At 63.7% G+C, this 51,364-nt stretch carries 67 protein-coding genes and 2 tRNA genes (1 of these 69 cut by a window edge); 18 read left to right on the top strand and 51 right to left on the bottom strand.

Going from position 1 to position 51,364, the window contains the following annotated elements:
• The 4 genes in view from J0I42_RS15145 to J0I42_RS15130 are tightly spaced (at most 41 nt apart) and all read right to left on the bottom strand, a layout consistent with a single transcriptional unit that may run on beyond the window.
• On the bottom strand, positions 1–2,112 hold the 5' portion of the coding sequence (locus J0I42_RS15145) for a hypothetical protein (RefSeq protein ID WP_291655910.1). Its footprint begins 384 nt before the window's first position; 2,112 of the gene's 2,496 nt are visible here — the first part of the coding sequence; it begins with the start codon at positions 2,110–2,112; its stop codon lies off the left edge, out of view.
• Positions 2,109–2,465 (bottom strand): hypothetical protein, encoded by a 357-nt coding sequence (locus tag J0I42_RS15140; RefSeq protein ID WP_291655909.1) that lies wholly within the window; start codon positions 2,463–2,465, stop codon positions 2,109–2,111. Before J0I42_RS15140 ends, J0I42_RS15145 begins: the two co-directional genes overlap by 4 nt.
• Positions 2,466–2,467: 2 nt before the next feature.
• Complete coding sequence (locus J0I42_RS15135) at positions 2,468–2,869, bottom strand: phage tail fiber protein (RefSeq protein ID WP_291655908.1); 402 nt, start codon at positions 2,867–2,869, stop codon at positions 2,468–2,470.
• Between the two features lie 41 nt (positions 2,870–2,910).
• Entirely contained in the window at positions 2,911–3,366 is a 456-nt protein-coding gene (locus J0I42_RS15130) for a DUF4376 domain-containing protein (protein ID WP_291655998.1), read from the bottom strand.
• A gap of 166 nt (positions 3,367–3,532) precedes the next feature.
• Between J0I42_RS15130 and J0I42_RS15125 the strand changes: the two genes are divergently transcribed.
• Together J0I42_RS15125 and J0I42_RS15120 are read left to right on the top strand one after the other, a co-directional pair.
• Positions 3,533–5,377, top strand: coding sequence for a hypothetical protein (locus J0I42_RS15125; RefSeq protein WP_291655907.1), 1,845 nt, complete (start codon positions 3,533–3,535; stop codon positions 5,375–5,377).
• Entirely contained in the window at positions 5,355–5,747 is a 393-nt protein-coding gene (locus tag J0I42_RS15120) for a DCC1-like thiol-disulfide oxidoreductase family protein (protein WP_291655906.1), read from the top strand. Before J0I42_RS15125 ends, J0I42_RS15120 begins: the two co-directional genes overlap by 23 nt.
• A 6-nt stretch (positions 5,748–5,753) precedes the next feature.
• Here J0I42_RS15120 and J0I42_RS15115 read toward each other — a convergent pair whose 3' ends face one another.
• The 9 genes from J0I42_RS15115 to J0I42_RS15075 are packed head-to-tail and all read right to left on the bottom strand — an operon-like array spanning position 5,754 to position 14,177.
• On the bottom strand, positions 5,754–6,695 hold the full coding sequence (locus tag J0I42_RS15115) for a hypothetical protein (protein WP_291655905.1): 942 nt from the start codon (positions 6,693–6,695) through the stop codon (positions 5,754–5,756).
• 10 nt (positions 6,696–6,705) lie between these two features.
• On the bottom strand, positions 6,706–7,410 hold the full coding sequence (locus J0I42_RS15110; RefSeq protein WP_291655904.1) for a putative phage tail protein: 705 nt from the start codon (positions 7,408–7,410) through the stop codon (positions 6,706–6,708).
• A 3-nt stretch (positions 7,411–7,413) separates the two neighbouring features.
• A complete protein-coding gene (locus J0I42_RS15105) occupies positions 7,414–8,493 on the bottom strand; it encodes a baseplate J/gp47 family protein (protein ID WP_291655902.1) in 1,080 nt (359 codons plus the stop codon).
• Positions 8,493–9,002 (bottom strand): phage GP46 family protein, encoded by a 510-nt coding sequence (locus J0I42_RS15100; protein ID WP_291655901.1) that lies wholly within the window; start codon positions 9,000–9,002, stop codon positions 8,493–8,495. Before J0I42_RS15100 ends, J0I42_RS15105 begins: the two co-directional genes overlap by 1 nt.
• Before the next feature lies 1 nt (position 9,003).
• On the bottom strand, positions 9,004–9,498 hold the full coding sequence (locus tag J0I42_RS15095) for a phage baseplate assembly protein (protein ID WP_291655900.1): 495 nt from the start codon (positions 9,496–9,498) through the stop codon (positions 9,004–9,006).
• Positions 9,498–10,607 carry a phage baseplate assembly protein gene (locus J0I42_RS15090; protein WP_291655899.1) on the bottom strand — a complete coding sequence of 370 codons (1,110 nt, stop codon included), beginning with the start codon at positions 10,605–10,607 and terminating at the stop codon, positions 9,498–9,500. The genes J0I42_RS15095 and J0I42_RS15090 overlap by 1 nt, the downstream gene beginning before the upstream one ends.
• Before the next feature lie 2 nt (positions 10,608–10,609).
• Positions 10,610–11,308, bottom strand: a complete 699-nt coding sequence (locus J0I42_RS15085; RefSeq protein WP_291655898.1) for a hypothetical protein — start codon at positions 11,306–11,308, stop codon at positions 10,610–10,612.
• The gene (locus tag J0I42_RS15080) at positions 11,305–11,769 is read right to left on the bottom strand and encodes a DNA circularization N-terminal domain-containing protein (RefSeq protein WP_291655897.1); all 465 of its coding nucleotides are present in this window, start codon (positions 11,767–11,769) and stop codon (positions 11,305–11,307) included. The genes J0I42_RS15085 and J0I42_RS15080 overlap by 4 nt, the downstream gene beginning before the upstream one ends.
• Positions 11,769–14,177, bottom strand: a complete 2,409-nt coding sequence (locus J0I42_RS15075; protein ID WP_291655895.1) for a phage tail tape measure protein — start codon at positions 14,175–14,177, stop codon at positions 11,769–11,771. The genes J0I42_RS15080 and J0I42_RS15075 overlap by 1 nt, the downstream gene beginning before the upstream one ends.
• A gap of 85 nt (positions 14,178–14,262) precedes the next feature.
• On the opposite strand from J0I42_RS15075, the gene J0I42_RS15070 reads away from it, so the two are divergent.
• Positions 14,263–14,745, top strand: coding sequence for a hypothetical protein (locus tag J0I42_RS15070; protein ID WP_291655894.1), 483 nt, complete (start codon positions 14,263–14,265; stop codon positions 14,743–14,745).
• A 103-nt stretch (positions 14,746–14,848) separates the two neighbouring features.
• Here J0I42_RS15070 and J0I42_RS15065 read toward each other — a convergent pair whose 3' ends face one another.
• From J0I42_RS15065 to J0I42_RS14990, 16 genes are all read right to left on the bottom strand, one after another.
• Positions 14,849–15,178: a hypothetical protein gene (locus tag J0I42_RS15065; protein ID WP_291655892.1), complete on the bottom strand. Its 330-nt coding sequence runs from the start codon at positions 15,176–15,178 to the stop codon at positions 14,849–14,851.
• 8 nt (positions 15,179–15,186) lie between these two features.
• Positions 15,187–15,567 (bottom strand): phage tail tube protein, encoded by a 381-nt coding sequence (locus J0I42_RS15060; RefSeq protein WP_291655890.1) that lies wholly within the window; start codon positions 15,565–15,567, stop codon positions 15,187–15,189.
• 33 nt (positions 15,568–15,600) lie between these two features.
• On the bottom strand, positions 15,601–17,124 hold the full coding sequence (locus J0I42_RS15055) for a phage tail sheath C-terminal domain-containing protein (protein WP_291655889.1): 1,524 nt from the start codon (positions 17,122–17,124) through the stop codon (positions 15,601–15,603).
• 28 nt (positions 17,125–17,152) lie between these two features.
• Positions 17,153–17,350, bottom strand: coding sequence for a DUF2635 domain-containing protein (locus tag J0I42_RS15050; RefSeq protein WP_291655888.1), 198 nt, complete (start codon positions 17,348–17,350; stop codon positions 17,153–17,155).
• Positions 17,347–18,111 carry a hypothetical protein gene (locus J0I42_RS15045; RefSeq protein WP_291655886.1) on the bottom strand — a complete coding sequence of 255 codons (765 nt, stop codon included), beginning with the start codon at positions 18,109–18,111 and terminating at the stop codon, positions 17,347–17,349. The genes J0I42_RS15050 and J0I42_RS15045 overlap by 4 nt, the downstream gene beginning before the upstream one ends.
• Positions 18,112–18,117: 6 nt before the next feature.
• A complete protein-coding gene (locus J0I42_RS15040; protein ID WP_291655885.1) occupies positions 18,118–18,507 on the bottom strand; it encodes a hypothetical protein in 390 nt (129 codons plus the stop codon).
• A 12-nt stretch (positions 18,508–18,519) separates the two neighbouring features.
• Positions 18,520–18,729, bottom strand: a complete 210-nt coding sequence (locus J0I42_RS15035) for a hypothetical protein (protein WP_291655883.1) — start codon at positions 18,727–18,729, stop codon at positions 18,520–18,522.
• A 10-nt stretch (positions 18,730–18,739) separates the two neighbouring features.
• A complete protein-coding gene (locus J0I42_RS15030) occupies positions 18,740–19,795 on the bottom strand; it encodes a major capsid protein (RefSeq protein WP_291655881.1) in 1,056 nt (351 codons plus the stop codon).
• 24 nt (positions 19,796–19,819) lie between these two features.
• Entirely contained in the window at positions 19,820–20,227 is a 408-nt protein-coding gene (locus J0I42_RS15025; RefSeq protein ID WP_291655879.1) for a head decoration protein, read from the bottom strand.
• Positions 20,228–20,242: 15 nt separating this feature from the next.
• Positions 20,243–21,568 carry a S49 family peptidase gene (locus J0I42_RS15020; RefSeq protein WP_291655878.1) on the bottom strand — a complete coding sequence of 442 codons (1,326 nt, stop codon included), beginning with the start codon at positions 21,566–21,568 and terminating at the stop codon, positions 20,243–20,245.
• A gap of 4 nt (positions 21,569–21,572) precedes the next feature.
• On the bottom strand, positions 21,573–21,809 hold the full coding sequence (locus tag J0I42_RS15015) for a hypothetical protein (protein WP_291655876.1): 237 nt from the start codon (positions 21,807–21,809) through the stop codon (positions 21,573–21,575).
• Positions 21,809–23,287: a phage portal protein gene (locus J0I42_RS15010; protein WP_291655996.1), complete on the bottom strand. Its 1,479-nt coding sequence runs from the start codon at positions 23,285–23,287 to the stop codon at positions 21,809–21,811. Before J0I42_RS15010 ends, J0I42_RS15015 begins: the two co-directional genes overlap by 1 nt.
• Positions 23,288–23,410: 123 nt before the next feature.
• On the bottom strand, positions 23,411–25,348 hold the full coding sequence (locus J0I42_RS15005) for a terminase gpA endonuclease subunit (protein WP_291655873.1): 1,938 nt from the start codon (positions 25,346–25,348) through the stop codon (positions 23,411–23,413).
• Positions 25,290–25,826: a hypothetical protein gene (locus tag J0I42_RS15000; protein ID WP_291655872.1), complete on the bottom strand. Its 537-nt coding sequence runs from the start codon at positions 25,824–25,826 to the stop codon at positions 25,290–25,292. Before J0I42_RS15000 ends, J0I42_RS15005 begins: the two co-directional genes overlap by 59 nt.
• Positions 25,827–26,048: 222 nt before the next feature.
• Positions 26,049–26,603 carry a phage tail protein gene (locus J0I42_RS14995; RefSeq protein ID WP_291655871.1) on the bottom strand — a complete coding sequence of 185 codons (555 nt, stop codon included), beginning with the start codon at positions 26,601–26,603 and terminating at the stop codon, positions 26,049–26,051.
• Between the two features lie 188 nt (positions 26,604–26,791).
• Complete coding sequence (locus J0I42_RS14990) at positions 26,792–27,037, bottom strand: hypothetical protein (RefSeq protein ID WP_291655869.1); 246 nt, start codon at positions 27,035–27,037, stop codon at positions 26,792–26,794.
• Positions 27,038–27,813: 776 nt separating this feature from the next.
• On the opposite strand from J0I42_RS14990, the gene J0I42_RS14985 reads away from it, so the two are divergent.
• Entirely contained in the window at positions 27,814–28,695 is an 882-nt protein-coding gene (locus J0I42_RS14985) for an AbiTii domain-containing protein (protein WP_291655867.1), read from the top strand.
• 25 nt (positions 28,696–28,720) lie between these two features.
• Here the strand turns inward: J0I42_RS14985 and J0I42_RS14980 are convergent, their stop codons facing one another.
• The 15 genes from J0I42_RS14980 to J0I42_RS14910 form a co-directional block, all read right to left on the bottom strand.
• A complete protein-coding gene (locus J0I42_RS14980) occupies positions 28,721–29,530 on the bottom strand; it encodes a hypothetical protein (RefSeq protein WP_291655865.1) in 810 nt (269 codons plus the stop codon).
• Complete coding sequence (locus J0I42_RS14975; protein ID WP_291655864.1) at positions 29,527–29,892, bottom strand: hypothetical protein; 366 nt, start codon at positions 29,890–29,892, stop codon at positions 29,527–29,529. The genes J0I42_RS14980 and J0I42_RS14975 overlap by 4 nt, the downstream gene beginning before the upstream one ends.
• A 61-nt stretch (positions 29,893–29,953) precedes the next feature.
• The gene (locus tag J0I42_RS14970) at positions 29,954–30,226 is read right to left on the bottom strand and encodes an HU family DNA-binding protein (RefSeq protein WP_291655862.1); all 273 of its coding nucleotides are present in this window, start codon (positions 30,224–30,226) and stop codon (positions 29,954–29,956) included.
• A 65-nt stretch (positions 30,227–30,291) separates the two neighbouring features.
• Positions 30,292–30,585: a hypothetical protein gene (locus J0I42_RS14965; protein ID WP_291655860.1), complete on the bottom strand. Its 294-nt coding sequence runs from the start codon at positions 30,583–30,585 to the stop codon at positions 30,292–30,294.
• Complete coding sequence (locus J0I42_RS14960; protein ID WP_291655858.1) at positions 30,582–30,992, bottom strand: hypothetical protein; 411 nt, start codon at positions 30,990–30,992, stop codon at positions 30,582–30,584. Before J0I42_RS14960 ends, J0I42_RS14965 begins: the two co-directional genes overlap by 4 nt.
• Positions 30,993–31,065: 73 nt before the next feature.
• Positions 31,066–31,941 carry a hypothetical protein gene (locus J0I42_RS14955; RefSeq protein ID WP_291655856.1) on the bottom strand — a complete coding sequence of 292 codons (876 nt, stop codon included), beginning with the start codon at positions 31,939–31,941 and terminating at the stop codon, positions 31,066–31,068.
• Entirely contained in the window at positions 31,938–33,353 is a 1,416-nt protein-coding gene (locus J0I42_RS14950; RefSeq protein WP_291655854.1) for a replicative DNA helicase, read from the bottom strand. Before J0I42_RS14950 ends, J0I42_RS14955 begins: the two co-directional genes overlap by 4 nt.
• A gap of 5 nt (positions 33,354–33,358) precedes the next feature.
• Positions 33,359–33,625 carry a hypothetical protein gene (locus tag J0I42_RS14945; RefSeq protein WP_291655853.1) on the bottom strand — a complete coding sequence of 89 codons (267 nt, stop codon included), beginning with the start codon at positions 33,623–33,625 and terminating at the stop codon, positions 33,359–33,361.
• Entirely contained in the window at positions 33,622–34,224 is a 603-nt protein-coding gene (locus J0I42_RS14940) for a TRM11 family methyltransferase (protein ID WP_291655852.1), read from the bottom strand. Before J0I42_RS14940 ends, J0I42_RS14945 begins: the two co-directional genes overlap by 4 nt.
• Positions 34,221–34,553 carry a LexA family protein gene (locus J0I42_RS14935; RefSeq protein WP_291655850.1) on the bottom strand — a complete coding sequence of 111 codons (333 nt, stop codon included), beginning with the start codon at positions 34,551–34,553 and terminating at the stop codon, positions 34,221–34,223. The genes J0I42_RS14940 and J0I42_RS14935 overlap by 4 nt, the downstream gene beginning before the upstream one ends.
• The gene (locus tag J0I42_RS14930) at positions 34,553–35,116 is read right to left on the bottom strand and encodes a hypothetical protein (RefSeq protein ID WP_291655849.1); all 564 of its coding nucleotides are present in this window, start codon (positions 35,114–35,116) and stop codon (positions 34,553–34,555) included. Before J0I42_RS14930 ends, J0I42_RS14935 begins: the two co-directional genes overlap by 1 nt.
• The gene (locus J0I42_RS14925) at positions 35,116–35,778 is read right to left on the bottom strand and encodes a hypothetical protein (RefSeq protein ID WP_291655846.1); all 663 of its coding nucleotides are present in this window, start codon (positions 35,776–35,778) and stop codon (positions 35,116–35,118) included. The genes J0I42_RS14930 and J0I42_RS14925 overlap by 1 nt, the downstream gene beginning before the upstream one ends.
• Positions 35,779–35,834: 56 nt before the next feature.
• Positions 35,835–36,284: a hypothetical protein gene (locus J0I42_RS14920; protein WP_291655844.1), complete on the bottom strand. Its 450-nt coding sequence runs from the start codon at positions 36,282–36,284 to the stop codon at positions 35,835–35,837.
• Positions 36,281–36,430, bottom strand: coding sequence for a hypothetical protein (locus tag J0I42_RS14915; RefSeq protein WP_291655842.1), 150 nt, complete (start codon positions 36,428–36,430; stop codon positions 36,281–36,283). Before J0I42_RS14915 ends, J0I42_RS14920 begins: the two co-directional genes overlap by 4 nt.
• Positions 36,431–36,448: 18 nt before the next feature.
• Positions 36,449–36,793 (bottom strand): hypothetical protein, encoded by a 345-nt coding sequence (locus tag J0I42_RS14910; RefSeq protein ID WP_291655840.1) that lies wholly within the window; start codon positions 36,791–36,793, stop codon positions 36,449–36,451.
• Between the two features lie 805 nt (positions 36,794–37,598).
• Between J0I42_RS14910 and J0I42_RS14905 the strand changes: the two genes are divergently transcribed.
• Both J0I42_RS14905 and J0I42_RS14900 read left to right on the top strand, forming a co-directional pair.
• The gene (locus J0I42_RS14905) at positions 37,599–38,186 is read left to right on the top strand and encodes a LexA family protein (RefSeq protein WP_291655839.1); all 588 of its coding nucleotides are present in this window, start codon (positions 37,599–37,601) and stop codon (positions 38,184–38,186) included.
• A gap of 98 nt (positions 38,187–38,284) precedes the next feature.
• A complete protein-coding gene (locus tag J0I42_RS14900; RefSeq protein ID WP_291655838.1) occupies positions 38,285–39,511 on the top strand; it encodes a P-loop NTPase family protein in 1,227 nt (408 codons plus the stop codon).
• 32 nt (positions 39,512–39,543) lie between these two features.
• Here the strand turns inward: J0I42_RS14900 and J0I42_RS14895 are convergent, their stop codons facing one another.
• Positions 39,544–39,849, bottom strand: coding sequence for a hypothetical protein (locus J0I42_RS14895; protein WP_291655837.1), 306 nt, complete (start codon positions 39,847–39,849; stop codon positions 39,544–39,546).
• Positions 39,846–40,085: a hypothetical protein gene (locus tag J0I42_RS14890; protein ID WP_291655836.1), complete on the bottom strand. Its 240-nt coding sequence runs from the start codon at positions 40,083–40,085 to the stop codon at positions 39,846–39,848. The genes J0I42_RS14895 and J0I42_RS14890 overlap by 4 nt, the downstream gene beginning before the upstream one ends.
• A gap of 492 nt (positions 40,086–40,577) precedes the next feature.
• Here J0I42_RS14890 and J0I42_RS14885 point away from each other — a divergent pair, with 492 nt between their 5' ends.
• From J0I42_RS14885 to J0I42_RS14835, 11 genes are all read left to right on the top strand, one after another.
• Positions 40,578–40,820 carry a hypothetical protein gene (locus J0I42_RS14885; protein WP_291655835.1) on the top strand — a complete coding sequence of 81 codons (243 nt, stop codon included), beginning with the start codon at positions 40,578–40,580 and terminating at the stop codon, positions 40,818–40,820.
• A complete protein-coding gene (locus J0I42_RS14880; protein WP_291655834.1) occupies positions 40,817–40,954 on the top strand; it encodes a hypothetical protein in 138 nt (45 codons plus the stop codon). The genes J0I42_RS14885 and J0I42_RS14880 overlap by 4 nt, the downstream gene beginning before the upstream one ends.
• Positions 40,951–41,262, top strand: a complete 312-nt coding sequence (locus J0I42_RS14875) for a hypothetical protein (RefSeq protein WP_291655833.1) — start codon at positions 40,951–40,953, stop codon at positions 41,260–41,262. Before J0I42_RS14880 ends, J0I42_RS14875 begins: the two co-directional genes overlap by 4 nt.
• Complete coding sequence (locus J0I42_RS14870) at positions 41,252–41,443, top strand: hypothetical protein (protein ID WP_291655832.1); 192 nt, start codon at positions 41,252–41,254, stop codon at positions 41,441–41,443. Before J0I42_RS14875 ends, J0I42_RS14870 begins: the two co-directional genes overlap by 11 nt.
• Positions 41,418–42,539, top strand: coding sequence for a hypothetical protein (locus J0I42_RS14865; RefSeq protein ID WP_291655831.1), 1,122 nt, complete (start codon positions 41,418–41,420; stop codon positions 42,537–42,539). The genes J0I42_RS14870 and J0I42_RS14865 overlap by 26 nt, the downstream gene beginning before the upstream one ends.
• 208 nt (positions 42,540–42,747) lie before the next feature.
• Positions 42,748–43,818: a hypothetical protein gene (locus J0I42_RS14860; RefSeq protein WP_291655830.1), complete on the top strand. Its 1,071-nt coding sequence runs from the start codon at positions 42,748–42,750 to the stop codon at positions 43,816–43,818.
• A 3-nt stretch (positions 43,819–43,821) separates the two neighbouring features.
• Complete coding sequence (locus J0I42_RS14855; RefSeq protein ID WP_291655829.1) at positions 43,822–44,259, top strand: hypothetical protein; 438 nt, start codon at positions 43,822–43,824, stop codon at positions 44,257–44,259.
• Positions 44,256–44,627, top strand: coding sequence for an HNH endonuclease (locus tag J0I42_RS14850; protein ID WP_291655828.1), 372 nt, complete (start codon positions 44,256–44,258; stop codon positions 44,625–44,627). The genes J0I42_RS14855 and J0I42_RS14850 overlap by 4 nt, the downstream gene beginning before the upstream one ends.
• Positions 44,624–44,800: a hypothetical protein gene (locus tag J0I42_RS14845; RefSeq protein WP_291655827.1), complete on the top strand. Its 177-nt coding sequence runs from the start codon at positions 44,624–44,626 to the stop codon at positions 44,798–44,800. The genes J0I42_RS14850 and J0I42_RS14845 overlap by 4 nt, the downstream gene beginning before the upstream one ends.
• Positions 44,801–44,802: 2 nt before the next feature.
• Complete coding sequence (locus J0I42_RS14840; protein ID WP_291655826.1) at positions 44,803–45,096, top strand: hypothetical protein; 294 nt, start codon at positions 44,803–44,805, stop codon at positions 45,094–45,096.
• Positions 45,093–46,352, top strand: coding sequence for a hypothetical protein (locus J0I42_RS14835; protein ID WP_291655825.1), 1,260 nt, complete (start codon positions 45,093–45,095; stop codon positions 46,350–46,352). Before J0I42_RS14840 ends, J0I42_RS14835 begins: the two co-directional genes overlap by 4 nt.
• Before the next feature lie 70 nt (positions 46,353–46,422).
• Here J0I42_RS14835 and J0I42_RS14830 read toward each other — a convergent pair.
• Both J0I42_RS14830 and J0I42_RS14825 read right to left on the bottom strand, forming a co-directional pair.
• Positions 46,423–46,499 (bottom strand) — tRNA-Asp (locus J0I42_RS14830).
• Positions 46,500–46,614: 115 nt separating this feature from the next.
• On the bottom strand, positions 46,615–47,073 hold the full coding sequence (locus J0I42_RS14825; protein ID WP_291655824.1) for a hypothetical protein: 459 nt from the start codon (positions 47,071–47,073) through the stop codon (positions 46,615–46,617).
• A gap of 113 nt (positions 47,074–47,186) precedes the next feature.
• Here J0I42_RS14825 and J0I42_RS14820 point away from each other — a divergent pair.
• Positions 47,187–47,262, top strand: a tRNA-Val gene (locus J0I42_RS14820).
• A 66-nt stretch (positions 47,263–47,328) separates the two neighbouring features.
• Here J0I42_RS14820 and J0I42_RS14815 read toward each other — a convergent pair.
• The 3 genes from J0I42_RS14815 to clpX form a co-directional block, all read right to left on the bottom strand.
• Positions 47,329–47,541, bottom strand: coding sequence for a hypothetical protein (locus J0I42_RS14815; protein ID WP_291655823.1), 213 nt, complete (start codon positions 47,539–47,541; stop codon positions 47,329–47,331).
• Between the two features lie 141 nt (positions 47,542–47,682).
• The gene (gene lon / locus J0I42_RS14810; RefSeq protein ID WP_291655822.1) at positions 47,683–50,109 is read right to left on the bottom strand and encodes an endopeptidase La; all 2,427 of its coding nucleotides are present in this window, start codon (positions 50,107–50,109) and stop codon (positions 47,683–47,685) included.
• A 358-nt stretch (positions 50,110–50,467) separates the two neighbouring features.
• Positions 50,468–51,364: ATP-dependent Clp protease ATP-binding subunit ClpX (gene clpX, locus J0I42_RS14805; protein ID WP_291655821.1), on the bottom strand; the 897-nt coding region annotated here is incomplete at its 5' end.

Here is a 51,364-nt window from a genome sequence, read left to right as displayed (position 1 = left end):
GTTCCCGACGAAGGAGCAGAGTTTGTGCGTCCTGGCGCCGGTGCTCTCGTTGTAGAGGATATTGCCTCGCCCATAGTCGTTGAATCCGGCGAAGGTGTTTTGATGCACCACCAGATGCGTGACATTGCCGGTCTCGCCGTCCGCCGAGGGCCGGAAGAACGGGTTGCTCGTAACACTCGCCCACTCGCAGACGTTCTGGACAAAAGCAGCGCCAGACACATCCTGAGACGCGCCATAGGAGAGGATGGCGGCACTGCCTCCGCAGCCCAGAAACTTGGTGAATGCCGCAATGGCCCCGCTGTCGCTGCGAGCGCCGCGCGTCGTTGCGATGCCGCGGAAAAGGCAGCCCAACATCAGCCAGCGCTCAACCAAGGTCCCGACGCCACCATTCATCGTACCGAAATCGACACCGCGCAGCAGGCGGATTTCACTGGTGCCGGCCGTCAGCAGATTTGCGGCCGGATTAGTGATCGTGACGCCATGCAGATAGGCGACGAAATTCGAAGCCACGACCAGCGATGAGTTTTGCGACCCGGCATCAAGCGCGACATTTTCAAGAACGAGCTTGGAAGCGCCTGTCGTCTTGCCGGTGAGGCCGAACAGACCCGCCCGCGTCATCGAGACGCCTTTGAGACGTAGCCACTGAAGCTGTGTCGCGCGATTGGCGGTCGCACCGAACGAGATGTTCGCTGTCGCTTGCGAGACGCCCGGCGCCGGCTCGATGATGACTTCGTGGTTGTCTTGGTAGGTATTGAAGGTGACATCCGCGCTGATCGTCTGCGCATTCACGATCCTGATGCGCAGCCCATCGATGCGATTGCCCGGCATCTGGGCGCGAGCTCGGACGATGGCGCCGGGTACCGTCAAGGCAGGCGTCGCTGCGGCCGTCGCCGCATTCGTCGAGCACACACCGGTCGTGTCATTGCCCAGCGCATTATCGACATAGATGAAGTATGGCGCGGCAAAGAGCGTCGGGTTCTTCGTGAAGGTCTGCGGGCAGAACTCGCGGCTGTTAGCCGAACCAACCGAGCTATCGAGCACCGAGGAAGCATCCCCGATCCAAGGATAGACCTTGGCGTTCATGGTGATCTGGCCGCTCGTCAGCGACGAGATGTCGATGTCGGCTGCCGGGCGATAAACAATGACCGCGCTGAGATCGAGAGGATCGGCCGAAACCACCGAGACCCCGACCTTCGCCGTGACAGTGTTGGTACCATCGGTCCACGTCCAGACGACGCAGGCGACTTGCTCGCCATTTCGGGCATTGCGATGAAACGCCGGAACTTCGGCCCATTCTTTCGGGAAACTGTTGCCCACCAGACGGCGATCGACGCGAGCCCAGTTCGCGATCGGCTTCGGGCTGGCCTCCGTGCTCGCCCCTGTGACCGAACCGACGACCGTATCGGTCGAATAGAGATAGTCGGAGAGCACGACCTGATCGGAGGTCAAGCTTGCCTGATTTGGATATGGCTGGCGCAGGCGCTGCGTCAGAACGATAGGCTCAACATAGGTCTTCGCCGCGCCGGTCTGGTCGAAGCCCTGCCGGCTCGCGTAGAGGAACTTTGGCGCCACGTCGGGCTGCATCGTCGGCGGGCTGCTCGTCGTCGTAACGCTCCAGCCGTTGGCGTTGATGCTCTGGATGATGGGATCGGAGACGGAGCCGGACCCACCACCCGTGCCAAAGGTGGTGAGGGTGGCCACGCCAGTGGCGAAGCGCTGCGCACGGGCTGCCCCGGCAGCTGCGGAGAGCAGTGAAGCCGCCCCTGAAGCCTGGCGACGCGCCGCGGCGATGCCGCCTGCCGCGGTCAGCAGAGCTGCCGAACCGATAGCGCCACGGCGGGCAAAGGCCCCGCCGCCGGCGAGGGTCGAAAGTACTGCAGCACCAGCTCCGGATTTCGTCGGTGAGCCTGCGCCACCAGACGCAGCGAAGGCCAGCGCAGCGCCGCCGGAAGCGGTCAGCCTCCGGCGAGCCTCGCCGAGTGCCGCGCAGGTCAGATTGGCCTCGCCGCCGCCCTGATGGCGGACACGCTGGAAATTGCCGGAAATTCCGACGAGCACTGCCTTCAGCAGTTTGCGGCGCCCGGTTATGATGCGCGGTCCCGACAGGCTCATACCGTCCTCTTCATCAACCAGCTGAGAGCCGGCATCGTCACGCCGGCCTGGACGTAGACCACGCGCAGCAGCGCGCCATCGGGGATCAGGGCGGTCTGCTCCTCGGTGATCCTGACGACGCCATGCGGCTGCTGATCGAGTTCCGGCGCGGGGGCTGCATCCTCGATTTCGACTGCGGGGCTGAAGGCGACGGCGCCGAACACCAGCACCTCGGCCGTCACCGTGCCGCCGGCGATGTTGACGATGGTCGCCTCCGCCACGATCAGGAACGGCTGGATGATCTCCGACCCCGGCACGAACGGGATCGTGCCGCTAATGGTCTGACCGGCACCGCAGCCGCCATAGCGCGACATGATCAGTCGGCCGCGATGGCGAGCGCGTCGATGGCGAAGGTCAACTGGTCCCCGTCGCCGATCGTGCGAGGTGCGGTGAGGTCCGCATGCCAGAGCATATTGCCTGCGCTCAGCGCATCGAACAGCGCCCAATGCGTGATCGTGCCCCAGGAGCCGCCCGCAGCCGTGAAGGTCTTCGCCGCGGAGTTCTTCGCGGTCATAACGCCGCCGACCGCTGCAGCCGCGGCGAAGGCGGTCGACTGGCGAGCATAGCCATTGCCGGCGACCTCGGTGCCGGGCCCGGCCTCGCCGGGATCGGCCGTGAACAGGGCGAGAAACACGTTCGCCGGCATCGTGTAGGCGGCAACGCCAAGCGAATGGTCGAGGAGTTTCTTTTCGAGATAGTCGGAGGCGGAGCCGGCCATGGAAGGGTCCTTTCAGACGTCTGGTGGAGGCGGGGGAGCGATCAGGCGGCGAATGCGGCGTCGATCTCGGCCGGGGTGATGATCTCGCCGGATGTAATGTCCGCCGCGACATCGGCCTCGAGCGCGAAACAGGCCTGGACGTGCTGGGCGACCGCGATGGCGATGGCCGACATCTGGGCGGCATCGAGCGTGACGAACCCGCCCGGCGTCTTGAAGCGGATCACCGTCTGCGGCTGCTGCTGGACCAGAGCGAAGGCGCCGGAGATGAGCGCCTGGCTCTCCCGATCGGTCGCGATCGGCTGACCGGCCACGCTGATGCCGCCGGTCTCCTTGCGGTAGCGAGCCGCCGCCGCGTAGCCAAGCAATTGGGCCCGCTGCACCTCCTCCGCCACCACGTCGTACGCGCTCTGTGTTAGCGGCGGATCGATGTCGTAGCCGAGGAGCTCGCCAGCCTCGTCGCGTGCTTCAGCGACGTAGCTGACGCCTGCCGACTGCATGATCGCCACGGACCAGTTGGCAGAAACGCGCTTGGTCGTGCGCTGGTCGACAGCTGCACTAGCATCAGCGGTGTCGGGCATAAGTGGTCCTTTCGGAACAGGTTTGATCTTGCGAACGACCGTCAGCGGGCGCTAATGGCGCCGCGGGCCTGAGGAAGCGGTTGGAATGAACACTGGCGTACTACGATCAGCGAAGATCAGAGATGCTGCGAGCTGGCCGAAGCGCCTTCTCGTTCACGTCATGCAGCTCGACTCATCGCAGCCGATGGCGGCGACGCTTTCCATAGGCATCGCGCGCATTGCCATCTTTTCTTCGACGCTCTGGGTCTACTTCATCGTCAGAGAGGCGATGGCGGGCGGCGATGTTGTCGCTTACGCAAAAAGCCTCGGCGACATTCCGTTCTATCGGTTTGGTCTGCTGCGGCTTTGGATGCCGGGACCAGACGCTTGGGGCGTGATCGATCGCCTAGCACTCTTTTCGACGTTGCTAGCGATCATCGGGTTGCTCACGCGCCCAGCGATGATCGTCTCGGTTCTCACCACGACTATGCTCGCCAGTTTGGATGCTGGTCGTGGAGCCTTCTGGAGCGCTCCGTACAACGTCATCTTCCTCGCAGGCTTGGCGATCATGTTTGGCCGCGCCGACGCGTCCATATCGCTCGACCGCCTCGTGCGGCGTGTTCTGCCTCGCTACCCGCTCGGCCGCATCGAGCCGCACCAGACTTATCTGCTCGCCTGGCCCGTTCTGCTTGCGCAGGCAGCGGTCGCTCTCTTCTATTTCGGCGCTTTCTTCACGAAGGCCGTTCAGGGCGGCTTCTGGTACATTTTCTCGGACAACCTTCGGAACGCGCTCGCCATCACCTGGACGGCGCCGAAAGAGTTCGTCATTCCGTGGTTTGTCGAGTTGATCTGGAGCCACCCGGTTCTATGGATTGGCGCCCTGCTCGGCCACATGGTCATGCAGCTCTTGCCGGCTACTGCGATCCTATTCCCGCGGCGCCCATTGCTGCGGGCTTTCGAAGCGCTGGTCTTCGCTGGCGGCGTCATCGCTCTGCGGGAGATCATGACTGTCTGGAACCCGTGGTGGATACCGCTTGCGGTACTTTTCATCGATTGGGACTGGTTGTTCCGCCGATCGCCACCGGTATCCGTCCGATCAGGATCGCTTCCAACGTTCCCGCTCGTCTTGGGGGCGATCTTCCTCGGGTACTACTGCCTACAGATCGTCGGCCAGCGTGGACGCACGGACTTGGCCTACCCGTTCGACAATTTCGATATGTATGCGGGCACTTACGCCACGCGGCCCTACACACAGCATCTGCCCTATGCCTACCCTTATGGCGACGTCTCTATACGCACTCCGACATGCGACATATCCGGTGGGCGCTGGGTAAATGTAACAGGGAAATCGCGAGACGAACTCAAAGCGATCTACAGCCCCATCAGCCGCAAAGCGACGACAAGCGACCCGCTATTTTATCGTTGCGAGAACGGCGAAAGCCGCATCACGCAGCTCCCGGATAACCTAATTTATTACGGCGCGGACAACGCCCCCGCTGCTGAATATCGCCAGCGACTTGAGGCGACGCGAGTTTTCATCGAGCAGATGCCGGCGAATTCGGAACTGCGCCTGTGGGGCCGGTTCATGATCTACCCCGCCTATCCGGCGAGTCCGATGCCCTTCGACGCACACAGAGCGCTGCGCGCTATCCTCAAATCCGATGGGACCTATCTGGCGGCACGGCCGATCCTCAAGCTGGAGACGCCCAAGCAGCCGTACCTGACGATTGATCAAGTCGGTCTGGACGGCGCGACTTGGAAATTCCGCTACCGCTCCTCACATTGGAAGGGCCAGTCGGGCCCACTCATGGACCTGCCAGGGAAATGGGTTGGAGATCGATATTACTACGAGGTCGAAGCGGGCCCGAAACCATATTCGATCGTGCTTGTTACGACCGACCCGAAGACCGGCGAGGAACTAGAGTTCTATGGCCCCCACATCTACACCTGAGGGCATCCGCATTCTCTATGACGGGGAATGCCCCGCATGCTCCGCCTATGTGCGGCTGGTTCGCTTGCGCGAGGCAGCCGGCAAGGTGGAACTGGTCGACTTGCGCACAGCCCCTGACGAGGTGGCCAAGCTCAAGGCGAAAGGTCTCGACGTGAACGAGGGCTTCGTCGTCGAGGTTGGCGAGAAGCAGTTCCACGGCGCCGATGCCGTTCACGCCATGACGATGCTTTCCAGCCCGTCAGGCCTGATCAATCGGATTAACTTCGCGATATTCCGCAGCCCGACCGCAGCGCGGCTCCTCTACCCGGCCCTAAAAGCCGGGCGGAATGCTCTGCTCGCAGTGCTGGGTCGGTCGAAGATCGCTGTATAGCGCCCATCAGGGCTCGATTTCTTGGATCACAAGCGACGTCGCGGTCGACACCGGCATGTTGCCGCCATCGCCAGCCGTAGTCGGGTTCACGATGCTTGACCAAGCGTTCGCATCGTTCCGGCCGAACGAAATCGCCCACGCCACAGAGCCGGCCGCGACGCCGCTGATCTTCCGCTCTGTCGTCGGGCTGGGCAGGTTGCTCGTCGTGTTCGAATTGCCCGCGACGGCTTCCAGGGTCGTCGCACCGAAGACAAGGCGCATGATCGCGGCAGCATAGGTTGCGGTCGAGAATAGGTTGGTGCTGGCTCGGACGACAAGATCGCTGGTGGCGCTCTTCTTCGTATACGAGCCGCTCTGGAAGCTGACGAAACCCGTACCGCTGAGCGCTGTGCGTGTCGTGAAGCTGAGCTGCGCGACGTTGAAGGGGCTCTTGTTGACACCGACCAGGGCCGCGATGTCGCTCGGGAGCGGCGTCAGAATGCGGATGTTCGTGCCATCGTAGATCGTCGGATAGGCTGAGCCTCCGACGATATCGCCAACCGCGGGATCGGTGCCGTCACGCTTCTTGACCGGCTTAACGCCGAGGCTGTTGATGTTCGCTGTGACCGACGTGCTGGTGTTGGTGCCGGGAACGACGACATTGACCTCCAGCCCAGCGGCGTAGGCCAGCGGGGCGAGCGATAGTGTGATCGCCCAAGCATTCGCTCCTCCGGTAGCCGCGGCATAGTTCATGCCCTTCTGAATGGCGTAGGCGAGCTGCTTCAGGTTCGCGCCAGCGGGTGTTTGCCCGGAGCCTGCGATAGCGTTCAGGATCTCGATCTGAACGTGCTCAGGCACATCAGCCGCCAAGAATGAACCGGCGATGCCAAGACCTGCGTTCTTGTCAACATAATCCCGGCCGAAGTCGTTCGCCGGCCCCTGCGCACCGACGGGCTCGATATACTGCATGATCGATCTCTCAGGCTGAAGCGAAGACGAGCTGCGTGTGGACCGGCGCGATTCCGCGCAGGAGGCATTCCAAGCCGGCGATATCGGTGTAGCTCACGAGGCGAGTCCCGCCGGGGCCAAGCTCTCCGCCGCCAGGGCCGAGCTCGAACTCGAACATGCGGTAGCCTTCAGGGCGGACAATCCAGACGGTCTCAGGATTCGTGGCGGTCAACTCGTCGCTATCGTCGCCAAGCTCCGAGCCGCCCATGCCAAGCTCGAAGCCGGTCGGCTCATCGATCGTGATGTCGTAGCCAGCCGCTCGCGCGACGCAGATGAAGTAGCCGGGCGACGATCCACCTTGCGCAGCCAGCTTCGCGCGGACGGCCGCCTTCCTTGCCTCGAACCCAAGAGCGTCGGAGCCGCAAGGGTCTGGCAGCCCCAACTCATACTCCCAATCCGCCAGGCTGAACGTGATTGCCGTTGGGAAGGCCTGAGTCGTCACCTCGAACGACCACCGGAACATCTCGGCCAAGCAGGCCGAAATGCCACGCCAGAATTTCAGCTGGACCGGAGAGGCTCCATTGCCGTCGCCGGCTTCATCGGTGCCCCACGCCTCCCCTCGCGGCGCACTCGCCAACACCTGAGGCAGCAGGCTGTCGCCGGTAGGGTTCGACAGGACGTCATTGATCGATGGCGCTTCTGTTGGGAGCGCATCGCAAGGCCATGTGGTCGGCATCGGTCAGGTCAGCGTCACATTGCCGAGGACAGGAAGCTCCCCGGGCGTGGTGAAAGTCAGGTCGGTTGCCGGTGCCGTGAGCGTGTGACGATCCTCGCCGATCGCACGGGAAATCGCTTCGCTGAGCCAAGCGCGGGGCAGGACGAAAGGATGGTTCGGACGAGCCACCAACATGCGTTCCGCGAACACAGCCGCGAGCTCAGCCTTAATCGCCGCCTCAACTTGCGTGGTCAGTGGCTCGACCCCAGTTGCCGCGATGTTCACAGGGACTGCCGTCGGAGGGACTACCGTGACGCGCGCGGTGACTGGGCGAAGGTTCGGATCCTCGAGGTGAGCCTGAACCGCGGCGACGTCGCCGGAGTTCGGAATGCCATTCACGCGGTCCTCAAAGGTGACTGCGATCCAGACCCTGCGGTCGGTGTTCGAGAAGCTGTCCACGAAAACCCGATCGACGCCTGGCACTTCCCGAGCCCACCGCTCCCAATCGCTTGCCGAACCACCCTGAGGCGGGTTCCGCTTCCGCTGGAGCACGCGCTGGCGGAGGTCTTCAACATCCTCAGTCGCGGTCCCGCCGCCGAGGCCACCTGAAACTGCTCCAATGCCACCGCTGAGCGCGACCGGCGATGTCGAGATCAGGGTCAGGGTCGCCCCGTCCGGGGTGTTGCCGGCCAGCCCGGCGACATCGGCTTGCACCGACAGCGTCACTGGCCCCGCCGTGGCGATTGCCGAAGCGTTCGTCAGGAAGAGAGCGCCGTCATCCCGCTGGAATGCGATGCCCTCCGGAATCGTCCCCGCGCCGAGGGCGGTCACGACGAGGTCACCACTCGCACGACCAGCCGCGCGACTGGCGATTCCGTACTCGAAAGCGTGGCGGCGCACATAGTCGCCATCCGATGTCGAGACCAGCACCTGCCGATAGAGCACCGCCAAGCGAAGATCGACCTCGCGCGCTAGGAGGGCGAGCACCTTCGCCGTGACGGCCCAGGTATTCGGCCAAATGTCGACGACGGCGCCAACAATGCCGCGATAGAATGCCTTGAACTTCGTATGCCAGGCATCAACGGTGCTGGTGGGTAGAGCCATCAGGCCACCGCCTTCCAGAGGATATCAAAGCGATCAGAGAACACCGGCCGGCCGTCCTTGGCCGTCAGGTCAATTGCCAGTTCCAGGCGATCATTGGCGCCAGCAATCGCCCCGGATGCTTTCACGGAAGTCGCGATTTTCTGGCGGACAAGCGGTTGAAGTGCCCTCACCGCCTCGACCTCGGCCTTGCGCGCGATCACAGGGTTCAGCTTCTGCCGGCGAAGCAGCCAGAGCGTTGAACCCAAGGGTTGCTCGCCACGACGCGGGTCGATACCGAAGCCGTCCCCGGCCCAGCCTCGCCGATCACCGCCGTGCTCGAAGCGAAGCTCCGAGGGATCACAGGCGACGTTCGTGTACAGCAACATCAGAATTGCCGTGCGTATCGGATTCCCAGTGACCAGGCCAAAAACCGGGTCCTCTATGAAATCGCCGACCGTGCCGGACCAACCGATGTCAGGCGGGGCCAGCCCGGCGGGGGAGACCCGCTCGGCATAGGAGATTGTCAGCATCTCAGAGAACCGCGTAAACGGTGCTGGAAGGGCCGCCCTCGGTGAGCACCCGGTTCGGCGCGGTCATCGCGCCCAGATCGATGCGACCATCCCGGAGGCGGATGACGGTATCGCCAACCTTGAGGACGATCTCGGTCGCCTCGATTGTGAACTGGCCGGACTTCATGGCGAAGGGCTGTGCCCCTGTGTCGAGGTTCCCGCCGGCGGATGAAAGCTCGAGCTTGTTGCCGCTGGCGTCGTAAAGCGTGGTCCCACCGTCCGGCAGGTTCTTCGGCCTCGATCCCGGCTGCTCGAGCCCGAGAACGACCACCTCGTCGCGGCGGCCATTCACGGCGATGCCGATGCCATGCGAGCCCTTCGGCGGCCGGCTGGCCAAGCCATGCGGCATGATGCGCGGCGCCTTGGCGAACTCCTCACCCGGCAGGCCGAACCCACGCAGGAGCTGCTGATCGCCGCTGTCGTCGATCTCGCCGAGTTCGAACCGGAAGATATCCATCACTGATCCGTCGGGCTAACGCTTTCCACGAAGGAAGGAGCCTTCACCTCGTATCGGCTATCGCTTTTGTTCCGGTTCGTGCCGGCTTTGCCACTCTTGCTCTGCGAGCCAGTCGTGTTGGGATCGACGAGCGTCAGTTCGGCCGTGGTGCCGTCGCGAAGGCTTTGCGTGAGCGTGAGGCTCTCGATCCGCATGTCCTGCTCGACGCGCTCCGACGGGATGCGCAGGAAGATCAGGCGGCCCGGCTCCCAAATGGTGCCGTCTGGATCGCGCCAGCCTGATACACTGATCGTGGCCGAAAGTCCGCCGTTCGCGTTCTGGCGCAGGCGCTGCCACTCGCCGGCATTCTTGGCCTGGCGCTGGTCCATGTCAGTCTCGCCGAGGATGATTGCCGGTCGAAACGTGCCGACACTCGGATCGAAAACCTGTTCTTCGGATCGCAACTGCTTCGGTGTGACGCCCATCCGCCTCTGATTGCGGACGACGGATGGCGAGGCCTTCTTCGATTGGCTGACCTTGATCTTGTATTTGGTCATCGGCCGAACGCCTTCAGCGAGTTCGCCTCCGTGGCGCTTGTCGCTCCCGCGAGTTAGAAGAATCGAGCCGTCGGGCTGCCCCGTCAGCATGACACCTTGAGCTCGTGCATAGCGTTCCACGGTGTCGAAGACGGTATCCAGCGGATTGCGCTGGACCATCGCGATCGGTGTCAACTTCGTATCTGACTTCCATTCGACGCCGGTCTCAGTGAACTCCTTGGCGACCATCAGCAGGTCTTTGTTCTCGATGCGACCCGTCTTGTGCTTCACGGGAGGGTGCCGAACAGCGAGCACGCCTTTCGACTTGCCGGATATCCGGACCTCGCGCTTGTCCTCCTCGCATTCGCTTTCGAAGTCATCCACCGTGCCGCGGCAAAGCGTCTCGCCTGCCGCCTTGAGGACCACTTCCTTGGCGAACCGGATGGCAAACGCGTCGGCGCTCCAGGCCGGGTTCGTCACCCGCAAGCCGAAGGAGATCGTAGCGTCGTTGAGCGATCGGCTGATATTGACTTCTTGGAAGCCCCGGAGCCGGAGCCCATCCACTTCCAACGTGACGTCTTCGCTCAGATCCATGGTCAGATCGCGGTCGGTGCCGGCAGTGTCATTTCGAGGGGCAGGAAGAGCGGCGTGAGCGAGCCCGACAGCGCGACGATTTCCCCGGCGCGATCGGGATTGCCGTAGAGCTGCCAAGCCAGCACGGTCGACGGTAGATTGCGAATGGCTCGGATGAGGGCCATCGGAGCGATGTTGAGCACGATCTCATCAAGGCCAGCTATGGCCATGTCGATCGTCTCCCGGACTGCGGTATGCATGCTACCATCGCCGATGGTCGCAAGACCGTCGAGAATTGGCTCCACGCCAGTTGCGAGCCGCGCCCTTGCGGTCTCGACGTCTTCGCGACCTGTTGGCAGCGTCACCAGCAGACTGACTGCGGCCTCTTGCCAGCAAGCGGCGGCAACCACCTGGGATGCAGCCCTGGCTAAATCCTGAGCGACAGTCAGTGCCGGAGATCGCGTCGGCGCTGGTATAAGCGCCACCGACCCGGCTGCAGCGATCCAGTCGCCGAACGAGCCCGCGCCAACCGCTCCAAGATCGCGGATACCGTTCACCAACACGGCCACGCGATCGATCTCGTCAGGCGTCGCCGCTATAGCAGCCTCGGTGGTGGCCATGAGGTCGGAGGCCTGTTCGGCAGCCAACGCAACCGGCCGAAGAGCCTCGACAAAGCCCAACACGGCTTCGGCGAGGGCCGCTGTCTGATATCGGTCGGTCATCGCCGGATGGCCTGTAAAGCCGGTCGCACGAGGCTGGCCAGAGCCCCCGCCGCCGACGCGGTTGCGAGATCAAATAGCGTCGAGACGAAGTTGCCTTGGCCGCCGGCAGCCACGAACTCGAGGTCAAAGGCAATGAGACCCATTCGGTCTTTATCGCCGGAACGCTTCACCTTGGTGCAACGGGCAAGAGTTGGAGCAATGCCATCGACCACTAGCAGGCCGGCACCCGGCCCCGAGCAAACGGCGAAGAGCGCTGTGGCTTCAGCGTCGACGTCGTCTGAGGCTAGGTAGGCTGTTACCGAGAATGTGGGAGCCTTCTGCCCTGTGTCCTCGGTGTCGAAATCCTCGGATCGGACATACTCATGAACTGGGACGCAGCGCCCGCCCTCGGCTGTTTCCTTGTCGACCTGAAACGGGAAGCCCTTGAAGCTACCTGGAAGCAGGGGCCGGAAGTCGCGCATCAGTTTCTCCCGAACCGCCCAACCAGGGCAGTGCCCTCGGCTTTGACGTGCCCGCTCGACGAAGTGGACATACCAACCACTTGCGAGCCCTCCTGAGCCTTCACCGTGATCGAGACGGTCGCCTGGCCCTTGATTTCGACCGGCGGGACTTCGGCCTTGATCTTCGAGAGGTCGCCAAATGCTCGGCCTCTGGCCGCTTCAGGGTCGCGCATGCGCTCGCGCTGAGCCCGCATGCTCTTCTCGTAAGTCCCGAGGTCGATCACCTGGTCATTGCGATAGCGCCAGCCCTGCGGGGATGTGACATTCTGCTGCGCATATTCGAGGCCCTGATAGGCTCCGTATGCGAGTCCGCCCCAACCGAGAAACCGAGAACCCAGCGCAGCGGCGGCACCGCCCCAGCGTCCTGCGGTAGCCAGAGCCGCGACGCCCGCGCCACCTACGCCGAGCGCGGAGGCGCCTGCTGCCGCCCCGCTTGCGATGAGCGACGCTGACCGAAGCGCGATCAGCGCGGCAGCCGCGAGCCCCAGCTGCGTAGTGAACTCGATCACCTTCGGAGGAGCCGAAGCGAGCTTTTCAATCGTGTTTCCGATCGCGTCGATCGTCGGGGTCAGCCACGACTCGTTCGCGCGGCCGATGCGGTTCGCGGCCGTGTCGACGGCGCCGGACAGGCGCTCCAACGCGCCGCCCAGGCCTCCGGTGATCGTGCTCGATATCTTATCGCCGAAGTCGCCCGGAGTGTTCTTCAGGAGATCCCGGTCGCGCTGGAATTGCTCGAAGGACTTTGCGAGCAGGCCAATCTTGTTGCCGTGCTTGTCGGTCGCGAAGGCGTTCAGAACAGCTAGGCTCGGGTCCTTCTGCAGGATCGCGTTAAGCAAGCCTTCGGCGTCGACGTTCTCGACGCTGAACTTGTGGAACTCCCCGACCTTCTTTGCGAGCGCCTGGCGGTCCGACGCTCGCAACTTCCCGTCCCTCTTGGGCGTGAAGAGCGATGACACGGCGTCGGTCACGGCCTCAGTGAACCGACCGCGATCGCCAATGATGTCTTCGTCTGAAAGAGCGCTTGTCAGGCTCTCTCGAATGGCGGGCGTGAAGCTCTTGCCGAAATCCTGCTTGAACTTGCTCTCCAGACTTTCGACCGACAGACCGCCCGGCATCTTGGTGAACTGGTTGTAGTCGATGCCTGCGGTAGCGAGGGCCGCGAGCCCCTTGTTCGTCGGCGCCACCAGCTTCGCGCTGAGAGTGCGTAGCGCCGTGCCCGCCTGATCGCCACTGATGTTCGATCGCTTCAGGCCGACGGCGAGCGCCGCCATGGTCTCATCAGAGAGGCCGGCGATCCGCCCAGCCGAGACGCCGCGCTGGACGAACGGCATGATGTCGTCATGCGACATCGCGCCCAGCTTCGACATGCGGATCAGAAGGTTCGAAGCCCGACGGGATTCCGCGTCGGCCTTGTCCGCGGTCGAGATATCCTTGCCCGTCGACAGAAGGAAGCCGCTCACCGCCTGTGCGGCGTCGTCCATCGTCGTGCCCTTCATTGCGAGGGCATAGTTCTTCATCTGCGCGACGAGTGGAGCGATCGTCGTCGCGTTCTTGAGGTGAGCAGGCAGACGGTTCGCGACCGTGGTTTGTGCCTCGACAACGTCCGCGTTGGTAAACTTGGTGTCGGCGCCGATCCGCTCCGCCTGAGGGATCAGGATCGCTTCCTGTTCCGCCTTGCTGAGATCGGCGTAAGCCTGCTGACGACGGGTCGCGTAGTCAAACTCGCCGGACTTGCTCAGCACCGCTTTGCCCGCCTGCGCCCCCTTGTGCGCGAGGTAGCCGCCGCCGATCGCATGGGCGGCGCCGTGAGCGGCGATGGCGGCGCTCTGGCGGGCCGACGAACGAGGCTGAGCAAGCGCGACCTGCTGCTGGCGCTGCATGGCGGCAGTAGCGCCGCGGACACGCATCTCGAGCTCGCGCTGGCGCTGCGCCAACCTATTCACAGGAACGCCAGCAGCCTCGAGGTCAGAACGCGCCTGTCGGACGGCCTGCCCCTGTCGCATGAAAGCCGTGCGAGCCATGTCGGCGGCTCTAGCTGCGCGCTCGTAGTCTCGCGCTAGCTTGCCGCCCGAACCACCGGCCGCATCAAGCGCGGACTTCAGCCGGTTGGCCTCCTGCTGAGCCCGCTTGTACGCGATGGACGCCCCGTCGAGATCCTTCGAAATCTTCTTGAAGCCTTGGATCTGCGTCAGCTTGGCATTGAGCGCATCGACCCGCTTCGTCATCGCGAGCATCTGTTCACTGCCAGAGCGGGCGAACTGCTGGTTCGCCTTCGAGACCTGCTCGACACGCTTCGCCATCGCGACGATCTTGGCCGAGGCCTGATCGTCCGCGGTTAGAAGCGCACGGGCTTCGATAATCTTGGCCATTCAGTTATCTCGGTTGGATGCAGGCGCTACAGAACGGATCGCTTCTCTTTCGCGACTATCGGAAACTTGCTGCTAGGAGAGAGACATGAAGACCACTCACGCAATCTTCGGCAGCCTGTTCTCGTTTTTTGCGATCTCCGGTCATGCTGCGGAAGCTGGAGAGACGGACCGATCGTTTTTTGCCGCTGCGCTCAGCCGACATCTCAAGGAGGCTGGTATCCACTTGCCGGCCGCCACCGACTGCGCAAATGCGAGCTCCAGTTTCAACTGCCGGGTCATTGGAACGGCAACCGGACTGGAGGTCTGGCTAGAGCCCACACAGAGCGGAGAACTATCCCGCGTCAGAGTGACGTTCGAAGGCGCGCAGGCCGCACAGATGGCCATGGAGGTGTGCTCTGCGGCGGCGGTCGTGTGGCCGACGGGGAAGAGCGCTCCCAAGCGAGCGTTCCGGCGTCCTTTCGATCAAGCCGCTAGGGTCGGGAACTGGACAGGCACGATCGCCGGCCGGCAGGCTTTCGTCTACTTCGATCAAAGGATCGAGGCGGGACGCTGCATCTATGGCGGCTAGGTTCGGAGCAACTTCCGCTCGTACGCGCGCTCGATCCAGTACTCGATCTCCGAGAACGACAGATCGCCGACCGCGCGAGCATCCACGATCCTGAGGTCGAAGACTAGGAGATCGCAGGCGAGCTCGACATCCTTGCCCGCGCCGTCTCGAAAAAACCGAGGAACTTCTCCCGGCACGCCATGGCGTTGGCCAGAGACATCGTGCCCAGCAGGATCACGTCGATAGGTTGCTGAATGCACTTCTCCATGTAGGCCAGGATCACGTCGTCTTTCTCGACGACGAAGATGCCGCCATCACCGCCGCGAACAACCTGAAACGGCTCGCCGAGGCTGAAGAAGTCGCGCGCCGTCGGCTCCCTGAACTCGGCAAAGGAAACCATCCCTTGGTGCGTTTCCAGCGGGTCAGGCAGGTCGACCTTGATCGTCTTGCTCATTGGTCAGATCACTCCGCCCGGAACGAGTAGCTGTTGCGCGGGGCTTCCACCCGCATGCCGCTGACCTCACCGGACTCGGTATCGATCGAGGGGGTGCCGCCGAAGCCGGCGTTCGTGAAGAAGTGCGTGATCTGGGCGTCCTCCTCCCAGATCGTGCAGTTTACGTCGGCCAGGAGCATGGCGTCATCGAAGACGATGCCGCTGCGCTCCCCGCGGTCGAAGCTGATCTCAGCGCTCGCCAGTTTCGGGGCGATGGTCGAATAGCCCGAGCCATCGCGGTTGACGCCGTTGGAGCGCTCGACCGTCGCCGGCGAGATCGAGACGCTCGAACGAGCCGTGAAGGTGCGTCCGTTGATCGTGACAGAGACGCGCCCGCCCTTCTTGTCCATGATGGTGCTCCAGTGTTCTCAGAGTGACGGACGTCAGGCCGCGAGCTGCGTCGAGACGGAGATGTTCGCGGCAAAGACGCGAAGCTGGTTCGCGGTGTCGACCGGCAGATAAGCGTTGAGTCGGTTCGGATCGCTCGACCGCTCGACGATCACGTCCCGTGCGAAGCGGTCCTTGCCCTCGCAGATGCCAGCGACATCGCAGAGCTCGCCATAGGCGTGGATCAGGACGTCGCGGGCTGCCTTCGGGGTGACAACGCCCTGCAGGTTGCGGGGGTTGTCGTCCTTGAGGACATGCCGCGGGAAGTTGGACTCGACAACGTTCCGCATGTAGCGGCCGACATAAGCCGACTGGGCAAGCGTCTCCACGTCCAGGAAGGTCGCGTCGGGCTGATTGAAGGCGTTCTTCTGCTCGGTCGTAACCAGACGATCGATGGCGACCTGGCCATCGGCCCGCACGACGCAAGCGGCGATGCCATTGGAGTAGAGGCTCTGTCGATCGGTCACGGACCAACGATCGGTCTGGGCCTTCGGCGCCCGCAGGCCGTTGAGGACGATGGTCTGCAGCGGGCGCGCGATCTCGACGGCCTCGGTGATCGGGCGGGCGAGGTTCTTGGAGAAGCCGAGCGCGCCGTTGACCGCCGCAGCCCAGCACCACGGCGGGTGCGGAGCATTCCTGACGCCGACGATCGTGGCGTGACGATCGTTCCGGCCATTCCCGAAGGAGGTCAGGTTCGCCAGCGTGTCGTCCATCACCGTCGTGTAATGGCCGTGCATCTGCTGCAGCGGGGCCCAACGGCCAGAGCCGGTGTCGGCGAGGAAAGCGCGCGCAGCGTCGAGCTGCGTGCTCGTGACGAACGGTGCTGCAATCCACTCTGCCGGGGAGGACCCCAGGAGCGCGAGCGCAGCGGCGAAGTCGACAACGCCGGCGCCCGAGGTCAGGGCGGCGCCGTGAGTGATCGTGATGCCTGCGGGGTCAGAGTAGCCCGGGTCCAGATCGGTATCGATGCGGATCGAGTTGCCGATCGTGCCGCCGTGCCGCGCGGTCAGCGTCACCGTTCCGGTCGACACGCCTGTCGTGACCGGGAAGAGCACGGCCTTGTTGAACTTGACGTAGCCAGCGTTCACCGCCGCAGCAAAGCGCGCCGCGAGGGTCGCTGCCGTGTCGCCAACCGCATAGGCGATCGAGACCATCTCGCCGGCAATCCAGCGAGCCATCGTGCCGGCGCTGGTCGCGGTGCCGCTGAACACGACCGTTCCAGACGCAGCGGTCGGCGTATTGGGCTCAGCGAGCGCGAGAGCATAGATCTCGCCGACCGGGTCCATCTCGCGAGCATAGAGCGCCATGTCACAGAGCATGGAGCCGTTGCCGAACAGGAGGCGCGGGTCAAAGCCACCGATGTTGATCAGCGAGCCGACCGAGGCGATGCCGCCGGAGAGCTTGTGGCCGACCAGCACTTGGCGCGAATAGCCGCTGAACGGCGAGCCCGCCGAGTTGAACTCGGCATAGAACAGCGGAACCCGGAGGTTGCCGGGGATAGCGTTGAAAGCGACGACCATCTGCGGGTCTCCGGTCGGTTAAGGTGGATCAGCTCTTGGCGGACTTGGACTTCGGCTCGTCGGAAGCCGGCGGGTCGATCTCGACGACGTCGCCGCGATGGACGAGCCCGAGCCAGTACGGATCGCGGGGCTTCTCCGCTCCCTTCGCATCCAGGGCCTCGTTCGAGGTCGGATCGATGATGGTCGCGCCGCGCGTCGCGGGCTTGACGAAGAACGTCTCGCTCATGGGGTGTCCTCGGTGTTGGCTGTCGCGCCGAACTCGGCGCCATCTGTCGGATCAGGGCGAGGTTTCGGGCCCGGCCGGATCACCATGTCGGCGCCCTCGAAGGGGACGGCAGGGCTGGTAGCCGCGGCCATGGCAGCGTTCAGCAGCGTGCAGGCTGCCTGCCCGCTGGACCCGTCGGGCATAGCCTCGCAGATCGCGCGGAGTGGATTGGGGAGAGTGGCGAAGGGGCCAGACGGCGGCGTGACCGGGTCATCGTCCTCGTCGCACTTGATCTGAACCTTCAGCGTGACAAGCCGGAGCGCCGCTTTGGTGGCGGCGTCGTCGGTGCGGAATCGCTTCGAGTTGGTCTCGGTGACCCTTCGAATGACTTGTTCGCGCAGAAGCAGCGACCACGGGCTGTCACCGGCTGCAATCACGTATTCGCAGCGGGTGCGCAGCAGGTTGAGCAGCGCTTCAGTCTCGCGGTTGGTCTCCGCGATCCCAATCAGCGGCTCGCCCGTATCCGACGTCGCCCGCGTCTGGAACATGATCTCCAGGACGAGGTCGACTGTCGTGTCCCACGAAGGACCGCCGTTGTTCGCAGACCAAGGCTCCCCGGTGTCCTCTTCGGTATAGACCGAGATGATCGGAACCGGCTCGCCGTCGGAATAGGCGGACATGCGGCTATCCAACACGCGATCGGCGACGATACCGGCGATGACCGGATCAGCCGACAGGGCTTGCACCACGCCGAGGCGCAGAGCGTCGATCGCCATGGACATGCTGGGTCAAGCCTTGTTGAGGCGTAGGATCAGGCGGCCGAGTTCGGACTCGCGCACCTCGGAAATCTCGTAAGTCTCATCCATCGCCTGGTAGACGACTCGGTCACCGATGCGAGGCTTCTCCGGGAAGACGCACATGGCGACGTCGAGTTGGGGCGGTGCCGAGACAATAGGTTCTGACCAGTTGCCCGCCCTGCCCCGCCCATCGAATTGGCTCGTGGCCGGCTCAGCGTCGAAAATGCCGCTGAAGTCGAATTGATCTCGGTTCGGGTCTTCAGTCGGCTTGGCGTTCTGGTCGACGCGGCGCATCGGCAGATAGCGGAAGCCGAGCTCTTCACCGAACGCGGCTTCCAGTTTGCGATAGTTCGCCCGCCATAGCTGGCCGAAACGAGACATGGCGGGCGCCGATCACTTGGAGGCGGGCTTCTCGGGCTCAGCCTTGCCAGCAGGCTTGGCCGCACCCTGGGCGATGAAGAACTCCAGATCATCGTCGCTGCACTCGAACGTCTTGCCCGGTGCGATGTCGTCGATCTGCGGCGGCGTCTCCACCTTGCCGTCCTTCATGACGGCGGGCTTCGAGCAGACCTTCAGCGCATTGATTGCGATTGCCTTGGCCATTGCTCTCTCCTTACGCCAGGACGGTGGCTTTGAGGGTGGCGTTCGGGTTCACCGGCACCATCAGCGGCGCCGACTGGGTCACGATCTGCTCGATCGCGACGTCGCCGGGGACGATGTAGTTGCGGGGGAAGACCGGCAGCGCCTGGAAGTCGGCGTTGACGTCGATGATCGCGCCAAAGCATCGATAGCCCTGAACATTCGGGCCGCTCAGGACGATGTCCTTCGAGGACATGAACGGGGTTACCGACCCCGCGACGGTGTAATAGTCGTTGTAGACCCACACCTCGAGCCCGGCACCAAGCGTGCCGACGTAACGGGCCTCGCTTGGAGTGTTCAGGCCAGTCGTCTGCAGATCAACCGTGCGGTTCATGCGATAGTTGGTGTCCATCGCAGCCTTGATCTCGGCGTCCTTGCGCATCACGCCCCAAACGGCGGTACCGACCGTCAGACGATTGGGCGCGCCGCCGAAGTCGGCGGTGTGCATGGTGTCCATCCAGGACTGGATGTTGTCGAGGATCGAGATGCCGTTCTCGCCCCAGCGCGAACCCGAGCCGAGCACGATGGTGTGGCCTGCTGCGCGCCCGAAGTCGACGAGCTGCGCCGGATAGTCGTCGCCATCCACCGTCACCTTGCCATTGATGATGGCCTGCGCGGCAAGCCATTCCCAACGGCGCTCGATGGCGATGCGGTGATAGGCCAGGATGTCCGCCTTGATCGCATCGTAGCGAGCCTGCGGGCTGACCTGCGAAGGCGAGAGCAGCGTACCAGGCCGGCGAGAGAGCGCGCGCGTCGGCGTCACCGGGTCGCTGGGCTTCAGGTACGCCGGCCGGAAGCGAGCTACACGACCGCCCTCCTCGTAGATCGGACGGCCCTGCGCCAGCGGCGCGACGAACGGCGCCAGCTTGCGGCCAACGCGCGGGATCTTCTCGAAGTCGATGTATTCGTCGGTCGACGAAATCTCGTTCGGGAAAAGCAGGTCGAGCCAGTAGCTCTGAACCGGGTCGGTTTCGCGATACACGCCGAGCAGCGTGTGAGTATTCCAAAGCTCGTAGCGGTCGAACGCCATGTCTTCTCTCCTTGAGCGATGGCGTCAGAGACGCTTCCGGATGACGATGTTGGTGGGGGATGGCGAACCGCGGAACGCGGCAGCTTTGAGATCGTCGGTGCTGTAGTCGGCATGCCAGACGAGGGCAGCCGGGTTGAAATTGCCAGCGCGATAGATGGCAATGCGGTCGGTGACGCCGGCGCCGGTTACGACCTTGGCGGTGGTGATGCCGATCGGGACAACCGCGGTCGAGGAGGTCTTCGCCATAACCAGATTGCCGCTGGACAGGCCGACGACGGAAAAGGCTTCCAGAGTGGTGTTCTCACCCACCGGGAAATCTTCGGTCACCGGCAGCGGAACAGCGGAGTTGAAAAGCTCCTGCGAAACAAAGCCATCGTTGAGCTCGCCGCTGGCAATGCCGGCTTGGCTCAGGGGGATCGTGGTCACAGCCATGGGGCGTCTCCGAGATCAGGAATTGCGGGGAGCCGAGGCGCCGGAGGAGCCGCGGTAGTTGCCGGTGATGCGAGCGATGCGCTCTTCGTCGGTGCTCTGAGACGGCGGGTTGCCGCCCAGCGCATTCGCCGGATGCTCGCGATCGCTGAGCGAGTTCGAGGCCGCCGAAGCCGGGACAGAACCAGTGACGAAGGCCGCCACGTCCTCAGCGGACATGCCGGGAGCTTTCACCGCAAGATCAGCAGCGGCCTGCATGCGTGCAGCGCTGCCCTTGATGCCGTCAGTCGCGAAGATCGCAGCGAGGCGCGCATTCGCTTCTGTGACGCCATCGGCCTTCGAGGCGGTGCGCGCGCTTGCAAGCGCGGCATCGTGCTGAGCCTGCGAAATGCCCGTGGTCTCGGCGGCGGGCGCACCGTTGTTCTCGCTCATAATCCCTCCGGGCTTTTGCGAGGTGGAGCGCCCTGCTCGGGCGCGGGTGGAAAGTTCGGAAAGAACGGATTCGAAGCTGCCGACCCGGTCGGCCAGGCCGGCTGCGACGGCGGCTTCCCCGATGAAAGTGCGAGCTTGGGTTTCGCGCGCCCGCTCGCGGCTCATACGCGAGCCCCGCCCAGCAGCGACGGTCGTCAAAAACTTTTCGTAGAAGGCGTTGACCTCGGCCTGAAGGTCAGCGCGCACGCTTTCCGGCAGTGGCTCGAACGGGTTGGCGTCGACCTTGTGGTCGCCGGCGAAGATAAGCGTCGGCTTGATGCCCTCTTCCGCCAGCTGGCCCGAATAATCCGCGTGGAGGAGGACCACGCCGATCGAGCCAGACACACCGGTTTCGGTAGTGACGATCTCCGTTGCGCCTGCGACAATCGCGTAACCCGCCGAGGCCGCCATGCCGTTGACGACCGCGATGATGGGCTTTTGAGCCGCTACCTGGCGCACAACTTCGGCGGTCTCGAAGGCGCCGACCGCCTCGCCGCCAGGCGATTGCATATCGAGGATGATAGAACTGACCTTGGGATCTGCGGCCAGTGCCTGAAGCTGAAACTTGATCCCCTCGTAGCTGGTAAGCCCCGAAGAAGCTCCGATCCAAGCACCGCGGTTCACCAGCGAGCCAGTAACCGTGAGAATTCCAACGCCGTCCTGAGTTCGCTTATACGGCAGCCCCGAAACCGCGCGGCCGTTGCCGTCCCGCTCGACGCTCTCACCGACGAATCGGCTGGCATCCGGCGTAAGCGCCGATGCATCGATGCCGATACGGCCGCCGATCACCGACATGATTACAGCGGCCTTGTCAGGCGTGATGAGCAGCGGCCGGTTCAGCGCCCGGTCGGCAATGTGGATCAGATTGGACATGAACCTATCCCGCTCGGAAGGCGAAGCGGCCGGCAGATGGCAGGCCTTGCTTCTCGGCGCAGGCGCGCTCGAGTTCGCGGATGACCCCGAGGAGGTCAGACGCTTTCGTCGTGGCGTTGATGATGACTTTGCCGTTGTGGCGAAGCTCTTTGACGCTCTCCCCGCTGACGAGCGCGTAATAGCGCTCGCGCATCAGCGGCAGGACAGCGCAGGGGTCCGACCAGTCGATCAGATCTGCCATCACGCCGCCTCGGCATCTTGATCATCCGCGGGATCGGACCCGCTGTCCTTTGCGAGCCCAGCGAAGGTCGGATCTGGCAGTCCGTACTCGCGGCGCATCTGCATCTCGCGCTGGCGCTGCTCGTAGACGTCCTCGATATCGACGCCGAGCTCGTTTGCGATCATCTCGTCGGTCATGACGCCAAGGCGAGCCCAGATCTCATGAGCCTTCGCCGTCTTGAGGTCGTCAGCTACCGGCTTCGACGTGCCGCGCCAGATGGCCTTGCAAGCTGCGGGGCGGTTTGCGAGAAACGCCGCCATCCCGCCCGGCCACTTCACCCGGCCAAGGTCAATCGCCTCCTCCAGCCAAGCCTCATAGGTCGCCTGGCAGAACGGAGTCAGGATGTTCTTGCGGCGATAGAGGGTGACGGCGTGGATCTCGGTCGTCGCGATCCGGGCTCCTGTGTACGTCGTCCCGTTCCAATCCGCCGCGACGCTCTCGAAGGTCTGCCCCAGGCAGCGCGCCACTTCGCGGAGTAGGAACTTCGCGAAGGGCTCGTAATTGCCGCCGGTGAGCTTCGCCTCGTGAAAATTCAGCTTCTGGCCGGGGTACAGGTGGACGAACTTGCCGGCGAGGCCGAGGTCGATCTTGGTGTTATCGTACCAGCCCGCCGTCGCATCCATCCATGCGTCCATCGGAGCGACATCGCCCTTGGCCGCCTCCTGCGGCGTCTGGAGGGCGCGGAGCATATCCTGCGTCGGCGCGTCCCCCTCAATGGTGGCGGCGAATACGGCCTGGATGATCGCAGCTGTCAGCGTGGCATCGGCGAGCTGATCGAACTGGCGGGTAACTCGAAGGACCGGTGTCAAAGGCGAGATGCCACGCACCGCGCCAGGCAGACCGTCGAAGCAATGCACGACAACGGGTCGGCCGAAGCGATCCCGCGCCGGAATCTCCGTTTCAGTCCCGAAGATGCGATCGACGCTCCCGGATCGGAACAGGTAGCCCATCGCGGCGCCGTAGGTGTCCAATCGGACGCCATGAACCAGCTTGCCGGTTCCGTCGGAACGCGGCGCGACCCGGCTGGCAGGGACGAGCCGAACCTTGGTCGCCCAGGCGCCGCCCTTCCGGACGAAGAATGGCAGCCCGGCAAAGATTTCGCCCGTGCCGAGCCAGTGCCGGAACGCGGAAGCCTGGAGATGACCGTGTGTTTTCCTAGCCTCGGCATCCACGTCGATCGCGCTGTCGCTATAGAGCTGGAACGCGGTCTCAATCCGTCGGCCGAGGTCTCCTGCCTCCTTCGTCGTGAGACCGAAGGCGTCTGCATCAGGGCGAGCGTTCAAACGCAGGCCATTGCCAACGGTGTTCGCGACTGCCTGATCGATCGCCCCGGCGATGAAGCCGGAATTCTGAGCCGCGTCGAGGCTGCGGGCGGCCGCCATCTGCCAGCTATCGCGCACCTCGGCCGCAGGCTCTCTGAGCGCGGGCTGCCAACCCATGAACGTCGGGCTGCGCTCGCCGCGCATATACGATGACGAGGGGCGCGGCTGTGCCGGAGCGGGAGAAGCGGGAGGCGCAGCCTTCTCGCTCTTCAGCCAGTTCAACAGACCCATTCGTCGCCCTTATCGGTTCAACCGCGCGGCGCGCGCTGCCATCCGCTCGCGGAGAGTCATGCCTGCCGCCTGAGCCACGATGGCTTGAAGGTTCTCGGCGACGCCCTCGCCCCCGACATCGTCTTCGTCCTCAGCACCCTCCCGGAAGACACCCTCCGGAATCGTGTGGGCCTTGATCAGGAAGCCGCCGACGGCAGCCAAGACTTCGCAGTCCAGATAGTGGTTCTCACGATGCGTCTGGTGCCAGACGCCGTCATCGCCACGGAACTCCGAGACGATCTGGCGGCGGTAATCCTCGCCAGCGTCCTCGGCGATGTGTAGCGAGCCCGGCTGATCGGCCGGCGTCCACAAGCGCGAGTGAACCAGCGACTTGAAGTAGTCGGTGTCGACGTGCGCGAGGTTGAGGCCGAAGGTCTCTTTCTTGCCCTCGGTCGTCACTTCGACCTGGCGAACGATGATAGGCGTCGATTGGCGCTTCTGGCCCTTCGTCGGGGTGCAAAGCCAGTTCCAGCGCCGGCAGAAAGCGTAGACCTTGTGGTAGTCGCCCGCGTCCTTCTTGTCGGGCCGGAAGCCCGAGTCGATCAACGCCTTCTCGATCCTCAGCCCGGCCCAGGTCTTCTGCAGCACGAGCTCGAAGTCGGACCAGACCTTTTCTTCCTTGGTCCGCCCCCAGACCTCGCCGCGATCGACGAGCCAAGAGCGGGCAGCGGAGCCCCAGCCCCGCACGACATAAACGATCCGGTTGCCTTGGACGTCGGCCCCGAGCGTCAGCCGAAGCACCTCGCGCGGCGGGCGCCCGATGACATGACCGGCGACGACCTTCGCATCGACATCGTCCTCTCCCAGCATCGAGGCTGGCCGGTGCGAATAGAGCTCGCCGACCTTGTTCAGCGCCGCCTTGACCGAAGCCGGGTCACCCGTCGCCTCGGCCTCGACGACCTCCGCGACACGCTCGCCCCAGGTCACGAATGGCGAAGCCAGCCCAGAGACCCAGAGGCTCAGCGTCGTAGTGTCCTCTGGATCCCCGCCAATCGTGCCGTCTTCGCGGACGAACTCGCCGGGCGCGACATACTTGCCGCCGGCGTTCATCGCCTCCTTGTGTGTCTCATCGATGATGCAGCCGTTGACGGGGCAGATCAGCACCGTTTCGCGCCGGATTTGACCGGTCGTGGCATTCTCAGGTGGCTTCAGATCTCGATAGCGCGGGATGAACCAATCGGCGCAATGCGGGCATTTCCAAGCCCAGTGATGCCGGGTGCCGCCCTGCCACCGCTTCCAGGTCGCGCAGGTGATCTCCTCAGGATCGGCCTTGGCCCAGAATTCCAGCCCCGATGCCGCATCCCGCTCCGTCGTCACGCTGCCATCCTCTGGCGTCGAGGCGACCGCGATCTTGCGATCGGCGTAGGTGTCGGCGCGAGCCTTTGCCAGAACGAAGGGGTCGCCCGCCTTCTGCTTCGTCCGAAACATCTTCGAATATTCGTCGATGTAGACGTCGCCGGCCTGGTCGGATGACAGCGAGGTAGGTGATCCGGCCCATGCGAGGCGGACGCCGACGCCGTTGACGATCTTCTTCAGCTTCTTGTTGCGCTTGCCACGCGCGACGCGATCGGCCAGCCGCTTCGACTGGTCGAACAGCGCCATGAGCCGAGGCTCGAACTGCTCTGCGACGAACTCCCGAGACGGCCCGACATAGAGGATCGGCCGTGGCTTCGTGTCGAGGCGCCACCCGATGGCGTCGAGCTGAGTGTCGGTCTTCCCGCACTGGGTGCCGGTGACGAAGACCGCCGTTTCATAGCGGGGGTCGTCGAAGAACTGAGCGAACGGGATCGCGTACGGCGTGACAGACGGATCGCGAGGGCCGGGTTTGCCCGCGCTGATCGGGTAGACCCTATTGGACCGCGCCCAAGTGTCCGGCGTCGATTGATCCGCCGGCATCAGAAGGCTCATCACCCTCTTCGATGCCGCGCGCCGCATTTCCTGCGCGGGTAGCAGCCGCTCGCAGAGCGTCATTCAGAACCGTCTCGATCTTTCGCCGCAACTCAAGGTCGGATGTGATCCGCGCGGGCGCCGCTGCCAGGTCGGCTCTGAGGCCGCCGAGCGCCATGTCGACGACCGCCAGACCTTCCGTCCGCGCGTGGGTGACGAGTTCCCCGGAGCGGTCGAGGATGCGGAGCTCAATCTCCTCCGACCGCTTGTCCCTGATCCGGTCGGACGAGGCCGACTTCGAGGATTTCTTCGCCTCGTCATCCCGATAGCGCAGCGCGCCCTGCGCCACGTCGATGATCCGGTACCGGCCGCGCTTCGATCGCGCGATGAAGCCTTGCGCGACCAATTCGCGGAGCCAGGTGCCCGTTTTCCCGATCAGCTTCGCCGCTTCGGCCGCCGAAACCTCGCTCTCGATCAGCTTCGGCTCGGATTTCGGCAAGGCCCAGCCTTTCGCAATCGCAAGTGGGAAGTCGAGATGACCAAATACGCTCAAAAACCGGGCCTTCGCGCCGCCCCGTCCCCGGCCTCTGGAGTACGGTCCCTTGAGGGGTCTGGCATGCCTCGCGCGCGGGCGAAGGAGGGCGCCTGATGCCCTTCCCTGATCTGAGGCGACAGCGGGTCATCGGATGACACCGCCCGTCTACGGCCTCCCTAGAGGCTCCTAGCCTATGACCCTGTAGAGTTCATGGGCGAGGCGCGCAGGCAGATCGGACTGCGCGACTTTGTAGAACGCGGCCTCGCTGGCGCCCTCGACCATGTCCTCAGGAATGAACACGCCAGACTTCTGCTTAACCAGAGGGAGCCGGCCTTTGCCAGCGCGGCGATAGACATGACCACCGAGGCGCAGGGCAACACGGGTTGGGAACTGGCCGCCCTTCTGGAATGAGCCAGCGAAGACCTGGCGATGGTTGCGGGGGGCAGCGGATACGCCTGCTGCGGTCTCGCGCGCTTTGAAGTGTCGCAACCCAACGTCGCCGCCCTTGCTCTTGATGGTGGCGATCAGGTTGCCGGGCGTCGCGTTCTCCAGCTTGAGAGCGCGGCGAATGGTGCCGTACTTTAGGCCGGTCGAGCCTACGACCTCGCGGACCATGATGGTGCGAGCCTTGGCCACCGTGTGGTTTAGGGCTCGAGCTGCAGCCGTGGGCACCTGAGCACCAGCCGCGGCCATGACGTTGGCCAGGTTCTGGATCGCGCTCAGGTCGATGCGAGCGTGCATGTCAACGCTCCGAAGCGGGAGAAATAATTCGCACGGACTAGACCCCTCGCTTCCCACCCCGGTTTGATTTTGACGGCGGCGGTTTGTTGCGGAGCCCGAAGGGCGCGCTCCCGCCGCTTGGTCTACTCTCTCACGGGCCTTAGCCTTGTCCGTCTGCCGCGCGAACCTCAAAAGGCGACCGAGAGACCTTATCTGCGAGGTTTGGCATCCCGCGTGCGGTCCGGTAGCGCGTCCACTGCTTTTTCGGCGCCCTGGTCCTTTTTGAGAACGCCTTCTCGCAGCACCTTTGTCGCCGCGTCGGCTTTCTCCTTTGGATCAGTCGGGAGGCCCTTCGTTTCAGGGGTCGCCTCAAGCCCGATGTCCTGGGGCTTCTTTCCGTCGTTCCTGGCGGTCGCGGCGAAGGTAGCGAGGGATTCAGGTTGTCCTTTTGCCATGGCGCATTCCTCCGAATGCAACCGCAACGGGGACCGCCGACCGTTGTTCCCTGCGGGCAGCAGGGAGAGCGTTCTTCCTGCAGGGAACGCTCGCCATCGCGAATGTGGTGGGCGATGTCATAAGACAGGGCCGCATCCATACACCGCGCGTATTCTCTCGGCCATGGAACGGCTTCGTAACGACAATCTCCGCAAATTGTTTGGCGCGGCTCATAAGGTGTCCCGCGACGCGCTCAAAGCCTTGGGCCCATCGGAGAAAGACCCTGCGGACGAGGGAACAGCTCTTAAAGAGGCGACCCGTCGGCTTCAGCAGATCGTTGCGGAGATCGTCGCGGTTCAGGACTCCGAGGTGAGCTGACAACTGACAACGATCACATCAGAGGCGCTACCCTATCGCGGCGACCGCTCATTGTGGCCTGAAACGACAAAGCCCGACCGCTGGGGCCGGGCTCGCTGGCGGCGTCTCATCCAGAACTGGCAAATCTTGACCGCTCGTCGCTCTTATTTGCACCGTCGCATGGGCCGTTCGCGCTTGGCGCTGGCCGGGCGGGTGTCGTCACCGACACGTTTCGCGACGATGACCAATGCATGCCCGCAAAATGGCAGTCCGACAACCACCCTATCGGGGGGATAAATCTTGCATTGCTACAAGATCATAGAGAGGTAGCATTTGGCCAGCTCAAGCGAACATTTGGGGAAAAGCAGGCACCAGGGCTTGCCGCCGTTCGTCAACTGCGTGTCGATAGCTGGTAGATGCGCATCGCCCGGGGCGAACCGTGAAACTGCTCAATGAAATAATCGAGGGAGCGACGGCTAGTGACATCGGGTTGCCCGTGTTGCTGCGGAAATGCCTGGTCCTTGCTTCAAGACTGAAAAACGGCACGCTGAAGGAGTGGTGCGGAGCCGAACTCGACGGCTATAGTTCCGACGACGCGTTGCCGGAGTATCGGATATTCGGCGCCAACTCCTTCGGATTGATGGTCGGGCCACTCGGAGCGCAGATTCGCAACCAACCCATTCCGCTTGGGCTTTTATCTGAGCGACACCGAGATTTGATCCGGTACATTCGCATGCCGGAGCCGATCGCTGAGATCGAGTCGTTGGCCAAGTCTGGGAGCGACGAGCTTTCTAGCCCTTGGCCTGCAGACTTGGTTGCAATGTATGCGGAGAAAATTATCGCCGGCTACGGCTTAAACCGAGCATGGCGTTCGCTGCCCGTTGGCAGGGTGATCGGCATCTGTGACACAGTCAGGAACCGCATTCTCAGGCTGGCCTTGGAACTTCAAGAACAGGTTGGAGACTCGGACGACCCCTTAGAAAAGGTCGGCGCCGAAGAGGTACAGAAGCAAGTGATCACTTACATCTACGGCGGGCAAAACGTCATCAACTCGAACGTGGGCGGCGACCTATCGCAGGCCAACAACTCTGGTTTGGTCGCGGGCGATTTCGACGGCCTAACCAAGGCTCTCGGCGAGGCCGGGGTTCATGCAGAGCAAATTGCCGCCCTCCCCCTCGCGCTCGCCAAGGATCAGGGGGACATCAAGAAAGGCCAGTTTGGCACGGCGCTGGGCGAATGGATAAAGGGCGCCGCGAATACTGCCGGGAAAGCCAGCGTTGACGCAGTCGCAGGTCTGCTCCGAGGATATCTCGGGATTTAAGATGGCGCCCGCCCAGCTTTCGGCTTCACTTGATAGTCCGACCGCTGCGTTTCAGACGGGAAGATATCTCTGCGGCAGCGACCTTCCTCTGCCTGTCCAGATTCGTCCGAGACAGACACTTCCCCGGCATAGCCTCATGAGGCTTGACGACGAGGGGTAGGCACCCGGCTTCTCGGCACTGGGCGCGAAATGACGCCTGGGCGTTGGAACGGATCTGGGCGTGGGTGGGGACGGGAGCGCTGGAGAGCGCCTCATTCGTGATCTTCGCGACCTCGCGGGCGATTTCGAGCCGGGTCGCGTAAGCCTGAAGCACGGCTGGGTCGCGGGTGTCCTTCACGGCGCCATCTGGGTCGAGATGCGGCGGCGCGTTGTGGCGCTCCATCATCTCCGCAGCGAGCGCCATGGCCCGCTTCTTCCGGTGCGCAAGCAACGCCGCCATGTCGCGTTTGATGGCGATGGCATAGGCCCATGTCATGAGAGCGTCTGCAGCGAGCGGCTTTCCCTCGAGGTACTGCATCGGCCAGGAGAGCGCCTCATTCATCCGGGTCGCTTCAGCCGCAGTAATCTTCTTGCGGAGCTCGGCGAGGTCTTCGTCCTCGATCATATCGGTGAGGTCGCTGAACTCGCGGAGGTATTCCGGCCAGCCGTTCGCGTTCACGCGCGGCCCTACCCGCGGATTGCGGCGCACGAGGCGGAACGCTTCGATCAGGCGGTTTTGAACATGCTCTGGCGTCCACTGCGTCGGGATTTCATCCTCCCCGATCGCCTCGATGCGGCTGGAGAGATCGTCGACGGGGCCGAGATATCCGGGAATGGCGATGGCGAAAGCGTTCATGGGCGTGGCCGTGTTGGGAGTGCAAGCTTGCCGAGGCGGCGGCGGGCGTGCTCGATTCCGTCGTCGAGGACGACGCGGGTAATGCGATCGAGCATGGTGGCGGGGCTGACGTTCGCCGCAGTCGCGAGTTCGGTGAGAACCCGCGCGTTCCGGTCAGGCAGGTAGGTGCCGAACCTACGGGCTCCCGGGCGCGCCAGCTTGATGCAGTACCGCTTGGCGATGGCGCGGACGCGCTGCGGGCTGATCTCGCCGATGGCCTGGGCGATTTCGCAGCTCGTCATGCCCTCAGCCGCCATCGCGGCGATCCGAGGGGCCCGGTCGCGTGCTGGCTTGAATTTCGTTCTGTCGACCTCGCCCATCATCCTGCCGCATCTTGAAAGTGAGACCGGCGCGGGAATGCGCCGGTCAAGTTTGGTCAAGGTGTCAGGCGACCGCGTCGGCGAGGTCCTTGGTGACCTTGAACTTCACGACGGTCTTGGCTGGGACATCGATCGTGGCGCCGGTGGATGGGTTGCGAGCGGTGCGAGCCGGGCGCTTGGTCGTCGACAGCTTTCCGATGCCGGGCATGGTGAGCTCGCCGCCGTGCTGCAGCGCGCCGCCGACGGCTCGGCCCAGGCTCGCCAGCACTGTCGCGACGTCGCTCTTGCTCTTGCCGCTGTCATCGGCGATCGCCTGGATCAGTTCGTTCTTCGTCATGGTCTTCTCCGTTGAGGGCCCTCGCTGGGCCGGGATGTTCCCGCGGTGCGGGAATGGGGTTGGGTTCAGATTGCGATGGCGCGGCGGTTTCGACCGGTGCCGGCTGTCTTGAAGACCTTGGCGGCCTTCGAGAGCGGAGGGCGCCCGCGGTCCTCGGCCCGGTCCTTCGCTCTGGCAGCGGCGAGCATCGCTTCGACCTCGGTGTCGAAGACCTGGGCGATGGGCTTGCCGTTCTCGCGGGTTACGACGCCCTCGACCGTGACGGTGCGGAACCCGACGCCGGGAGCCATGAACCAAGCTGTGAAGCCGGGCTTCCCTGGGATCGGCGATGCGCCGAAGTCGCGTGGAACGGTCGTCATGCCGCCTTCCCTGCGTTGCGCTGACAGGTTGCCGCCTCGAAGTCAGCGAGCAAGTGCGGCGGGCAGAGATGCGGGAACGCCGGTTCTTCGGGCCCTTGGGCCCAATGGGGGTTCCAAGGATTACCGTCCCGCCAGTGATCGAGGCGCTGGCGCCAGAGGCGCTCTTTCGTCTCGGGGCTGCTCTCGGCTGCGCGGCGGATGGCTCGGCACACGATGGCGGTCGACGGCAACCAGTTGCCCTCGTGCAGATCGGGATATTCGCCGCGGACGAGCTTGACGATGCCAGCCCTGATCGACCAGGCGCTGAACTCGCTCAACGCCATGACGTAGGCGGCAGCGACACGCTCGGGGGCGTCCCTCTGGCTAGACGAGAAGGCATCGAACAGCAGCGTGATGCTGGCTGCCATCTCGTTCTTGGTCGGAGACCGAACGAGTTCTGCGCCAACTGGGAATGCGGATTTCTGCGGGGTCGTCGGAAGATTATGCGTCATCGGGGAAGCGCTCCATCACGTTCCAAAGGCCTTCAACGAGGCGATCGTTCGAGGACTGACGACGTGGCGCGTCGCGGGCTCCAGTGGGCCCGGACCGCTGTTCAAATGAGGGATTGAAGGCGCCCGCGAAGCCGTTGCGCGGCTGTGTGTCCCGATAGCGCTCAGAGGCCGTCAGGATCCATTTTTGGTAGGCCGCGCGCCAATCGAGCTTGGCGGCGGTCGAGCCGCTTGCCGACTGGAAGTGCTTGATGAACTTCTCGGTCTCGTGATGGCAGGTTCGGCCATCGGGCAGATGCTGACGAGCGTAATCCTTCAGATCCTCATCGGGCTGCCAGTCAGATGGGAGGCGGGATGCTCGCTTTCGTGGCTTGGCCTGCTCTTCCACCCCGGCCATCGGCAGGCGCGTCTGCGCCGTCCGAAGAGACGAAGTCTCTGAGGTTATTTCAGTGTTTTCAGTGTCTTCTAGTTTGTCCCGCTCTTGTCCCGCTCTTGTCCCGGAAGTTGTCCCGCTCTTGTCCCGCTCGGGTAGCGACACGCGCTGATATTCGCAGTAATTACAGATGGTTATGATCGGGATTCTTGTCCCGATTTCTGATCGCAGCATGTCCCGATTTTCGAGCATGGTCAGAAAACGATCGACGCGTGATTTGGACCACTGCCAAGCCTCCGCCATGAACCGGATCGAGTGGCAAAGCTGACCACGCTGGAGATGGATAACCTTGCCGTCCGCCCTCTTGCTCCGCTCTTTGAACGCGGCTTCGGCGACCAGCCAAAGCCATGCCTCACGCTGCGTGAACGGCTCGCGCTGGAAAGCTGGATGCTCGAAGATGCCGCGGTCGACCGCGAAGACGCCCCGCTCGCTCACCTGCCATCTCCATGGATGCCACAGACGATCGACCGGCCGGGATCGCACCAGAGGTTGACGCGACCGGTTTGGCCCTGCCGGCTCTTCTCAATGCCGATTTCAAGGTTGTTGCGGACGGCCTCGGCTTCGTCCTGCGCGCCCTGATCGCCGCGGCGAAAGGCTTCGGTGCGGGTGGCGTAATAGTGCTCCCGATAGAGCATAAGGACTGCGTCGGCGGCTTCCTCGATCTCACCGGAAGCGCGGAGGTCTGAAAGCTGAGGGCGCTTGTCCTCACGCTTTTCGACGTCGCGGCCTAGCTGACAGCACAGCATGACGGTGCATTCCAGCGTCTTCGCCATCACCTTGGCGGAGTTGGCTATCTCGCCGAGCTCGTTGACCTTATTGCCCTGGTAACGGCTGGATGGCTTCACAAGCATGGCGTGGTCGATCAGGACGAGCCTCAGGCGCTTGCCTTGCTTGTCGAGGCGATCAGCGAACTTGCGGGATTCGACGAGGATGTCGGCCATGCTGAGCGATGGCGTGTCGTCGAGACGAAGTGGCTCCTTCTTCGCCTGCCCGGCAGCCCAGAGATAGGCCTCGAGCTCGTTCTCTGTCGTATGCCCCGAGAGAACCTGGCCGTAGGTCGGGCCCTTGGAGCCGAGACGCTCGCAGATGACGCGGGCGGCGATCTCCTTCGATGGCACCTCCAGCGAATAATACTGCGTGCCTTCGCCTTGGCTGCTCATCTTCGAAGCGAGAGCGGAGCCCATAAGCGTCTTGCCCTGCCCGGTCCGCCCGGCGAGCACATAGAGCGCGCCCGGTGCCAGACCACGCATCGGCAGATGCTTATCGAGGTCTGGGATGCCGCAGGATGGTGGCCGCTCCAGCTCGCCTCGCATCATGGCCTCGGCCTCACGGCCGGCCTGCTCTGCGATGTCCCCGAGGCTGCCCCGGCTGGAACGGCGCTGATCGATCGCTGCGTCGCGCAGAGCATCTACGGTGTCGATCAGCCCGCGAGCGAGTGCGGTGACATCTGAAGTGGCGATCGTGCTTCGCGCGCCGTCGGCAGCATCGAAGATGCGACGGACAACCCAGGCGCTACGGATGATCTTGGCATAGTCAGCGAGCGAGCCGGCCGGTGCAGCGATGGCAGCCATGCGGGCCATCAGTTCATTGATCGGCTGAGCCTCGCCCATCAGGACGGATGCGCCGCCCTGGATCACGGTCCGGAAGTCGATGACACCACCACGCGCGACGATGTCCATGGTGCGGCGATAGAGCGCCGCCGCAGACATGTCGCCGAAGTGCTCCTCGGTCAGGCCCGTCAGCATCACCGAGCTGATCGCAGGCGGCGCCATCAGCATGCCGGCGACGAGAGCCATCTCCGTTTCGGAGATCTCGCGGAACCAGTCCGTGAATTGATCGGGCGCCATTGCGTTCATCGCGTCCTCGCCTGGAAGTGTCCAACCAGGACGCCGACGAGCACCGGCACGTCGAGCGGTGATACGCCGCCGTTGCGCTCGACCCGCATCAGCACGGATTCAAGCGCTGCTGCAGGGGTCGTCCGGGCTGCGTAGAAGTCGGGATTGAGCTGCCCCTGCCCGTCCCATGTGATCTTCGCTTCGCCGGTACCGTTGGACCGAGTGGAAATAACCAGCGTCCAGCCGAGCGCGCCGCTGTCGACGATGTCGGGAAGGAGGCTCACGCGGCGTCTCCGTCGCGGTGAAGCCAGCGGGCGACGGGCTCGCCCTCGTAGCCATTGAGCCAAACGAGCCAGCAGAAATCGACAGTGCCGCCAGAGGCTTCCTTCCCCTGCTCCCAGAGGCGGATGTATTCCTGCCCAGGCGGCATCGATGGCCGGGGCGTGATGTACCAGATGCGATAGAGTGGCGTGCCCTTCAGCCACTTTCCAGCCGCGTTGAGGCGCCGGGTTGGGCAGATCATCGCGACCTTACGGTCCGCCAGTGACAACGCATGGAGCGCGAACCGCTCGATACCGTCGAATGGTGGGTTGCTGACGATGTTGGGCTTCGCATCGCTGATCGAGAAGAAGTCGCGTTGCGCCGTCATGAAGCCGGCGCCTCGATCGACGATGTCGAAGCCAGAGACAGGATGGCCAGCGAGCACGGCGCTATCGAGGATGTTGCCGAGACCGCAGCAGGGATCGCAAATCCCACCTTCGAACCGCTCGACCTCGAATAGGCGGCGGCTCACCCACGGCGGCTCAACGTAATGTTGATGCTCCTCGGTCTCCCAGATATGGGATGTGCGGGCACGGCGATTTTCTGGCTCGGTGATGGTCATGCCGCACCCCGCAGGAGGCATTCAGCGGCGCGCTGGTCAAAAATCGAGCGAGGGATGCCGATGTTCCGGCAATAGGTGGCGATGCGTTCCTCAAGCTCGCGAGGGAGGCTCGACTGGTCGATTACTTCGATGGAGCGAGCGCGGTTCGGCAGGCGTCGGATAGCGCCACGCTCTTCCAGCTTGGCCATCAGCCGGAACGCGCCCGACTTGGAGCGCAGGCCGACACCGGCCGCCATCTGCTCATAGGATGGCGGCTGCCCTTCACGGGCGGTGAACTCGTTCACGAAATCCAGCAGAGCACGCTGGCGCTTGGTCAGTCCCGTGCTCATCAGGCGATGCCTCCCAGCAAGGAGACGCCAGCCGGCCGACGGCGCGCGTAGGTGGAGACGCCGAAATCCCAGCAGCAGATTGCGTCTGACTGATCTCGCTTGGCCTTCGGGAGGATGACTTCGGTGTAGCCAAGCAGGTGGCATTGGCGGGCGACGAGCTGCTTGATGTCCTCGTTCGTGCCCTTCCGCTTGCGGCCCTGACCGATGAAGTGAACGCAGGCCGTCGAACGCGCGACGCGCTCAAGACGGACACTGAACCGCTTGCAGAAATTGAAGAGGCCCTGGTCCAGCGAAACCGCGACCATAGCCGCGTCGTCTGATTTCTGGGCAGCGATCGGGATCATCGCCTCTGCTATGATGAGGTCGGGCTTCCGATACTGCGGCAAGGGCTTGATGAACGCCTGAGTCAGCCATGCTTCGATGTTGAAGCCTGCCATCTGAAAAGGCTCGTGAGGCTTACGGAAGCGCATCGAAAAGCTCTCAAGCTGCGAGGGGTGATTGATGCGGGAGTCGCCGATGGCGACCCCCGTGGTCGTTCCGAGGTCGAGACCGACCACAAACATCAGTGAACGCGGGAGAAGGTGCCGCCCTGCTCTTCCGTGGCGCGCTCTTCCTCGCGGCGGCGCAGGAAGACAGGGCGGATGTCGTCGCTGAAGCCTTCGGACGAGGGAGCAGCCGGCACGTCATCATCGATGGGAGCCGGCGGGGCCTCTTCGGTCTGGGCCTGGACGGCCTTCTTGCGACCACCCCTGCCCTTCTTGGCGGGCTCGGCCGGTGCCTCGGTCTTCAGATTGTCGAGATCGAGTGCCTCGCCGGCGGCAGCGCGGTTCTGCTCGGTGAAGATGCGGTCAGCGGCTTCGGCAGCAGTCTCCGTCGGGGCTTCCTCGCCCTCTTCTTCCTCGGCGGCGGCCTTCGACATGCGATCGAGGTCACCAACATGGCCGGCGTTCTCGAACTCCTCGTCGAGGAGATCGAGCAGGAAGCGGAGATGTGCGACATGCTCGCGCGCCTTCAGCTCGTTGTTTTTGGCCTTGCGATAGATCGAAGCTGCATGCCGGAATGAAGGGCCATGCAGATTGCCAATCTCGATCTGCGTCTTCACCCGATCGCCGTAGGTGCCATTGATGCTCGATGTCTCTTCCTTCGCCTTGTTGTTGGCGACGAAGAGCGCTTTCACCACCGATGGGGCTGGGAATTTGATTGGGGCTTCGGATTCCTGCGTCATGCTCTCTCCTGGGTTGGGGCGCCAGCTTCGCTGACGTCGGGACCGGTCAATCCCGGCTAGTGGTGGAGTTGTTCGAGGAGGCCCGGTTCAGGCAGCTTGCCGGCGCGGATCATCGCGCGATGGATCTGGCGCCAGCGCTCTGCACCCGATGAGACCGGCCGGGTACGGGTGCGCGGGGCGAACTTCCGAACCATCGGCTCGGGCTCAGACGCAGACAGCATGCTGATCTTCGGGAGCGTCGGCTTCGTGCTGATTTCGGCGACCGGCGCGACGACTGGCTCGGGAACTGGCTGCCGCATCACGCGACGGCGGATGCCGGGGCCCGCAATGGCTTTGCGCTGGACGCGGACTCGATCGCGATGCTGCTGCCGCTCATTTCCGGCATCAACGGCCCAGCGGACCGTGCTGCGCGGCTTCCTGAGGCGCCGGGCGATCTCTCCCAGACCGACACCATCGGCATAGAGGCGCTTGGCATCGGCGTGCCAACCAGGTGTTGGGGTGCTCATAGCGTTGGCTCCGAGAGATTACGGGCCTGCCGGTCGCACCACTCCGCGCCGTCGGCGAAGGCCGCTGCTGGAAACATTGTCAGGCGGGACAGCTTGGCGAGCAGCCAGGACAATCCAGCCAGTAGAAGAGCGAGAAGGCCCCGCATGGCCCCTCCTTTCAGAGTTCAGGCGCCCAGGGCGTCGAGTTGTTCTTGAATCCGTCGCTGTTCGGCGCGCAGCGCTTCCTGCCGCTCGCGACGATGGGCTTCGTCGAGCCACGCCGGCGCCTTCGGATAGACAGCGATGAGGAAGGCAGGGCCGTAGGCGAAGATCAGGCGCGAGAACGCGGCCCAGGATGGCTTGGCCACGCCCTCGAACCACTTCCGAACGGTGTCGGATGGAATGCCGGTGTCATAGGCGACGTTCTCGATCGTCTTGGACGGATAGAGGCCGCGCAGAAAATCAAGGGCCTTCTCGGGGCAAGCCTGGGGCGAAGTCACCCCAACCTTTCCGGATTTCTGACCAGTCATTCCAAGCTCCGACTGCGAAGGTGGCTTCACAGACGAGGACGGCACTGCAGAGCGCTGAGCGGCGCAGGCGGGATCGACCTTCCGGGGAGAGCGGGCTGCAACCCGTGCCCCACCGGCATTCGAAGGAGAGAGAAACGATGGACGGGGATGCGCGAGGCCCACCATGATGATCAGGACCTCACGATGCCGGTCGCGATGAGAGCGGCCGGGGCGAGCACAAGCAGTGCCGCCATCGCCAGGACGGCGCCGATGACGGCGTCGACAAGCATGTTCAGAAAGACATCCATCAGGCCGCCTCCTCCGCCGTATGCGGCCGCGTCACATCGGCCGGCCATTGCGCGCCGTTCGGCCAATTCGATGAGAGCCAGGACATTCCGCGCGCGACGCGCCGGGCGCCCATATCTCCACCTTCGCGAAGGTGTTTGAGCCGCGTCCCCTCCCCGAAAACGAGCGTTGAAACCCTCGATTCCGAGAGCTGTCGGGCCTCTGCGAAGGCGCTGACCACGGCGAGGAGTTCATCAATCGCGTTCATGCGCAAGGACATGGGGCTATTTTTAGCTCGCTGTCAAGGCTATTCTTAGCCCGCGCTTTTAGCTCGCTTGCGGGCTAATTTTGGCTCATGGCTACTGAGACTGGAAAGACACCGGGCACACTGATCGAACGCATCGATCAACGGCTTGCTGCGACCGGGAAGAGCGCAAAAGGAGCCTCGCGCGACGCCGGCCAGAGCGAGAGCTTCATCAAGAACATCCGGCTCGGAGCCTCCAAGTCACCTCGCACAGATGGGCTTAAAGCTCTCGCTCGCGTGCTCGGCACAACGGTAGATTGGCTCACGGAGGGTCTTGGGCCCGAAGTCGCTTCAACTGACAATGCCCTGAACGCCCCCACCGTTTCGACCGTCACGCCCGTTGACCTGGGCGATCTCGTCCCGGTCAAGATCGCAGGCAAGGTGAAAGCCGGCGAGTTCATCGCCATCGAGGACCTTGGCGACTGGGAAGAGCCCGAGGAGTTCCTCGACACGCGCGACCCGCGCTTCCCTCATGCTCGCCACCTCGGGTTCGAGGTCGAAGGGGACAGCATGAACGCCCTGAAGCCGCGGCCGATTCAGGACGGTGACCGGCTTTCCGCCCTCGCCTACGAGGACATCGCCGACCGCTACCCGCTGCGCGATGGCATGATCGTGGTCGTCGAGCGCACTCGGCATGGCGGCCACGAGCGCGAATGGTCGGTGAAGCAGCTCGAAATTTACGAGGACCGGATGGAGCTCCATCCTCGGTCCACCAATCCGCGTTACAAGCCGATCATCATCAAGCGGGACAGCCTGGCCGATGACGGCGTGACGGTCGAGATCATCGCGATCGTTCGACGGCTGGTGGCGGAGTTCAACCTATGACGGCAACCGGCGAGGCCACCGAACATCTGGTGCGATGAGCGCGGCACGCGCGGCGCAGAAAATGAGGGCGTCGCGCACGGCGCGCAGAGAGGGACAATATGCTGGGCGGCAAACATCGTGACCAAGTCTTCGTCGCTGGCGGACAGCCAACGGTCACATATGTCGATAGGCAGGAAGCGCATGTTGAGCGGAATTTGGCGCGAGCAATCGCAACTCCGAACCAAATCGTCTCACTTGCAGGGCCGACAAAAACTGGAAAGACCGTTCTCTGCCATAAGGTCCTAGCGAACCGAGAGTTCGTCTGGATCGACGGTGGACGCGTGAAAACCGTTGAGAGCCTTTGGTCTGACATTATCGGAGAGTTGCGCCTCCCAGTCGAACAGACAGCGACAGAGGAAGTTGCGCATAGCGGCGAAGCGGGCGTAAACGCTGTCGTAGTTTCAGCGAAAGGATCGCGGCTTCAGAAGAATTCGGTCGCGAAAAAGACGATCACGAGCATGTCTGATGCAATCGATACGATGATCCAGGCCGGAATCATCCTCGTGATCGACGATTTTCACTACCTTGAAGAAGACACTCGCGTATCATTCTTGCGGAACATCAAGGGCGCGGTCTTCAGTGGCCTTAAGGTACTACTCCTCTCAGTCACACACCGCGCCTTCGATGCGATCCGCTCGGAGAGCGAACTGACTGGCAGGTTCATTTCGGTGACTCTGCCAAACTGGTCGGATTCAGAATTGCTCCAAATCCCAGAGCGTGGGTTCTACGAGCTTGGAGCGGACTGCCCCTCGTCCATCACAGCGAGACTGGCAGAAGAATCGCAGGCGAGCCCTTTCCTCATGCAAAAATTCTGCTGGGAAATCTGTTTCGATTCCGACATCGAAAGATCGAACCTCCTTTCCCGCCACAAAATACCGGGCGATTTCGGCCTCGATGAGATGTTTGAGCGGCTGGCAAAGGACGCTGGCCTCCCCATCTATCAGAAGCTAGTCGCCGGCCCTCAAAGCCGGAAGATCCGGACAAAACGCCCACTAGCGCGCGGTGGCCAAGCGGACATCTACGAAGCGACGCTTCTAGCTATTGCGGAAACGGGTCCGAAGCAGAACATTTCGTACGATGAATTGCGCGTGACGATGAATACGCTTCTGACGGACATGATGCCTCAGAAGCACGAGATCACGTCGGCGTTGAAGCATCTTTCCAGCATTTCGATGAGGGGAGGCGCGTCAGCGGCTATCGATTGGGACGAGGACAATCGAGCTATCAACATTGTCGATCCCTACCTCCGCTTTTACTTGCGCTGGCAAGTCCGCGGCCGAACCTAACGCCCACCGCTACCGCGCCGGGTTTTTATTTGTCACGACTGCCCCATCGCTCCGCAGTCAAAACTGCGGAGCGCAGCTTCGATCTCGCGCAACCTTATATCAGACGGCGGCGACGCATACATGCCGCGCCCGCCCTCGCCTGCCTCGCCCAGGATCGGGATTACAACCGGGCTTGCATCGAGAGCGATATCGGTGATCGCAAACGTGAGATCGGGAAAGACCTCACGCAGCCGCGCCTTGGTATGCTCTTTGTCAGCGGTCCAGGCTCGCACCTGACCGGCCGGCGGGAACAGGCTGAACTCCGTCGCCTCGGGCAATCCCTTGCACCAGTCCTTCATGCCAGCACCTCCTCGCATTTCCACACAGTGACGGCGATCAGCCGGCCGATGAAGCTATCGCAGCCATCACATTGCGCGCGGACATTCTGCAGGAAGGCGCTGTCGAGCAGCTCCTCGACGTCATAGGGCGCATCATCCACGTCAGGGACGTCGAGGCGCTTGAACACGTTCCGCTGGCAGTTGGTGCAGCGATAGTGGAGCTTGAAGCTCGCACGAATTCCGACATCTTCCGGCATGACCTGATACTCCGAACTCTGTTGATGATGCCCTGTCGCAGCAGCCTCTTTGTTCTGCTTGCGTTCTCATTTGAGCCATGCCGGCAGGAGAGAGTCGATACGCGACCTGGCGACTGCTGACTCCCGGAGTCAGTAAGATGTCAGGGCGAGATATTTTTAGCTCTTTGCCCTTGACGAGCTATTTTTAGCCCTGCATACTCCCCCCATCAACTAACCGATGGGGACCGAAATGGGGACGCCGCCACCATTCACAGCGAGGCAGCTAGGGCGCGCGGCGCGTGCGTTCGTGGCCGGCGCTCTAGAAGGCTTCGACCCCCGTCTATGCGACGGGATCGAGGTGCCAGCGCCATCGGGTAACGACAGCGACAGCCGGTGCGCTCAAGCGATGCCAGCGGTCGGCGAGATCGACCGAAACCGCCGCCTATCGGCTTATGGCCGATGCTCAGAACTGGCGGCCCGCAGTGCCGGCCTTCGCCGCGCGAGGGCAGCGTGATGACCGCGCCGCTCGTCGATTTCAACTACTGGATCACGGCGGCGCGTGAGGACCTGCAGCGTCGCCGGAACTTCCGTTCGACTACTGCGCAGGCGGATTACCTGCGGCTCGCAACCACCAGCCTCTCCCGCGCCCTCTCTGCAGCGAACCGCCTTAGGGACGCCCGCCGCCGCAGCCTGTGCATGCGCGCGCTGAACTGGGTGCGTACCGACCTCAACCAGATCACGAGGAGCGCAGCATGATCCGCCGTGTCTTTGTGCCCGCGCCCACGCCTGCATGGCGCTTCGACAGTGTCGGCGACGTGTTTGCAACGGTCGTCCTATTCTCGTTGATCCTGCTCGTCGGCTTCGGCTCCTGCTGGGAACACCTGCCATGAGCCCGCATGCCAAGGCTGCGTGCGACCGCGTCATTGCGATGATGGGCCGGCTGCTCCTGTTGGATCCTGCCGTCGACATCAGCGATGCCGCTGCCTGCAAAGAGCGCTGGCGCCAAGAGCGTGTCGCTCACATCGCGATCCAGGAATTCGGCGGAGAGGCCAAGGCCTACGCCCAGACAGAGCTTCACCAGTTTGCCGGAGGCGCGGGGCGGAACTTCAGCCCCCATGCCATATCCGTTTCGATGACCGAGCACCGCGATGGTGTCCGCGTCTCCGGCAACCCCACTGGAGGCCGTGATGCAGCCTGAGCCTCTGTTTCAGTCGTTCGATGCTGGCTGGGTTTTCTTCGGCATCGCGATGCTCAAGATCACCGTCTGGCTGCTCATCGACATTCGACGCACCGGCATCCCGGTCCACGACGATGACGAATGGGATGTCGAGCCGCGGCGGCACGATCCCGAAGGTGAAGCCAGGCGCCGGCCATTCTGATGCCAGCGGCGCGCAAAGACGGAACCGTCCAACGTCACTACGCAACGGTCCTCGCGCGCCTCGCCCTCGAACAACAGGCCCGCGCAGCCGGGCTCCAGATCACCAAATGGCGAGACGGCAAGCCAGTCGTTCGCCTCCCCACGAGGAAGAAGCCATGAGCGCCGCACTGAAAGAGGACTTCAGCTACTGGAAGGCTCAGTTGGCCGGCCAGAACCCGGACCTGGAAGACAAGCTCCCTCGCTGCGGCTGCTACCGGTACCGCGGCGATCCGGTTCTGATCCGCGTCGTCGACGGGACGATGTTCGCGTGGATCGGTCGCAAGGGGCAGCAGAGCCGCAGGCACGCTGATGCCTCCTTCGCCGAAACCACCTTCTCGTTCTTCTGCCGCGACGCGATCTCGTCCGATCTCTACGACGCCGTCGCCAATCGCAACGAGCCGTGGCCTGAGGAGATCGAGAGCCTGGACGAGGCTCGCTCCAATTTTCCCAGCGACCCGTTCGAAGCGCTGATCGCAGAGCTCGAACTGATCGAGATGAAGATCACCGAGTTCTTCAAGACGCCGGTCGAGCCCGGCGACGATGTCCGCGCGCTGCAAGCCGACAAGTGGAAGGAGCGGGCTCGCGATCTCTCCGGCAAGATCGAGGAGATGCGTGTCGCGGCGAAGAAGCCGGTCGATCAGCAGGCCAAGGATATCCAGAAGAAGTTCGTGCCGCCGCGCGACCGGGCTGATGCCTTGGTCTCGAAGGTCAATACCGGCATGTCCGCCTATTCGCTGGCGAAGAAGCGAGCCGTCGAGGCACAGGAAGCCGCCGAGCGCGATGCGCGAGCTAAGGCTGCTGCTGCAATGGGCGAAGCCGCTCCGGTGGAACAGGCACCGGTGCGCGGCCGCAGTAAGGTCGCGACCGGCAGCACGACGGTCCGCACTCGGAAGGTTGCCGTCATCAACGACCTGCCGGCTGCCGCCGCCTTCTACGCCGCTCTTCCCGAACCCCCGCAGCAGTTCGTGGCGGTCATCAAGCAGATGGCCGAGCAGAACCTGAAGACGGGCGTCGCCGTGCCCGGCTGCGAGCTGAAAACCCTCGAATACGTCGCTTGAGAGGCCAATATGAACGCGCTCGCTCCCATCCGAGATAATCCCCGTCCAGCCCGTCAGATCGTGGAGGATGTGATCCCCATCCTCGACACGGCTCGCTTCGAGCACATGCAGCGCATTGCCACTATCATGGCGAACGCCAGCCTCGTGCCGGAGGCCCTGCGCACCTATAAGGATGGCGACAAGCTCGCCGCTTCCCTTCGAAGCTATCATGGCGAACTGCTTCCTGGTCGTGAACCAGGCGACCCGCTGGGGCATGGATCCGTTCGGCGTCGCCCAGTGCCTTTCGATCGTGAAGGGCAAGTTCTGCTACGAGGGCAAGCTTGTCGCCGCCGTACTGGATGCGAAGCTCGGCGTTTCTCTGAAGTACACCTACAACGACAAGGCGGGCGACGCGCTTGCAGTCGTTGTTTCCGGGGTGGTCGACGGAGAAGAGAAGACCATAGAAGGCTCGGTCGGCGCCTGGAAGACCACCGGCCCCAACTCTCCGTGGACGTCGCAGCAGAACCATCGGCGACAATTGGCTTATCGCGGCGCGCGAGAGTGGGCACGCATCCACAAGCCCGCCCTGATGCTCGGCGCCTACACCGACGACGAAATCGACGACCTTCAGGAAGTCGCTCGCTCCAACCGTGCTCGCGACATTTCGCCTCCGCCGCCTCCGCCCATGGAGATCGCCGCGGAACCTTCCCCAGAATCCGCTCCTGCTTCCTCCTCCCAGCAGGTAGCAGACGCCGCCGGCGCATCCGCATCGATCCCCCAGCCCGACGATGCGCCGGCGGCACCTTCCGATGACGCGATCGACCCCGAGGCCGAACTTGCGAGCCTCGACGAGAAGCTCGGCTTCGCCGCCAACTCGGACGACGTCGAGGCCTGGTATGCCGAGACGGATATCGAGGCGGTCCTCGCGGACTTCACCGGCTTCGTTGAGCGTGCCCGCGAGATTCGCGATCGCCATGTCGCCAGAACCGCACGCCAGTCCGATGCCGCGCGTGCGGCTCCGGCCTCTGATGAAGCTGGTGACGATGCCCCACCACCGCCGGCTGATGAAAGCGCAAGCGCCAGCGAGCCTTTCGACCTGAACGGCTGGCAGTCCTGTGAAACCCAAGAGGAGTATGTCCAGTTTGCCGAGCGGCTGATCGACCACGCGAGGGGCGCGGACAACTACTCGCTCGTCGAGGACTTCTGGAAAGCCAGCCAGCCCGTCCGCGCGAAGGTCGTCCCGGTCAACGAGCGCAACAAGCTGAACGACCGCCTCAGCGCACGCTGGAACAAGGCCTGAGCCATGCAGCGCGGTGATGAAATCCTCGCGCGTTGGGACGGCCGGGCACTCGTCGCCGTCGGCGGCCGGGACCGAGACGCCATCTCACAGTTCCCGGCCGAAACCGTATTCTCACTGCGCAAGTGGGAGCCCGGCACGCAGGGGGCGCGAGCATTCATCTCCGTCTTCCTGAAGGTGTTCGCCGAAGCGCATCCCGATCAGACCATGACCGATCAGAAGCTGAAGGCGAGCCTGAAGGCGACGCACCACTGGATCGACGGCGTCGTGTTCGACGACACCAGCAGCGAGGCAAAGTTCAAGTCGGTCGGCAAGATGAGCCGGGACGAGCTCGCCCTCTTCACCGAGCAGGCGAAGGACCTGGCCGCGGAGCTCGGGCTCGACGTCGCCGCCCTTGAGGCTGAGACGGCTGAGCGGTTGAAGCCACGGAGGGCACGCGGATGACTTCGCGATCTGTCCCCGAGTGGATCGGCAAGACGCCCGACGCGAAGATCCCGCCCCGCGTGCGTCTCCGCGTCTTCGAGCGCTTCAACGGCATTTGCTACCTGTCGGGGCGCAAGATCGCTGCCGGCGAGCCGTGGGAGTGCGACCACGTCGTCGCGCTCGTGAACGGCGGGGAGCATCGCGAAAGCAATCTTGCCCCCGCACTACGCGACAAGCACCGCCAGAAAACAGCCGAGGACGTGGCTGAGAAGTCGACCGTACGCCGGCAGGCCCTGGCCCACCGCGGCATTCGCAAGCGCTCGTCCTTCCCCTGCAGCAAGGACAGCCCGTTCAAGAAGAAGCTGGATGGGAGCGTCGTCAGGCGATGAGCAAGTTCAAGCCGCGCACCTCGGACTGGCGCAATCACCTGATAGCCGCCGAGCGCGAGACGGTCGATGGCGCCGATGCGGCCCAAGTCGAGTGGAAGCGTCTGCGGGCGGTGCGCGCCGAGATTGCGAGCCGGGCAGCGCTGCGGGCCAAAGCCACCTTGGAGAGGGCATAGCCATGCTCGCCGCCCCGCAGCCCTCTCAGGTCCGCTACACGGTCGATCCTCGCGACGTGCCGCCGATCAAGGCTGCGCGGCGCCTCCACCTGACACTTTCCGAGTTCGAGCGCATCCTTCCACGACTGCTCCAGCGCGGTTTCCCAAGGCCAGATCCGGACACGGGAAACTACGACCTGAAGGCTGTCGATCAATGGATGGATACCCGCTCGAGCTTGACCCACGCGAATCAGCCGCGCGATGCTCAAGGGGCGATATCCGAGCGCCTGGCCCAGATGCGGGACCGGCGCCGATGAACTCCTTCGAGCACATCATGGGCAAAGACTCGATCCGGCACCTGATCTTCATGAGGAACAGGTGGCGCTACAAGCCGTCGCATCTGATGAAGCCGCACGGCTTCAACTTCCTGACGCTGGGGCCCGGCATCGTCGTCGGCAACCGCAACGTGCCTTCGCCAGAGGATCAGCAGCGCGCGATCGAGCTCAATGCCGAGTGGGATCGCGTTCGGCTTGGGATCGTCGATGCAGCGAAGCCGAAATATCCGCCCGGCTCCGTTGGCGAAGCTTACCTGCGCGTCATTGGCCTCCGCACGGCCGACCGGGCCAAGGCCGGTAAGCAGCACAACAAGGACCAAGCTACGCGCGACGACTGGCCGAGGGCGTGGCGCTGGATCGAACCGTATTTCGGGGTATCGGACCCGAAGGAGATCGAGCCCGAGGACTTCCTCGCCATCGACAGCAAGACGCAGAAGCCGATCGGCCTCGTCGTCGAGGTCGAGGAATCGGTTTCCATCTCCGAGCGGCATCGCGTCATCAAGGTGTGGCGCGCGCTCTGGAAGAAGATGGCGGCGATGAACTACTGCGCGCTCGACGCCGATCCGTCGCTGACCTTTGCCAACCGGGCTCCCGACGCGCGGCAGGATATCTGGACCGAGGGAGAGGTCGTCAGGCTCTGCAAGCGGGCGTGGCGCATGGGCTACAAGGGCCTCGCCGCCTGCATGGCGACGGCATGGGACAGCCAGCTCTCGCCGATCGATCTCCGATCTCTCACGACGGGCCAGCGAGCGGACGATGTCCAAGGAGCGATCTTTTCGCTCGCTCGGACGAAGACGGGCCGGGCCGCCGCGGCATCGCTCGGCAGGCGCGCGACCTGGGCGCTCGATGCCTATATCGCGAGCCTCGCATTCGAGCTTCTGCCGAACGTACCGATCTTCCGGACGCGTGGAAGCGGGACAACGAAAAAGGGCGGGAAGCCGCAGCCGCCCGCCCCGTACACCAAGAATAAGCTCGCCGAGGATTTCCGGACGATTCGCATCGCAGAGTTCGGCAAGGCCGAGGACCGCAAGCTTTCCGACATGCGTCGCTCAGGCACCGTCGAAGCGACGGCCGGCGGCGCTGATGCGCAAGCGGTTTCGACAAAGATGGCCAACACCCTCGCCGCATCGACCCGGCTTCAGAAGACCTACAACCCGGTCAACCTGGCAACGGTGCGGGAAGTGGATGCTATCAGGAGAGAGGGCCGGGCCAAGCTACGCGCGAACAAAACGCGATAGAATTTGTAACAGTGCCGGCTGGGAATTTGTAACGGAGGTTCGCAGACTATGGGTAAGTCTTTGATTTTAATGGCGCGGGCGACGGGGCTCGAACCCGCGACCTCCGGCGTGACAGGCCGGCACTCTAACCAACTGAGCTACGCCCGCGCTGGGCGGCTGGGGCATTCGCCGTCAGCGACGTGGTGAGTATTGCCCCCGGCCGGAAGTGTCAAGCGAGTGTCGCCGGCAAAATCACATCTGGGGACAATTATCCTCGGACGGCTCAACGCTCGCCCGCGCCCTGCTCGCCTTCCGGCGATGCCAGACAGGGATCGAGCAGCACATGACGCGCGTCCTGACGGTTATATCCGCCGCGCAGAACCGCCTTATCGCCGGGTTTCAGGTCACCGGCGCCATAGGTCACGCACAATACCCGGACACCCGGATCGGCGCAGACCGCGACATACCAGAGCGTGCCATCCGTCCGCAGGAAGCTCACCGTTCCCGCGATCGCCATGTCGACGCGCGAATCGGCGGGAAGCGAGCCAGGAAGCTGAGCGCCGATGGATCCGCAGCTCGCCGGTTTGCCCGGCTGTTCCGGGTGCGAGAAGGCCGGGCGGTCGACGAAGAAGGAATCGGGCAGGAGCGACTGAGCGGAGGCCAGCCCGGCAGCGAGGACCGGTCCGAGGCTCAGGCCCGTACGCAGGACATAACCGGGGCGGGTCGAGCGGCGCGTCTCCATGCTTCGCAGGGTGACGACGAAGATGGCGGAATTCGGCCGCCTGAATGCGTTTGCGGGAGATCGCCCCGGCGACGCTTGCGATGCGGCGACCAAAGCCTTAAACGCGACCGCGAGGGCGGTTAGCTCAGTTGGTAGAGCATCTCGTTTACACCGAGAGGGTCGGCGGTTCGAGCCCGTCACCGCCCACCATGATCCGGGACATTGACAAGTAGTCCGCCACGCGCGGCGCGAGCGGGCGCGCTCCTTCAGCCCCTGTCACGACTGCCGCTGCGCACGCCGTCTGGCCGCAGCCTCAAGCCTGGCGATTCGGCGGATCGCTTCCTCGACACTGTCGGCATCGATCAGTTCGAGGGGGTTCAGCGGATGTGCTGCCTGCGCCAGTGCCTGCCGCACCAGCGGCGGGAGACTATCGAAAGCCACCCAGCGATCCACCGTCACCCCGCGCCTTGAAGAGCGTCGCAGCTTCATCGCTCCCTGAACAAGGTTTGCCTTGGAGTGAAGTGGATTCAAGATGGTTGCGAGCAGGCTCTGCCGCAATGCCCCGCGTTGCGCACGAACGAAAGCCGCCGGCACTTACGCGCCGGCGGCTCGTTACTTCAGGGCCCGAGGTCAGTGGGCGACGACCCCCGCCGCATCATCGTCCCCGCCCTTGGGCAGCGGAGCCTTGAGATCCTCCTCCCAGACGATCGGAACCGGCTGGCGGGTCAGCGCATGCTGGAGCACCTGCTCCATGCGCGCGACCGGAATGATCTCCATGCCGTCCTTCACCGACTTGGGAAGGTCGATCAGGTCCTTGGCGTTCTCCTCGGGGATGAGCACCTTCTTGATGCCTCCCCGCAGCGCCGCCAGGAGCTTCTCCTTCAGGCCGCCGATCGGCAGCACCCTGCCCCGCAGCGTGACCTCGCCAGTCATCGCGACGTCACGATGGGTGGGGATACCGGTCAGAATCGAGACGATAGTGGTCGCCATCGCGATGCCTGCGGACGGCCCGTCCTTCGGGGTCGCGCCCTCGGGAACGTGGACGTGGATATCGCGCCGGTCGAAGAGCGGCGGCTCGATGCCGAAATCGACGGCCCGGGAGCGGACATAGGAGGCCGCCGCCGAAATCGATTCCTTCATCACGTCGCGCAGGTTCCCGGTGACGGTCATGCGGCCCTTGCCGGGCACCATGACGCCCTCGATCGTCAGCAATTCGCCGCCGACCTCGGTCCAGGCCAGACCCGTGACGACACCGACCTGATCCTCCGTCTCCGCCATGCCGTAGCGATAGCGCGGCGGACCGAGATACTCTTCCAGCAGCGGCTCGTTGACGACGACCTTCTCCTTCTTGCCGAGCACGATGTCCTTCACCCCCTTGCGGACCGTGTTGGAAAGCTCGCGCTCGAGATTCCGGACGCCGGCCTCGCGGGTATAGCGCCGGACAAGGGTCTGCAGCGCCTCGTCGGTGATCGACCATTCCTTGCCGTTGAGCCCGTGCTTCTTGATCGCGTTCGGGATCAGGTGCTTGCGCGAGATCTCGGTCTTCTCTTCCTCCGTATAGCCGGCGATGCGGATCACCTCCATCCGGTCCAGGAGGGCCGGCGGGATGTTCAGCGTGTTAGCCGTCGTCACGAACATCACGTTCGACAGGTCGTAATCGACCTCGAGGTAATGGTCGTTGAAGGTCGCGTTCTGCTCGGGGTCGAGCACCTCCAGCAGGGCCGCCGACGGATCGCCGCGGAAGTCCTGGCCCATCTTGTCGATCTCGTCGAGCAGGATGAGCGGGTTCGAGGTCTTGGCCTTCTTCATCGACTGGATGATCTTGCCGGGCATCGAGCCGATATAGGTGCGGCGGTGACCGCGAATCTCGGCCTCGTCACGCACGCCACCGAGCGACATGCGCACGAACTCGCGGCCAGTCGCCTTGGCGATCGACTTGCCGAGCGAGGTCTTGCCGACGCCCGGAGGGCCGACGAGGCACAGGATCGGGCCGGCGAGCTTGTTGGCGCGCTGCTGCACGGCGAGATATTCGACGATGCGGTCCTTGACCTTGTCGAGACCGAAGTGATCGTCGTCTAGGATCGCCTGGGCGGCGTTGAGATCCTTCTTGATCTTCGAGCGCTTGCCCCACGGAATACCGAGCATCCAGTCGAGATAATTGCGCACCACGGTCGCTTCCGCGGACATCGGCGACATCTGGCGCAGCTTCTTCAGCTCGGCCGTCGCCTTGTCGCGGGCTTCCTTGGTCAGCTTGGTCTGAGCAATCCGCTCTTCCAGCTCGGCCAGTTCGTCGCGGCCTTCGTCGCCGTCGCCCAGCTCCTTCTGGATCGCCTTCATCTGCTCGTTGAGATAGTATTCCCGCTGGGTCTTCTCCATCTGGCGCTTGACGCGCGAGCGGATGCGCTTCTCGACCTGGAGCACGGACATCTCGCTTTCCATCAGCGAGAGCACCTTCTCGAGGCGATGGGCGACGTTGGTGATCTCCAGCACGCCCTGACGATCGGCGATCTTGACCGCGAGATGCGAGGCGACGGTGTCGGCGAGCTTGGCCGGCTCGTCGATCTGCGTGACGGCAGCGACGATCTCGCCCGAGATCTTCTTGTTGAGCTTCACATAGCTCTCGAACTCGCTGACGACCGAACGGGCGAGCGCCTCGACCTCGACCTTCTTGCCCTCTTCCTCGGCAAGGCCCGTGGCCTCTGCCTCGTAGAAGGAATCGGACGCGGAATAGGACGAGGCCTTGGCGCGGCCGACGCCCTCGACCAGCACCTTCACGGTGGAGTCGGGCAGCTTCAGCAGCTGCAGCACGCGGGCGAGCGTGCCGATCTCGTAAATCTCGTTGGGCTGCGGGTCATCGTCGCCGGCGTTCTTCTGGGTCGCCAGCAGGATGAGCCCGTCCGTCTTCACCACTTCCTCAAGCGCGCGGATGGACTTCTCGCGGCCGACGAAGAGCGGGACGATCATATGGGGGAAAACGACGATGTCGCGCAAAGGCAGAACCGGGTAGGTGCCGGTCTCGCCTGTGACGAAAGGAGCGCGGGGCGTCGAGCCAGTCATGGCAGTTCCTTTGCAGTTGCGCCCGGCGGACCCCCGAGATGGGCGGAGCGATCGGACGTGTGCGGCCAAGGCGACCATTCGCCTCTCCGCCCTCGCGCATCGCACCCTCGACAGGCATGCGACTCTCGCAAGTGCACCTAAAGTGGAGACTTCCTCGCCGGCTTTCAAGCGAGGTATCCGGTCCATGCACCGCTGTCCTGCAGCAGACCAAGGACGGATACCGCGACATCCGGCGGTTCAATCTCGCGCAGGGCTGTCGCGATCCGAAACCACGGCCAGCCCCTGCCATCTCACTATGCACCTCAAACGCAAAACGCGCGCCAAAGGCGCGCGTCCTGTTGTCGCAATACGGGAGAAATCAGGAGGCCGAGGCGGTCTTGGTCTCGTCCTCGCGCTCCGCATAGATGAAGAGCGGGCGCGCCTTGTTCTCGACAGCCTCGGGGCCGATCACGACCTGCTCGACGCCTTCGAGGCCGGGCAGTTCGTACATGGTCTCCAGCAGGATGCCTTCCATGATCGAACGCAGGCCGCGCGCGCCGGTCTTCCGCTCGATCGCCTTGCGGGCGATCAGGCTGACGGCCTCGTCGGTGAAGGTGAGCTGGGTGTCCTCCATCTCGAACAGGCGCTGATACTGCTTGACCAGCGCGTTCTTCGGCTCGGTCAGAATGGTCTTCAGCGCCGGCTCGTCGAGGTCCTCCAGCGTCGCCAGGACCGGCAGGCGGCCGACGAATTCCGGGATCAGGCCGAATTTCAGCAGATCCTCGGGCTCGACCTGGCGGAATATCTGGCCGATGCGGCGATCATCCGGGGCCTCGACCTTGGCGCCGAAGCCGATCGAGGTGCCCTTGCCGCGGCTCGAGATGATCTTGTCGAGACCGGCGAAAGCGCCACCGCAGATGAACAGGATGTTCGTCGTGTCGACCTGCAGGAATTCCTGCTGCGGATGCTTGCGCCCGCCCTGCGGCGGCACGGAGGCGACGGTGCCTTCCATGATCTTGAGCAGCGCCTGCTGAACGCCCTCGCCCGAGACGTCGCGGGTGATCGAGGGATTGTCCGACTTGCGGCTGATCTTGTCGATCTCGTCGATATAGACAATGCCACGCTGCGCCCGCTCGACATTGTAGTCGGAGGCCTGGAGCAGCTTGAGGATGATGTTCTCGACATCCTCGCCGACATAGCCGGCCTCGGTCAGCGTCGTCGCGTCGGCCATGGTGAAGGGCACGTCGAGGATGCGGGCCAGCGTCTGCGCGAGCAG

Origin of the sequence: Allobosea sp., assembly GCF_017308015.1 — a bacterium.
Taxonomy (GTDB): Bacteria; Pseudomonadota; Alphaproteobacteria; order Rhizobiales; family Beijerinckiaceae; genus Allobosea.
The sequence above is the reverse complement of the archived record's forward strand: the minus strand, read 5'-3'. Positions and strand labels throughout refer to the sequence as shown.

What these genes read in the sequence shown, in the direction of transcription:
- J0I42_RS14990 (WP_291655869.1), bottom strand. Translation starts at nt 27,037, where the DNA reads ATGGCAAAAGGACAACCTGAATCCCTCGCTACCTTCGCCGCGACCGCC.
- J0I42_RS15005 (WP_291655873.1), bottom strand. Translation starts at nt 25,348, where the DNA reads ATGAGCCTTCTGATGCCGGCGGATCAATCGACGCCGGACACTTGGGCG.
- J0I42_RS14950 (WP_291655854.1), bottom strand. Translation starts at nt 33,353, where the DNA reads ATGGCGCCCGATCAATTCACGGACTGGTTCCGCGAGATCTCCGAAACG.
- J0I42_RS15130 (WP_291655998.1), bottom strand. Translation starts at nt 3,366, where the DNA reads ATGCAGTCGGCAGGCGTCAGCTACGTCGCTGAAGCACGCGACGAGGCT.
- J0I42_RS15010 (WP_291655996.1), bottom strand. Translation starts at nt 23,287, where the DNA reads ATGGGTTGGCAGCCCGCGCTCAGAGAGCCTGCGGCCGAGGTGCGCGAT.
- J0I42_RS15090 (WP_291655899.1), bottom strand. Translation starts at nt 10,607, where the DNA reads ATGGATCTGAGCGAAGACGTCACGTTGGAAGTGGATGGGCTCCGGCTC.
- J0I42_RS14815 (WP_291655823.1), bottom strand. Translation starts at nt 47,541, where the DNA reads ATGAAGCTGCGACGCTCTTCAAGGCGCGGGGTGACGGTGGATCGCTGG.
- J0I42_RS15045 (WP_291655886.1), bottom strand. Translation starts at nt 18,111, where the DNA reads ATGTCCATGGCGATCGACGCTCTGCGCCTCGGCGTGGTGCAAGCCCTG.
- J0I42_RS14995 (WP_291655871.1), bottom strand. Translation starts at nt 26,603, where the DNA reads ATGCACGCTCGCATCGACCTGAGCGCGATCCAGAACCTGGCCAACGTC.
- J0I42_RS14980 (WP_291655865.1), bottom strand. Translation starts at nt 29,530, where the DNA reads ATGAACGCTTTCGCCATCGCCATTCCCGGATATCTCGGCCCCGTCGAC.
- J0I42_RS15055 (WP_291655889.1), bottom strand. Translation starts at nt 17,124, where the DNA reads ATGGTCGTCGCTTTCAACGCTATCCCCGGCAACCTCCGGGTTCCGCTG.
- J0I42_RS15060 (WP_291655890.1), bottom strand. Translation starts at nt 15,567, where the DNA reads ATGGACAAGAAGGGCGGGCGCGTCTCTGTCACGATCAACGGACGCACC.
- J0I42_RS14835 (WP_291655825.1), top strand. Translation starts at nt 45,093, where the DNA reads ATGAACTCCTTCGAGCACATCATGGGCAAAGACTCGATCCGGCACCTG.
- J0I42_RS14915 (WP_291655842.1), bottom strand. Translation starts at nt 36,430, where the DNA reads ATGCGGGGCCTTCTCGCTCTTCTACTGGCTGGATTGTCCTGGCTGCTC.
- J0I42_RS14895 (WP_291655837.1), bottom strand. Translation starts at nt 39,849, where the DNA reads ATGAAGGACTGGTGCAAGGGATTGCCCGAGGCGACGGAGTTCAGCCTG.
- J0I42_RS15050 (WP_291655888.1), bottom strand. Translation starts at nt 17,350, where the DNA reads ATGAGCGAGACGTTCTTCGTCAAGCCCGCGACGCGCGGCGCGACCATC.
- J0I42_RS15025 (WP_291655879.1), bottom strand. Translation starts at nt 20,227, where the DNA reads ATGGCTGTGACCACGATCCCCCTGAGCCAAGCCGGCATTGCCAGCGGC.
- J0I42_RS15125 (WP_291655907.1), top strand. Translation starts at nt 3,533, where the DNA reads ATGAACACTGGCGTACTACGATCAGCGAAGATCAGAGATGCTGCGAGC.
- J0I42_RS15065 (WP_291655892.1), bottom strand. Translation starts at nt 15,178, where the DNA reads ATGAGCAAGACGATCAAGGTCGACCTGCCTGACCCGCTGGAAACGCAC.
- J0I42_RS14975 (WP_291655864.1), bottom strand. Translation starts at nt 29,892, where the DNA reads ATGATGGGCGAGGTCGACAGAACGAAATTCAAGCCAGCACGCGACCGG.
- J0I42_RS15075 (WP_291655895.1), bottom strand. Translation starts at nt 14,177, where the DNA reads ATGGCCAAGATTATCGAAGCCCGTGCGCTTCTAACCGCGGACGATCAG.
- J0I42_RS15085 (WP_291655898.1), bottom strand. Translation starts at nt 11,308, where the DNA reads ATGACCGACCGATATCAGACAGCGGCCCTCGCCGAAGCCGTGTTGGGC.
- J0I42_RS14930 (WP_291655849.1), bottom strand. Translation starts at nt 35,116, where the DNA reads ATGTTTGTGGTCGGTCTCGACCTCGGAACGACCACGGGGGTCGCCATC.
- J0I42_RS15030 (WP_291655881.1), bottom strand. Translation starts at nt 19,795, where the DNA reads ATGGCGTTCGACCGCTACGAGCTTTGGAATACTCACACGCTGCTCGGC.
- J0I42_RS14925 (WP_291655846.1), bottom strand. Translation starts at nt 35,778, where the DNA reads ATGACGCAGGAATCCGAAGCCCCAATCAAATTCCCAGCCCCATCGGTG.
- J0I42_RS14970 (WP_291655862.1), bottom strand. Translation starts at nt 30,226, where the DNA reads ATGACGAAGAACGAACTGATCCAGGCGATCGCCGATGACAGCGGCAAG.
- J0I42_RS15110 (WP_291655904.1), bottom strand. Translation starts at nt 7,410, where the DNA reads ATGCCGACCACATGGCCTTGCGATGCGCTCCCAACAGAAGCGCCATCG.
- J0I42_RS15135 (WP_291655908.1), bottom strand. Translation starts at nt 2,869, where the DNA reads ATGGCCGGCTCCGCCTCCGACTATCTCGAAAAGAAACTCCTCGACCAT.
- J0I42_RS15080 (WP_291655897.1), bottom strand. Translation starts at nt 11,769, where the DNA reads ATGCGCGACTTCCGGCCCCTGCTTCCAGGTAGCTTCAAGGGCTTCCCG.
- J0I42_RS14890 (WP_291655836.1), bottom strand. Translation starts at nt 40,085, where the DNA reads ATGCCGGAAGATGTCGGAATTCGTGCGAGCTTCAAGCTCCACTATCGC.
- J0I42_RS15015 (WP_291655876.1), bottom strand. Translation starts at nt 21,809, where the DNA reads ATGGCAGATCTGATCGACTGGTCGGACCCCTGCGCTGTCCTGCCGCTG.
- lon (WP_291655822.1), bottom strand. Translation starts at nt 50,109, where the DNA reads ATGACTGGCTCGACGCCCCGCGCTCCTTTCGTCACAGGCGAGACCGGC.
- J0I42_RS15035 (WP_291655883.1), bottom strand. Translation starts at nt 18,729, where the DNA reads ATGGCCAAGGCAATCGCAATCAATGCGCTGAAGGTCTGCTCGAAGCCC.
- J0I42_RS14875 (WP_291655833.1), top strand. Translation starts at nt 40,951, where the DNA reads ATGAGCCCGCATGCCAAGGCTGCGTGCGACCGCGTCATTGCGATGATG.
- J0I42_RS14910 (WP_291655840.1), bottom strand. Translation starts at nt 36,793, where the DNA reads ATGACTGGTCAGAAATCCGGAAAGGTTGGGGTGACTTCGCCCCAGGCT.
- J0I42_RS15070 (WP_291655894.1), top strand. Translation starts at nt 14,263, where the DNA reads ATGAAGACCACTCACGCAATCTTCGGCAGCCTGTTCTCGTTTTTTGCG.
- J0I42_RS15105 (WP_291655902.1), bottom strand. Translation starts at nt 8,493, where the DNA reads ATGGCTCTACCCACCAGCACCGTTGATGCCTGGCATACGAAGTTCAAG.
- J0I42_RS14900 (WP_291655838.1), top strand. Translation starts at nt 38,285, where the DNA reads ATGCTGGGCGGCAAACATCGTGACCAAGTCTTCGTCGCTGGCGGACAG.
- J0I42_RS15040 (WP_291655885.1), bottom strand. Translation starts at nt 18,507, where the DNA reads ATGTCTCGTTTCGGCCAGCTATGGCGGGCGAACTATCGCAAACTGGAA.
- J0I42_RS15095 (WP_291655900.1), bottom strand. Translation starts at nt 9,498, where the DNA reads ATGGATATCTTCCGGTTCGAACTCGGCGAGATCGACGACAGCGGCGAT.
- J0I42_RS14845 (WP_291655827.1), top strand. Translation starts at nt 44,624, where the DNA reads ATGAGCAAGTTCAAGCCGCGCACCTCGGACTGGCGCAATCACCTGATA.
- J0I42_RS14870 (WP_291655832.1), top strand. Translation starts at nt 41,252, where the DNA reads ATGCAGCCTGAGCCTCTGTTTCAGTCGTTCGATGCTGGCTGGGTTTTC.
- J0I42_RS15115 (WP_291655905.1), bottom strand. Translation starts at nt 6,695, where the DNA reads ATGCAGTATATCGAGCCCGTCGGTGCGCAGGGGCCGGCGAACGACTTC.
- J0I42_RS14920 (WP_291655844.1), bottom strand. Translation starts at nt 36,284, where the DNA reads ATGAGCACCCCAACACCTGGTTGGCACGCCGATGCCAAGCGCCTCTAT.
- J0I42_RS14935 (WP_291655850.1), bottom strand. Translation starts at nt 34,553, where the DNA reads ATGAGCACGGGACTGACCAAGCGCCAGCGTGCTCTGCTGGATTTCGTG.
- J0I42_RS15140 (WP_291655909.1), bottom strand. Translation starts at nt 2,465, where the DNA reads ATGTCGCGCTATGGCGGCTGCGGTGCCGGTCAGACCATTAGCGGCACG.
- J0I42_RS15120 (WP_291655906.1), top strand. Translation starts at nt 5,355, where the DNA reads ATGGCCCCCACATCTACACCTGAGGGCATCCGCATTCTCTATGACGGG.
- J0I42_RS14885 (WP_291655835.1), top strand. Translation starts at nt 40,578, where the DNA reads ATGACCGCGCCGCTCGTCGATTTCAACTACTGGATCACGGCGGCGCGT.
- J0I42_RS14825 (WP_291655824.1), bottom strand. Translation starts at nt 47,073, where the DNA reads ATGGAGACGCGCCGCTCGACCCGCCCCGGTTATGTCCTGCGTACGGGC.
- J0I42_RS14860 (WP_291655830.1), top strand. Translation starts at nt 42,748, where the DNA reads ATGGCGAACTGCTTCCTGGTCGTGAACCAGGCGACCCGCTGGGGCATG.
- J0I42_RS14940 (WP_291655852.1), bottom strand. Translation starts at nt 34,224, where the DNA reads ATGACCATCACCGAGCCAGAAAATCGCCGTGCCCGCACATCCCATATC.
- J0I42_RS14840 (WP_291655826.1), top strand. Translation starts at nt 44,803, where the DNA reads ATGCTCGCCGCCCCGCAGCCCTCTCAGGTCCGCTACACGGTCGATCCT.
- J0I42_RS14960 (WP_291655858.1), bottom strand. Translation starts at nt 30,992, where the DNA reads ATGGCAGCCAGCATCACGCTGCTGTTCGATGCCTTCTCGTCTAGCCAG.
- J0I42_RS15100 (WP_291655901.1), bottom strand. Translation starts at nt 9,002, where the DNA reads ATGCTGACAATCTCCTATGCCGAGCGGGTCTCCCCCGCCGGGCTGGCC.
- J0I42_RS15020 (WP_291655878.1), bottom strand. Translation starts at nt 21,568, where the DNA reads ATGTCCAATCTGATCCACATTGCCGACCGGGCGCTGAACCGGCCGCTG.
- J0I42_RS14850 (WP_291655828.1), top strand. Translation starts at nt 44,256, where the DNA reads ATGACTTCGCGATCTGTCCCCGAGTGGATCGGCAAGACGCCCGACGCG.
- J0I42_RS14880 (WP_291655834.1), top strand. Translation starts at nt 40,817, where the DNA reads ATGATCCGCCGTGTCTTTGTGCCCGCGCCCACGCCTGCATGGCGCTTC.
- J0I42_RS14855 (WP_291655829.1), top strand. Translation starts at nt 43,822, where the DNA reads ATGCAGCGCGGTGATGAAATCCTCGCGCGTTGGGACGGCCGGGCACTC.
- J0I42_RS14965 (WP_291655860.1), bottom strand. Translation starts at nt 30,585, where the DNA reads ATGACGACCGTTCCACGCGACTTCGGCGCATCGCCGATCCCAGGGAAG.